General features: G+C 49.4%; 52 protein-coding genes, 4 tRNA genes, 2 pseudogenes and 1 riboswitch (1 of these 59 running past the window's edge). Of the genes and pseudogenes, 44 read left to right on the forward strand and 14 right to left on the reverse strand.

Features of this window, described 5'->3' with window-relative positions:
- The 10 genes from J7439_RS16550 to tal all read left to right on the forward strand — a co-directional run.
- Positions 1–242: hypothetical protein (locus J7439_RS16550; RefSeq protein ID WP_209203081.1), on the forward strand; the 242-nt coding region annotated here is incomplete at its 5' end.
- 53 nt (positions 243–295) lie between these two features.
- On the forward strand, positions 296–3,910 hold the full coding sequence (locus J7439_RS16555; protein ID WP_209203082.1) for a DUF1601 domain-containing protein: 3,615 nt from the start codon (positions 296–298) through the stop codon (positions 3,908–3,910).
- A 52-nt stretch (positions 3,911–3,962) separates the two neighbouring features.
- Positions 3,963–6,836 carry an RAP domain-containing protein gene (locus J7439_RS16560; protein WP_209203083.1) on the forward strand — a complete coding sequence of 958 codons (2,874 nt, stop codon included), beginning with the start codon at positions 3,963–3,965 and terminating at the stop codon, positions 6,834–6,836.
- Between the two features lie 101 nt (positions 6,837–6,937).
- Complete coding sequence (locus tag J7439_RS16565; protein WP_209203084.1) at positions 6,938–7,369, forward strand: hypothetical protein; 432 nt, start codon at positions 6,938–6,940, stop codon at positions 7,367–7,369.
- A 105-nt stretch (positions 7,370–7,474) separates the two neighbouring features.
- A complete protein-coding gene (locus tag J7439_RS16570) occupies positions 7,475–8,872 on the forward strand; it encodes an MATE family efflux transporter (RefSeq protein ID WP_209203085.1) in 1,398 nt (465 codons plus the stop codon).
- Between the two features lie 120 nt (positions 8,873–8,992).
- Positions 8,993–10,003, forward strand: coding sequence for a tryptophan--tRNA ligase (locus J7439_RS16575; RefSeq protein ID WP_286198398.1), 1,011 nt, complete (start codon positions 8,993–8,995; stop codon positions 10,001–10,003).
- 260 nt (positions 10,004–10,263) lie between these two features.
- Complete coding sequence (locus J7439_RS16580) at positions 10,264–10,653, forward strand: hypothetical protein (protein ID WP_209203087.1); 390 nt, start codon at positions 10,264–10,266, stop codon at positions 10,651–10,653.
- A gap of 31 nt (positions 10,654–10,684) precedes the next feature.
- Complete coding sequence (locus tag J7439_RS16585; protein WP_209203088.1) at positions 10,685–11,113, forward strand: YbaN family protein; 429 nt, start codon at positions 10,685–10,687, stop codon at positions 11,111–11,113.
- Positions 11,114–11,228: 115 nt separating this feature from the next.
- On the forward strand, positions 11,229–12,200 hold the full coding sequence (rbsK, locus tag J7439_RS16590; protein WP_209203089.1) for a ribokinase: 972 nt from the start codon (positions 11,229–11,231) through the stop codon (positions 12,198–12,200).
- A 148-nt stretch (positions 12,201–12,348) separates the two neighbouring features.
- Positions 12,349–13,326 (forward strand): transaldolase, encoded by a 978-nt coding sequence (gene tal / locus J7439_RS16595; RefSeq protein WP_209203090.1) that lies wholly within the window; start codon positions 12,349–12,351, stop codon positions 13,324–13,326.
- An 8-nt stretch (positions 13,327–13,334) separates the two neighbouring features.
- On the opposite strand, the gene J7439_RS16600 is transcribed toward tal, so the two are convergent.
- Positions 13,335–13,748 (reverse strand): hotdog fold thioesterase, encoded by a 414-nt coding sequence (locus J7439_RS16600; RefSeq protein WP_209203091.1) that lies wholly within the window; start codon positions 13,746–13,748, stop codon positions 13,335–13,337.
- A gap of 33 nt (positions 13,749–13,781) precedes the next feature.
- A complete protein-coding gene (locus J7439_RS16605; RefSeq protein WP_209203092.1) occupies positions 13,782–14,810 on the reverse strand; it encodes a YbgA family protein in 1,029 nt (342 codons plus the stop codon).
- Between the two features lie 449 nt (positions 14,811–15,259).
- On the opposite strand from J7439_RS16605, the gene J7439_RS16610 reads away from it, so the two are divergent.
- From J7439_RS16610 to thiC, 3 genes are all read left to right on the forward strand, one after another.
- Positions 15,260–15,760: a GNAT family N-acetyltransferase gene (locus J7439_RS16610; protein WP_101745418.1), complete on the forward strand. Its 501-nt coding sequence runs from the start codon at positions 15,260–15,262 to the stop codon at positions 15,758–15,760.
- A gap of 97 nt (positions 15,761–15,857) precedes the next feature.
- Positions 15,858–16,532 (forward strand): phosphohydrolase, encoded by a 675-nt coding sequence (locus tag J7439_RS16615; RefSeq protein ID WP_101745417.1) that lies wholly within the window; start codon positions 15,858–15,860, stop codon positions 16,530–16,532.
- A gap of 86 nt (positions 16,533–16,618) precedes the next feature.
- Positions 16,619–16,735, forward strand: a riboswitch (TPP riboswitch).
- A gap of 193 nt (positions 16,736–16,928) precedes the next feature.
- On the forward strand, positions 16,929–18,842 hold the full coding sequence (gene thiC, locus J7439_RS16620) for a phosphomethylpyrimidine synthase ThiC (protein ID WP_286198399.1): 1,914 nt from the start codon (positions 16,929–16,931) through the stop codon (positions 18,840–18,842).
- On the opposite strand, the gene J7439_RS16625 is transcribed toward thiC, so the two are convergent.
- Positions 18,809–19,879 carry a pyridoxal phosphate-dependent aminotransferase gene (locus J7439_RS16625; protein WP_209203093.1) on the reverse strand — a complete coding sequence of 357 codons (1,071 nt, stop codon included), beginning with the start codon at positions 19,877–19,879 and terminating at the stop codon, positions 18,809–18,811. The two genes, thiC and J7439_RS16625, sit on opposite strands and share 34 nt — an antisense overlap.
- Positions 19,880–20,038: 159 nt before the next feature.
- On the opposite strand from J7439_RS16625, the gene birA reads away from it, so the two are divergent.
- From birA to J7439_RS16670, 9 genes are all read left to right on the forward strand, one after another.
- Positions 20,039–21,037, forward strand: a complete 999-nt coding sequence (birA, locus tag J7439_RS16630; RefSeq protein ID WP_209203094.1) for a bifunctional biotin--[acetyl-CoA-carboxylase] ligase/biotin operon repressor BirA — start codon at positions 20,039–20,041, stop codon at positions 21,035–21,037.
- On the forward strand, positions 21,034–21,804 hold the full coding sequence (locus J7439_RS16635; RefSeq protein WP_209203095.1) for a type III pantothenate kinase: 771 nt from the start codon (positions 21,034–21,036) through the stop codon (positions 21,802–21,804). The genes birA and J7439_RS16635 overlap by 4 nt, the downstream gene beginning before the upstream one ends.
- Before the next feature lies 1 nt (position 21,805).
- Positions 21,806–22,528 carry an SPOR domain-containing protein gene (locus J7439_RS16640; protein ID WP_209203096.1) on the forward strand — a complete coding sequence of 241 codons (723 nt, stop codon included), beginning with the start codon at positions 21,806–21,808 and terminating at the stop codon, positions 22,526–22,528.
- A gap of 159 nt (positions 22,529–22,687) precedes the next feature.
- Positions 22,688–22,771: transfer RNA gene (locus tag J7439_RS16645), tRNA-Tyr, on the forward strand.
- A gap of 121 nt (positions 22,772–22,892) precedes the next feature.
- Positions 22,893–22,966: transfer RNA gene (locus J7439_RS16650), tRNA-Gly, on the forward strand.
- Between the two features lie 34 nt (positions 22,967–23,000).
- A tRNA-Thr gene (locus J7439_RS16655) sits at positions 23,001–23,076 on the forward strand.
- A gap of 170 nt (positions 23,077–23,246) precedes the next feature.
- Entirely contained in the window at positions 23,247–23,477 is a 231-nt protein-coding gene (locus J7439_RS16660) for a type II toxin-antitoxin system Phd/YefM family antitoxin (RefSeq protein WP_209203097.1), read from the forward strand.
- Positions 23,474–23,869: a type II toxin-antitoxin system VapC family toxin gene (locus J7439_RS16665; RefSeq protein WP_209203098.1), complete on the forward strand. Its 396-nt coding sequence runs from the start codon at positions 23,474–23,476 to the stop codon at positions 23,867–23,869. The genes J7439_RS16660 and J7439_RS16665 overlap by 4 nt, the downstream gene beginning before the upstream one ends.
- A gap of 307 nt (positions 23,870–24,176) precedes the next feature.
- Positions 24,177–24,971, forward strand: coding sequence for a CPBP family intramembrane glutamic endopeptidase (locus J7439_RS16670; protein ID WP_209203099.1), 795 nt, complete (start codon positions 24,177–24,179; stop codon positions 24,969–24,971).
- Positions 24,972–25,327: 356 nt separating this feature from the next.
- Here J7439_RS16670 and J7439_RS16675 read toward each other — a convergent pair whose 3' ends face one another.
- Positions 25,328–25,660, reverse strand: a complete 333-nt coding sequence (locus J7439_RS16675) for a Uma2 family endonuclease (RefSeq protein WP_209203100.1) — start codon at positions 25,658–25,660, stop codon at positions 25,328–25,330.
- A gap of 234 nt (positions 25,661–25,894) precedes the next feature.
- On the opposite strand from J7439_RS16675, the gene J7439_RS16680 reads away from it, so the two are divergent.
- Positions 25,895–27,784: a serpin family protein gene (locus J7439_RS16680; protein ID WP_209203101.1), complete on the forward strand. Its 1,890-nt coding sequence runs from the start codon at positions 25,895–25,897 to the stop codon at positions 27,782–27,784.
- 90 nt (positions 27,785–27,874) lie between these two features.
- Positions 27,875–28,171 (forward strand): hypothetical protein, encoded by a 297-nt coding sequence (locus J7439_RS16685; protein ID WP_209203102.1) that lies wholly within the window; start codon positions 27,875–27,877, stop codon positions 28,169–28,171.
- A gap of 83 nt (positions 28,172–28,254) precedes the next feature.
- On the opposite strand, the gene J7439_RS16690 is transcribed toward J7439_RS16685, so the two are convergent.
- Together J7439_RS16690 and J7439_RS16695 are read right to left on the reverse strand one after the other, a co-directional pair.
- A complete protein-coding gene (locus J7439_RS16690) occupies positions 28,255–28,536 on the reverse strand; it encodes a hypothetical protein (protein ID WP_209203103.1) in 282 nt (93 codons plus the stop codon).
- 272 nt (positions 28,537–28,808) lie between these two features.
- The gene (locus tag J7439_RS16695) at positions 28,809–29,036 is read right to left on the reverse strand and encodes a hypothetical protein (protein WP_209203104.1); all 228 of its coding nucleotides are present in this window, start codon (positions 29,034–29,036) and stop codon (positions 28,809–28,811) included.
- A gap of 312 nt (positions 29,037–29,348) precedes the next feature.
- Here J7439_RS16695 and J7439_RS16700 point away from each other — a divergent pair, with 312 nt between their 5' ends.
- Positions 29,349–29,528: a hypothetical protein gene (locus tag J7439_RS16700; protein ID WP_209203105.1), complete on the forward strand. Its 180-nt coding sequence runs from the start codon at positions 29,349–29,351 to the stop codon at positions 29,526–29,528.
- The gene (gene vapC, locus J7439_RS16705; RefSeq protein WP_209203106.1) at positions 29,528–29,977 is read left to right on the forward strand and encodes a type II toxin-antitoxin system VapC family toxin; all 450 of its coding nucleotides are present in this window, start codon (positions 29,528–29,530) and stop codon (positions 29,975–29,977) included. Before J7439_RS16700 ends, vapC begins: the two co-directional genes overlap by 1 nt.
- Here the strand turns inward: vapC and J7439_RS26590 are convergent.
- Together J7439_RS26590 and J7439_RS16710 are read right to left on the reverse strand one after the other, a co-directional pair.
- Positions 29,876–30,100, reverse strand: a pseudogene (locus J7439_RS26590) (UDP binding domain-containing protein); the annotation flags it as partial. The gene vapC and the pseudogene J7439_RS26590 sit on opposite strands and share 102 nt — an antisense overlap.
- A 162-nt stretch (positions 30,101–30,262) precedes the next feature.
- Positions 30,263–31,411: an RNA-binding domain-containing protein gene (locus J7439_RS16710; protein WP_209203107.1), complete on the reverse strand. Its 1,149-nt coding sequence runs from the start codon at positions 31,409–31,411 to the stop codon at positions 30,263–30,265.
- 110 nt (positions 31,412–31,521) lie between these two features.
- On the opposite strand from J7439_RS16710, the pseudogene J7439_RS26595 reads away from it, so the two are divergent.
- Positions 31,522–31,844 (forward strand): annotated as a pseudogene (locus tag J7439_RS26595) (IS110 family transposase); the annotation flags it as partial.
- A gap of 309 nt (positions 31,845–32,153) precedes the next feature.
- On the opposite strand, the gene J7439_RS16715 reads toward J7439_RS26595, so the two are convergent.
- Together J7439_RS16715 and J7439_RS16720 are read right to left on the reverse strand one after the other, a co-directional pair.
- Positions 32,154–32,330 carry a hypothetical protein gene (locus J7439_RS16715; RefSeq protein WP_209203108.1) on the reverse strand — a complete coding sequence of 59 codons (177 nt, stop codon included), beginning with the start codon at positions 32,328–32,330 and terminating at the stop codon, positions 32,154–32,156.
- Complete coding sequence (locus tag J7439_RS16720) at positions 32,288–33,154, reverse strand: hypothetical protein (RefSeq protein WP_209203109.1); 867 nt, start codon at positions 33,152–33,154, stop codon at positions 32,288–32,290. The genes J7439_RS16715 and J7439_RS16720 overlap by 43 nt, the downstream gene beginning before the upstream one ends.
- A gap of 373 nt (positions 33,155–33,527) precedes the next feature.
- Here J7439_RS16720 and J7439_RS16725 point away from each other — a divergent pair.
- The 11 genes from J7439_RS16725 to J7439_RS16775 all read left to right on the forward strand — a co-directional run bounded on the left by J7439_RS16725 (position 33,528) and on the right by J7439_RS16775 (position 48,671).
- A tRNA-Trp gene (locus J7439_RS16725) sits at positions 33,528–33,603 on the forward strand.
- A gap of 88 nt (positions 33,604–33,691) precedes the next feature.
- The gene (secE, locus tag J7439_RS16730) at positions 33,692–34,060 is read left to right on the forward strand and encodes a preprotein translocase subunit SecE (protein ID WP_209203110.1); all 369 of its coding nucleotides are present in this window, start codon (positions 33,692–33,694) and stop codon (positions 34,058–34,060) included.
- Between the two features lie 12 nt (positions 34,061–34,072).
- Positions 34,073–34,606 (forward strand): transcription termination/antitermination protein NusG, encoded by a 534-nt coding sequence (gene nusG / locus J7439_RS16735; protein WP_101748382.1) that lies wholly within the window; start codon positions 34,073–34,075, stop codon positions 34,604–34,606.
- A 285-nt stretch (positions 34,607–34,891) separates the two neighbouring features.
- Positions 34,892–35,326, forward strand: a complete 435-nt coding sequence (gene rplK, locus J7439_RS16740) for a 50S ribosomal protein L11 (protein WP_020581778.1) — start codon at positions 34,892–34,894, stop codon at positions 35,324–35,326.
- Entirely contained in the window at positions 35,326–36,021 is a 696-nt protein-coding gene (gene rplA, locus J7439_RS16745; RefSeq protein WP_209203111.1) for a 50S ribosomal protein L1, read from the forward strand. Before rplK ends, rplA begins: the two co-directional genes overlap by 1 nt.
- A 320-nt stretch (positions 36,022–36,341) precedes the next feature.
- Entirely contained in the window at positions 36,342–36,872 is a 531-nt protein-coding gene (gene rplJ / locus J7439_RS16750) for a 50S ribosomal protein L10 (protein WP_101748379.1), read from the forward strand.
- A 93-nt stretch (positions 36,873–36,965) separates the two neighbouring features.
- Positions 36,966–37,340 (forward strand): 50S ribosomal protein L7/L12, encoded by a 375-nt coding sequence (rplL, locus tag J7439_RS16755; protein ID WP_101748386.1) that lies wholly within the window; start codon positions 36,966–36,968, stop codon positions 37,338–37,340.
- Between the two features lie 802 nt (positions 37,341–38,142).
- Positions 38,143–42,219, forward strand: coding sequence for a DNA-directed RNA polymerase subunit beta (rpoB, locus tag J7439_RS16760; protein WP_209203112.1), 4,077 nt, complete (start codon positions 38,143–38,145; stop codon positions 42,217–42,219).
- Between the two features lie 74 nt (positions 42,220–42,293).
- Positions 42,294–46,505 carry a DNA-directed RNA polymerase subunit beta' gene (gene rpoC / locus J7439_RS16765; RefSeq protein ID WP_209203113.1) on the forward strand — a complete coding sequence of 1,404 codons (4,212 nt, stop codon included), beginning with the start codon at positions 42,294–42,296 and terminating at the stop codon, positions 46,503–46,505.
- A gap of 487 nt (positions 46,506–46,992) precedes the next feature.
- Positions 46,993–47,751, forward strand: coding sequence for a hypothetical protein (locus tag J7439_RS16770; protein ID WP_209203114.1), 759 nt, complete (start codon positions 46,993–46,995; stop codon positions 47,749–47,751).
- A gap of 161 nt (positions 47,752–47,912) precedes the next feature.
- Positions 47,913–48,671 (forward strand): TlyA family RNA methyltransferase, encoded by a 759-nt coding sequence (locus J7439_RS16775; RefSeq protein WP_209203115.1) that lies wholly within the window; start codon positions 47,913–47,915, stop codon positions 48,669–48,671.
- On the opposite strand, the gene J7439_RS16780 is transcribed toward J7439_RS16775, so the two are convergent.
- The gene (locus J7439_RS16780) at positions 48,672–49,031 is read right to left on the reverse strand and encodes a hypothetical protein (protein ID WP_209203116.1); all 360 of its coding nucleotides are present in this window, start codon (positions 49,029–49,031) and stop codon (positions 48,672–48,674) included.
- Positions 49,032–49,235: 204 nt separating this feature from the next.
- Here J7439_RS16780 and J7439_RS16785 point away from each other — a divergent pair, with 204 nt between their 5' ends.
- Positions 49,236–49,889, forward strand: a complete 654-nt coding sequence (locus J7439_RS16785; protein ID WP_209203117.1) for a phosphatase domain-containing protein — start codon at positions 49,236–49,238, stop codon at positions 49,887–49,889.
- 37 nt (positions 49,890–49,926) lie between these two features.
- On the opposite strand, the gene J7439_RS16790 is transcribed toward J7439_RS16785, so the two are convergent.
- Positions 49,927–50,190 (reverse strand): YihD family protein, encoded by a 264-nt coding sequence (locus J7439_RS16790; protein WP_209203118.1) that lies wholly within the window; start codon positions 50,188–50,190, stop codon positions 49,927–49,929.
- Positions 50,191–50,330: 140 nt separating this feature from the next.
- Here J7439_RS16790 and J7439_RS16795 point away from each other — a divergent pair, with 140 nt between their 5' ends.
- Entirely contained in the window at positions 50,331–50,708 is a 378-nt protein-coding gene (locus J7439_RS16795; protein ID WP_209203119.1) for a hypothetical protein, read from the forward strand.
- 300 nt (positions 50,709–51,008) lie between these two features.
- On the opposite strand, the gene glpX is transcribed toward J7439_RS16795, so the two are convergent.
- Positions 51,009–52,019, reverse strand: a complete 1,011-nt coding sequence (gene glpX, locus J7439_RS16800; RefSeq protein ID WP_209203120.1) for a class II fructose-bisphosphatase — start codon at positions 52,017–52,019, stop codon at positions 51,009–51,011.
- Between the two features lie 680 nt (positions 52,020–52,699).
- Between glpX and rpsL the strand changes: the two genes are divergently transcribed.
- The 4 genes from rpsL to tuf all read left to right on the forward strand — a co-directional run bounded on the left by rpsL (position 52,700) and on the right by tuf (position 57,166).
- The gene (rpsL, locus tag J7439_RS16805; protein WP_101748082.1) at positions 52,700–53,074 is read left to right on the forward strand and encodes a 30S ribosomal protein S12; all 375 of its coding nucleotides are present in this window, start codon (positions 52,700–52,702) and stop codon (positions 53,072–53,074) included.
- A gap of 150 nt (positions 53,075–53,224) precedes the next feature.
- Positions 53,225–53,695 (forward strand): 30S ribosomal protein S7, encoded by a 471-nt coding sequence (rpsG, locus tag J7439_RS16810; protein ID WP_101748087.1) that lies wholly within the window; start codon positions 53,225–53,227, stop codon positions 53,693–53,695.
- Between the two features lie 18 nt (positions 53,696–53,713).
- Entirely contained in the window at positions 53,714–55,816 is a 2,103-nt protein-coding gene (fusA, locus tag J7439_RS16815; protein WP_209203121.1) for an elongation factor G, read from the forward strand.
- A 156-nt stretch (positions 55,817–55,972) separates the two neighbouring features.
- Positions 55,973–57,166 carry an elongation factor Tu gene (gene tuf / locus J7439_RS16820; protein ID WP_209203122.1) on the forward strand — a complete coding sequence of 398 codons (1,194 nt, stop codon included), beginning with the start codon at positions 55,973–55,975 and terminating at the stop codon, positions 57,164–57,166.
- 143 nt (positions 57,167–57,309) lie between these two features.
- Here tuf and J7439_RS16825 read toward each other — a convergent pair whose 3' ends face one another.
- Positions 57,310–57,671: the end of a hypothetical protein gene (locus tag J7439_RS16825; protein WP_209203123.1), read on the reverse strand. The gene runs 781 nt beyond the window's last position; 362 of the gene's 1,143 nt are visible here — the last part of the coding sequence; the start codon falls outside the window, past its right edge — the gene reads right to left on this strand; the stop codon is at positions 57,310–57,312.

The following is a 57,671-nucleotide window of genomic DNA, read 5'->3' on the forward strand; positions in this document are numbered from 1 at the left end:
CAATGACAAGAGTTATTGAGCAAATAAAGACAAAGTTGGCCGTCTCGCCAGAGGCCCATGGCTCTGTGTCACTTAGCAGCGGCGACTGGGTGGTAGATGATGCATATTTTACTGCTGATGAAGGAGCGCAATTTTCGGATGACTGTTATTTTACCGCTGAAGAATATTTAGAAGAGCAAACAAAGAAACCAAAAAAGAGAAAAAGGAAGAGAAAAAAGCCAGTAAAAACTAATGCCTGTTGATGCCGCAGAGTAGTCTACATTTCATATTTCCCATGAATTAATGAAATATAATTATGGACAAAGGTGGTGCTGGTATAAGTTGGACATGCACAACATCAGGTAATGATTATAATCAATCGGATGACCATACCGGTGTTTCAGGGAGTGGGCGATACAGGTATGGCACAGTGAGGCGGACGAATACTCCATTCCCCTATATCCCGGAGCGTCATGAATTTTATCCTGCTTCTGACGCCTGCTCTGGTAACAATCCACCAAGACATTCAATAAAACCTGTTCAGGATTTTAATGCTCTTATCACACAAGAAAAAATGGATTACCTGATGAGGATATCTACTCATTATGGTGATCGCTATAATGGGAAAAAACACAGTCAATTTGCCTGTTCAATCAAACAATACACATCAAGGTCAAAAAGACCATTAAATCACAGTGAACAACAGCAACTGATACCATTGTTGAACGATTTTAAAGCGACGTCCGGGTGGCCATGGCGAAGCCTGACGACAACGCTTCATTCATTTACTTCAGCGGGTGTTTTTACCCCTCATAAATACATGAATGAGGGAAGTAAGGAAACTCAGGCAGCTTTATTGTCAACTTTACTTGATGCAGTAATATGTAAGTGCAACCAAAAACCTGAAGCCAGGAGTATTGATACCCAAGGTACCGCCAATCTGCTGTGGGCCCTGGCAAAAATGGTTGGCAACGGGCTTGAGCTGAAGAAGACACCGAAGCTCAAAGAGGCCGTCGCCACGCTGTTGCCCCTGGTAAGAATCAAAGCCGAATCAACAGAAGAGAAAGACCACTTTAATCCACAGGAAATCACCAACCTGCTGTGGGCCGTGGCGAAACTGGTGGAAAACGGGCTGGAGAAGACACCGACGCTCAAAGAGACCGTGGTCGTGCTGTTGTCCCATGTGAAAACCAAAGCCGAATCAAAAGAAGGGAAAGATCACTTCAACACTCAAGGTACTGCCAACCTGCTGTGGGCCATGGCAAAAATGGTGGACAATGGGCTGGAGAAAACACCGAAGCTCAACGAGGCGGTAGCCGCGCTGTTGCCCCTTGTAAAAACCAAAGCTGAATCAAAAGAAGAGAAAGACCACTTCAAGCCACAGGAAGTTGCCAACCTGCTGTGGGCCCTGGCGAAACTGGTGGACAACGGGCTGAAGAAGACAACGAAGCTCAAAGAGGCCGTGGCCGCGCTGTTGCTCCAGGTGAAAACCAAAGCCGAATCAAAAGAAGAGAGAGACCACGTCAACCCTCAAGCTACTGCTAACCTGCTGTGGGCCATGGCAAAACTGGTGGACAATGGGCTGGAGAAAACACCGAAGCTCAAAGAGGCATTAGCCGCGCTGTTGCCCCATGTAAAAACCAAAGCCGAATCAAAAGAAGAGAAAGACCACTTCAAGCCACAGGAAGTAGCCAACCTGGTGTGGGCCGTGGCGAAACTGGTGGACAACGGGCTGGTGGGGCTGGAGAAGACAGCGAAACTCAAAGAGGCCTTCGCTGCACTTTTGCCCCATGTAAAAACCAGAACCGAATCAAAAGGCTACTTCAAGCCACAGGAAGTGGTCAACCTGCTGTGGGCCGTGGCGAAACTGGTGGACCACGGGCTGGAGCTTGGGAAAACACCGCGGCTCAAAGAAACTGTTGTTGCGCTGTTGCCCCGGGTGAAAACCAAAGCCGAATCAAAAGAAGAGAGAGACCTGTTCAATCCACAGGAAACCGTCAACCTGATGTGGGCCGTGGCGAAACTGGTGGACAAAGGACTGGAGTTGGAGACGACACCGGAGCTTAAAGAGACCGTGGCCGTACTTTTGTCCTGTGTAAAAACCAAAGCTGAATCAAAACAAGAGAAAGTCCACTTTATTCCTCAACATATCAACAACCTGCTGTGGGCCGTGGCGAAACTGGTGGACAATGGGCTGGAGAAGACAGCGAAGCTCAAAGAGACTGTGGCCGAGCTGCTGCCCCATGTGAAAACCATAGCCGAATCACAACAAGAGAAAGACCGCTTTATTCCTCAGCATATCGCCAATCTGTTGTGGGCTGTGGCGAAACTGGTCGAAAACGGGCTGAAGCTGGAGAAGGCACCAAAGCTCAAAGAGGCCGTCGACACGTTGTTGCCCTATGTGAAAACGATGGCCGAATCAAAAGAAGAGAGAGACCACTTCAAGCCACAGGAAGTCGCCAATCTTCTGTGGGCCATGGCAAAACTGGTGGATAATGGTCTGGAGCTGGAGAAGACATCGAAGCTTAAAGAGGCCGTGGCCGTGCTGTTGCTCCAGGTGAAAACCAGAGTCGAATCAAAAGAAGAGAAAGACCACTTCAACACTCAAGGTATCGCTAACCTGCTGTGGGCTGTGGTGAAACTGTTGGAGAATGGGCTGGAGCTGGATAAGGCACCAAAGCTCACAGAGGCGGCAGCCGTGCTGCTACCCCATGTGAAAACCAAAGCCGAATCAAAAGAAGAGAAAGGCCACTTTATTCCTCAGCATATTGCCAACATGGTGTGGGCCGTGGCGAAACTGGTGGACAACGGGCTGGCACTGGAGACGACACCGAAGCTCAAAGAGGCCATGGTCGCGCTGTTGCCCCATGTGAAAACCAAAGCCGAATCAACAGAAGAGAAAGACCACTTTAAGCCACAGGAAGTCGCCAACATGGTGTGGGCCGTGGCGAAACTGGTGGACAACGGGCTGGAACTGGAGAAGATGGCAAAGCTCAAAGATACCGTGGTCGCGCTGTTGTCCCATGTGAAAACGAAAGCCGAATCAAAAGAAGAGAAAGACCACTTTATTCCTCAGCAGATCACCAACCTGTTGTGGGCCGTGGCAAAACTGGGTGATGCCATTGAGCTGAAACTGGTTAAATCTACGTTCGCTTCTCTTGTCGGCAGACTCTGTGAAAACCCTCAGCTCTCTCAGCGATATATATCGATCTCTCTCTGGGGAGTCATGGTGTTCTGTGCCAGGTCTTATCTGTACTTTGGTGACGATAATAAAAACGCCCTTGAAAAGTACATAGATGAACTGTTTTCTCGTCTGGAAAGTCCATCCCCGTGCAATACAGAGTTTTCTTACATCATTGCCATGGCCGCAAGTTGGCTTGGGAGAGCGTGTCCGGTGGCGCCCCATTACCAGACAATCACTTCACAATCTCAATCCACCTTACGCGATCAACTCCAGTCAAGCTTTCCGTCTTTGCAGATTGAAGAAGAAAAGAGTCTGAACTCGCTACCTCCGGTTGACCTGTTACTGCCAGATTGCAACATGGTGATCGACGTTCAGGGACCTTCTCATTACGTGTGTGGTGATTTCAAAACCAGGAATGGTTCGACTTTATTGAAAGTCGCCCTGCTGAAAAAATTAGGATTTGAGGTTATTGAAATCCCGGTGAACAAGCTTAATAACCAGGATTCAATGAAAAGAGTTATTGAGCACATAAAGATAAAGTTAGCCGTCTTGCCAGAGGCCCATGGTCTTGTGTTACTTAGCAGTGGTGAGGAGGCAGCAGATGAGGCATATTTTACTGCCGATGAAGAATGGCAGTTATCGGATGACTGTTATTTCACCGCTGAAGAATATTTAGAAGAGCAAACAAAGAAACCAAAAAAGAGAAAAAGGAAGAAAAAAAAGCCAGTAAAAACTAATGCCTGTTGATGCCGTAGAGTAGTCTACATTTTATATTTTCATGAATTAATGAAATATAATTATGGACAAGAGCGGTGCTGGTAAAAGTTGGACATGCACAACATCAAGTAATGATTATAATCAATCGGATGACCATACCGGTGCTTCCGGGAGTGTGCGATACAGGTATGGCACAGTGAGGCGGACGAATACGCCACTTCCCTATATCCCGGAGCGTCATAAATTTTATCCTGCTTCTGACGCCTGCTCTGCTAACAATCCACCAAGACATTCAATAAAACCTGTTCAGGATTTTTATGCTCTCTTCACACAAGCAAAAATGGATGATCTGGTGAGGATATCTACTCATTATGCCGAGCGCTATAATGGGAAAAAACACAGTGAATTTGCCTGTTCAATCAAACAATACACATCAAGGTCAAAAAGACCATTAAATCATAGTGAACAATGCCAACTGATACCATTGTTTCACGCTTTTAAAGTGACACCCGGGTGGCCTTGGCGAAGCTTGACGACAACGGTTCATTCATTTACGTCAGCGGGTGTGTTTACCCCTCATAAATACATGAATGAGAAAAGTAAGGAGGCTCAGGCAGCCTTATTGTCAACGTTACTTGATGCAGTAATAGTTAAGTGCAAGCAAAAACCTGAAGTCAGGGATATTGGGGCTCAAGGTATCGCCAACCTGCTGTGGGCCCTGGCAAAAATGGTTGGCAACGGGCTGGAGCTGAAGAAGACACCGAAGCTCAAAGAGGCCGTGGCCTCGCTGTTGCCCCTGGTGAGAATCAAAGCCGAATCAAAAGAGGGGAAAGACCACTTTATTCCTCAGCATATCTCCAATCTGCTGTGGGCAGTGGCAAAATTGGTAGATAACGGACTGGAGCTGGAGAAGACACCGGAGTTCAAAGAAGTTGTGGTTGCGCTGTTGACCCGCGTGAAAACCAAAGCCGAATCAAAAGAAGAGAAAGACCACTTCCACTCTCAAGGTACCGCCAACCTGCTGTGGGCTCTGGCAAAACTGGTCGAAAACGGGCTGGACCCGGAGAAGACAGCGCAGCTCAAAGAGGCCGTGGCCGCGCTGTTGCCCCATGTGAAAATCAAAACCGAATCAAAAGAAGAGAAAGACCACTTCAAGCCACAAGAAGTCGCTAACCTGCTTTGGGCCATGGCGAAACTGTTGGACAATGGTCTGAAGCTGGAGGAGACACCGAAGCTCAGAGAGGCCGTGGCCGCGCTGCTGGCCAATGTGAAAACCAAAGCCGAATCAAAAGAAGAGAAAGACCACTTTATTCCTCAGCATATCGCCAACCTGCTGTGGGCCGTGGCAAGATTGGTGGACAACGGGCTGGCGCTGGAGAAGACACCGAAGCTCAAAGAGGTTGTAGTCGCACTGTTGCCCCATGTGAAGGCCAAAGCCGAATCAAAAGAAGAGAAAGACCTCTTCAACACTCAAGCTATCACCAACCTGCTGTGGGCTTTGGCGAAACTGGTGGAAAACGGACTGGAGCTGGAGAAGACATGGCAGCTAAATGAGGCCGTAGCCGCGCTGTTGCGCCGGGCAAAAACCAAAGCTGAATTAAAAGCAAGGAAAGACCACTTTAATGCCCGGCATATCGCCAACCTGCTGTGGGCCGTGGCGAAATTGGTGGACAAGGGGCTGGAGTTAGAGAAGGCACCAAAGCTCACCGAGGCGGTAGCCGTGCTGTTATCCCATGTGAAAACCAAAGCCGAATCAAAAGAACAGAAAGACCACTTTATTCCTCAGCATATCTCCAATCTGCTGTGGGCCATGGCAAAACTGATGGACAACGGTCTGGAGCTGGAAAAGACAGCGATCTTCAAAGAGGCCCTGGCCGCACTGTTGTATCATGTGAAAACCAAAGCCGAATCAAAAGACGAGAGAGACCACTTCAGTGCTCAAGGTATCGCCAATCTGGTGTGGGCCCTGGCGAAACTGGGGGACATCGGGTTGGAGCTGGAGAAGACCGCGAAGCTCAAAGAAACCATGACCGCGCTGTTGTACCATGTAAAAACCAAAGCCGAATCAACACAAGAGAGAGACCGCTTCGAACTTCAAGGTACCGTCAACCTGCTGTGGTCCCTGGCCAAACTGGGTGAGGCCATTGAGCTGAACCTGATTAAATCTACGTTTGATTCTCTTGTCGGCAGAATCAGTGAAATCCCTCAGCGTTCTCAGCAAAATCTATGGATGTCTCTCTGGGGAGTCATGGTATTTTGTGCCAGGTCTTATCTATACTTTGGTATAAATAATAAAAACCCGCTTGAAAAGCACATAGGTGAACTATTTTCTCGTCTGGGAAATATATCTTCGGACAATATAGAGGCTCAAACCGTTATTGCCATGGCCGCCAGTTGGCTTGGGAGACCATGTACGGAGGTCCCCTACTACCAGACAAACATTTCACAATCTCAAACTACCTTACGCGAGCAACTCCAATCAAGCCTTCCGTCTTTGAAAATTGAAGAAGAGAAGAGTCTGAACTCATTACCTCCGATTGATCTGCTACTGCCAGATTACAACATGGTTATCGACGTTCAGGGACCTTATCATTATGTGAGTGGTGATTTCGAAACCAGGAACGGTAAAACGCTGCTGAAAATCGCCCTGCTGCAAAAATTAGGATTCGAAGTCATTGAAATTCCGGTGAACCAGCTTTGGAAACAGGATTCAATGAAAAGAGTTATTGAGCAAATAAAGACAAAATTAGCCGCCCAGCCGGAGGCTCATGGTTCTGTATTACTCAACAGTGGTGAGGGAGTAGCCGATGAGGCATACGTTACTGCTGATGAAGGAGTGCTATTTTCAGGTGACGGTTATGCTACCGCCGAAGAATATTCAGAAGAGCAAATAAATAAACCAAAAAAAGAAAAAGGAAGAGAAAAAAAGCCAGTAAACGGCTCTCTTCCAACATGACATAAGAACCACTTTGACATTCTGGTGGAGGTGTACTTTCATTTTTTACCGTATCAATATATGGCAGCTGTTTAGTACATTTGTATAAAGAGGGATTTAAAATGGATAGGGCAATAGATATTGTGGTCAGGGGAATAAGTGCTGCTCCCTTTAAAGCGCCTGCGGAAATTCAAAAACAAGATCCGTCACATTTTGGAGATCATCAGGTTAGAGTGCTGAACACCTATAATAATGGTATGAATGCCCCAAAATTTACCACATATGTTGGACGTGGTGTTGAAAATTTCAATTCACGTCGAGAGGCATTAGATTTCGCCGAAAAGTTAACCTACGGACAAATCCACTCTATCACGAAAACAATGATGAATGCTATCAGGCATTTAGAGTATTATCGTTCCAAGGATTACATTGAACCCAACTATGATCCTGATGAAACAACGAATGAAGAAGTGAAAGAATTTGTAGCATGCACTATGGAGGAGGTTGCTGCTGATATTGAGAAACTTGCAGCTATTAAAAAGAGATCAGTTTAGTATTTTTTCGAAAAATCCAATTCAATCATTTTTTGATTCATTAATAGAATATATAATTCTTCGCCCCGGCTCTGTCTGCCGTGGGTTTCTATTCTGTGAGCAACAATGAGAAACAATCTTTCAGCTTTTGCCCGTTATCGTGGCGAACTTGGTGAATTAATGTATTTGGCCGGGCCTATCATGGGGGCCCAACTGGCAACCACCGGTATGTCATTTGTCGACACCAGTATGGCCGGGCAATATTCAGCCCTGGATCTGGCCTCTATTGCCCTTGGCTCCAGTATCTGGGTGCCGGTCTACCTGTTAATCCGTGGCATATTAATGGCCATTACACCCACGGTTGCCCATCTGTACGGTGCACGTCAAACCGGAGAGATTGCTGGTCAGGTGCGTCAGGGGTTATGGATTGCCCTGCTGTTGAGCCTGTTGGCCCTGGGTTTTATTTACCAATCCGATGTCGTATTGCAATGGTTGCAGGTTGGGCCTGCGATGGCGGGTAAAACGCTGGAGTATCTGAAAGCGCTTGCCTGGGGCGTTCCGGCGATTTGTTTGTTCCAGGCGCTTACCTGCTACTGCGAAGGAATGGGTAAAACCAAGCCCGGCATGGTGTTCAGTTTTATTGCCCTGGCTCTGAATATTCCGCTGAACTATGTACTGATTTATGGCAAGTTCGGGTTCCCGGAGCTGGGCGGCGTTGGCTGTGGTTATGCGACAGCCGTTTGCTTCTGGGCCATGTTCCTGATGATGGCGGCATACACGATGCTGGCTCAGCAGCATCGCAAAATTGGTCTGTTTGACCAGTGGGACTTGCCCAGTCTGAACATTATTGCCAGTCAGCTAACGCTGGGTGTGCCTATCGGTCTGGCCATTTTTTTTGAAGCCAGTATCTTTTCGGTGGTGGCTCTGCTGATCGGGAAATTAGGTGCCATTGTGGTGGCTGGGCATCAGATTGCCCTTAATTTTTCCTCACTGACCTTTATGGTGCCGTTGAGTCTTTCCATGGGGCTTACCATTAGTGTCGGACAGGCACTGGGTGCCGGTAAAACTGCGCAGGCCGCCTACTCCAGCTATGCGGGTATTGTCACAACGCTGGTCAGTGCCACCCTCAGCGCTGCCGTGATGTTGTTTCTGCCAGGGGTGGTGACCTCGATCTATACACAGAACACAGAGGTGGCCATTCTGGCCTCTCAGCTGCTGGTTTATGCGGCACTGTTCCAATACGCCGATGGCATTCAGATTGCGGCTAATGGTGCGCTTCGTGGCTATAAAGATACCCGGGTTCCCATGGCGATGATTCTGTTTGCCTGCTGGGGCGTGGCGTTACCCCTGGGCTATATTCTCGGGCTGACTGACTGGATTGTGGCACCAATGGGGCCTCATGGCTTATGGATTGGTCTGGTGAGTGCATTGACCATGAGTGCCATCCTTTTGACCTTGCGTCTGCGCGCCATTATTGGCCGGCATCGGGTGTCTGCCGCTGACAACATGGCTATGTCATCATGAGAATCAGGTGTCTATTGTGAGAGAGGGCGGCGCTCTTTTATAATGCTGCCCTTTTCTAACGAAACTCCTTTCTGGTCAGCGCGTCAGGCCAGGTTAAATCGTCGCTGTGCGAGTGAACTCATGAGTAAAACGAAAGTACTGACAGGTATTACAACTACTGGAACACCACACCTGGGTAACTACGTAGGGGCCATCAAGCCTGCCATTGAGGAAAGCTGGCGTGACGATATTGCTTCATACTACTTTCTGGCGGACTATCATGCCCTGATCAAAGGCCGTGACCCCAAGCGAATCCACCAGTCTACCCTGGAGATTGCCGCTACCTGGCTGGCACTGGGCCTGGATACGGACCGTGTCACCTTCTACCGTCAGTCAGACATTCCGGAAATTGCCGAGCTGAACTGGATTCTGGGCTGCATGACCGCCAAAGGTCTGATGAACCGCGCCCATGCTTATAAGGCAGCGGTTCAGGCTAATGAAGAAGCCGGTGAGCAGGACCCGGACAAGGGCGTGACCATGGGGTTGTTCTGCTACCCGGTCCTGATGGCGGCGGATATTCTTATGTTCAATGCCCATAAAGTGCCGGTGGGGCGTGATCAGGTCCAGCATATTGAGATGGCCCGGGATATTGCCGGACGTATGAATCATCATTACCAGACCCGGTTCGTCTTGCCTGAAGCGGTGGTGGGTGAAACCACGGCAGTGCTGAATGGTCTTGATGGTCGTAAAATGAGCAAAAGCTACGATAATACCATTCCGCTTTTTATCCCTGAAAAGAAACTGCTGAAGCTGGTTCGCAAGATCAAAACCAACTCACTGGAGCCGGGTGAGCCGAAAGACCCGGATACCTGCACGCTGTTCCAGATCTACTCGGCATTTGCCGATGCCACTCAGATTGAGGTAAAACGTCAGCAATATGCTGATGGTGCTGGCTGGGGCGATCTGAAAAATGAGCTGTTTGAATTTCTGAATGCTCACTTGCAAGCTCCCCGGGAACGTTATAATGCGCTGATTGAAGATCCAGCATTTATTGAAAAAGAGCTGCTGAAGGGGGCTGAAAAGGCCCGGGCTGAAGCCGCTTCTGCCCTGGCTTCTATTCGTCAAGCCGTAGGCCTCAAGCCGCTGGCATAATATTCAGCAGTCGTCTTAACGTTTGGCTTTCCTTTGGGAAAGCCATTCTTAATAATAAGTAGTTAACCAAATGAAATCCTATTTTCTGACTAAGTGGACAGTCACTCTGCGGCGTTACAACTCCGGTCACATAGCTAAGGCTATGCTCCCTGCGTTGTGCCTTGCATAGTAACTGCCCACTTAGCCAGGAATATACGATTCCATTTGGCCAACTACTTAAAAGCAATAAAGACAGGCACCATCGCTCGACTGGAAATCCCATGAACATATCAAAATTATTTGCCATTGTGCTGGGTGCGATTTTGCTATCGGCCTGCAGCCATCTGGATGGTCTGCTGAAAGACAAAGTGCAGCAAAAGGTAGCGTTTGACTTGACCCGCCTGGATGCGGATGGCCTTTATGGCCCAGCGGATGGCAAGCAATCCCTGAGCTATGAGTTCTGTATTCCTGCCCATGTGAATACCGCAAGGCAGGTGATGTACATTGACCCAACCGCAATTGTCTACAAAGAATCCCCCGGACGTTTACAGTGTGATGAGGAGCAGTATCTGGTGGTGGGTGATACTAATCAGCCCAATTATCTGGTGACTCTGAAAAAACTGGTTGAATTGACCTATGTTACCCGGATTCAAGAGGCATTTTTTGAGTAAAGCGTACCCGCAGAATCCACTTTCGATAACCATGAACTCAAGAGATAAAACCTCGCCCCCCCAATCACCCGGTATTCTAATCCGCAACCCGTTACTCCGGTGCGCCTTTAAAGCCTGCGCCCTGCTCTGTGTTGCACTGGGTTGTATCGGCATTTTCCTGCCACTACTACCCACCACACCCTTTCTATTATTAGCCGCTTTTTTCAGCTTGCGGTCATCTCCAACCATTCACGCCCGGCTCTTGAACCACCCAACACTGGGCCCCCCACTACGCCAATATCTTAATCAACGCAGCATTTCCACCAGGGTATATATCCGCGCAGTTATTTTTCTCTGGCTAACCATAAGCCTCTCCATTTGGCTACTCACCCTGCCATGGCTCAAATACCTGCTACTGACCATAGCCATCACCGTAACGCTATACCTGACAAAATTAAAAAGAAGGGAAACACACCCCTGAAAACCTATCCTAAAACCAACTGCCCACTGCCAACTCGCTTCCAAAACCTCCAACCCCAAACGACATATGCATTACACTTGATCAAGTTGTCAGCCTGATTTTCACCGGTGGTGATATGAGTAAGCAGATTCTCGTGCTAGGCAGTATTAATGTTGACCATATTCTGAGGGTTGATTGTTTTCCCAAACCAGGCCAAACCATTACCGCTTCATCTTACGACATTATGGCAGGGGGCAAAGGCGCTAATCAGGCAGTAGCCTGTGCCCGCCTTGGTGGCAATACACTTATGATGGCAGCGATCGGGCAGGATGATCCGGGGCGGGAAATAGTACAGCAACTGAGTGATGAAGGTATTGATACATCGGCAATTACTGAAATAGTGGATGCCCAAACAGGGGTGGCCCTGATGTTCGTGAATGGCAAAGGCGAAAATATGGTTGGTATTTCTGCTGGTGCTAATGGCTGCCTGAGTGAAGAGTATATTGAGCAGAAACATAGTTTGATCGCTGGTGCAGATTATCTGCTCTTGCCGCAGGGGATTCCTGAATCTGTCATGCGACAGGCTGCTCATATTGCCAGGAGAAGCCATACTAAAGTTGCCTTGAGCCCCGCATCTGTCAAACCGTGTTCCGGGGATGACTTACTGACTGTGGATTTGATTACGCCTGATCAGACGGAGGCAGACCTTCTTACCGGTATTAAAGTGTTGGATGAAACGTCGGCAACTCAGGCTGCTACCCTATTGCATGAGAAAGGTATTACTGACGTGGTGATCACCATGGGTCAGTATGGGGCCTATGCATCATCAATGACTTCAGGCCATCCTGAAGGGCTGATGGTTCCCGGGTTTCCGGTTAAGGCGGTTGATACAACGGCGGCTGGCGATACATTTAACGGTGCACTGCTGGTGGCCCTGGCGGAAGGGAAATCGCTTGAGGAAGCAGCCTTCTTTGCCAATGCCAGTGCCGGCCTTTCGGTCATGAGTGCTGGTTCTCAGGTGTCTATTCCCTATCGTTTTCAGGTTGAGGAATTTATTCAGTGCGATCAGGAAATTGCCGATGCTGCTGCAACCCCGGATACCTCATGATGCTGGTATTTCTTTGATATAAAAGGTAAATACGGATAGTCTGGGATACCCTCGTTGATTAAAGACGAAAAGATTGATAGTAAACTTTTAAAGTGCTTATCAGGTTATCAAGCATCCAGCTGTTTGCTTGGCTGGAAGAAGGTACAGTATGCAAAATCAGCTCGACCAATTAAAAAAAATGACCAAGGTTGTGGCCGATACCGGTGATATCGAAGCCATCCGTCGATACCAGCCGGTTGATGCGACGACCAATCCTTCACTGATTCTAAAAGCCGCGCAGTTACCGGCGTATAAAAAGCTGGTTGATGAAGCCATTGCCTTTGGGCGCAACCATTCTACAGAAAAAGCGGTCAGTGCCCGTTATGCCTGTGACTGGTTGACAGTCAGTATTGGCAAAGAGATTCAGCAGGTAGTGCCGGGCTTTGTGTCAACGGAAGTGGATGCACGACTGTCGTTTAATACTGACGCGACGATTCAAAAGGCCAGACAGCTGATTGATCTCTATAAAGAGCAGGGCGCTGATAGTGAGCGGGTGCTGATCAAAATAGCGTCTACCTGGGAAGGTATCAAAGCGGCGGAGGTTCTGGAAAAAGAAGGTGTTCGTTGTAATCTGACCTTGCTGTTCAGTTTTGCCCAGGCTCAAGCCTGTGCCGAAGCCGGTGCTTATTTGATCTCCCCGTTTGTTGGCCGGATTCTCGACTGGTACAAAAAAGCAGAAGGCCGGGATTATACTGCTTCACAAGACCCCGGCGTTCAGTCGGTCACCCGTATCTACAACTATTTCAAACAACATGGCTACAACACCGTGGTGATGGGAGCCAGCTTCCGAAACACCGGTGAGATTACCGAGTTAGCCGGTTGTGATTGCCTGACGATTGGTCCGGATCTTCTCGATCAGCTGGAATCATCCGGGCAATTGCTTGAACAAAAGTTGTTTGCCGACTCACCAGTGTGTAGTGATGAAAAAGTGATTCTGGATGAGGCAGCATTTCGCTGGGCGATGAACGACGATGCCATGGCAACGGAAAAGCTGGCGGAAGGCATCAGAAAGTTTGCTGAAGATCAGATTAAGCTGGAAATGCAGTTGCTTGATGCACTGCGGGAGGATTTTGCAAAAGCCAAATGAATTATTGATTATATTTTCTTGGTTGCCATGGTAATACGGGATATACAGGTGGGCCTGCCCTGGTCATCCTCAATCTTGATTTCCCACACCTGAGTACTGCGGCCGATATGAATGGGGCGGGTTGTGCCGGTCACTTTTCCGGACGTGGCTGAGCGAAGATGATTGGCGTTGATTTCCAGACCAACACAGTAGGCTCCGTCTTCACAGCACAGGTTGGCGGCAATACTGCCCAGTGTTTCAGCGAGAACCACCGAGGCACCACCATGCAGCAGTCCCATGGGCTGAATGGTTCTGCGGTCAACTGGCATGGTGCCCCGGAGAAAGTCATCTCCTACTTCGGTAATCTCAATACCCAAGTGGTCACACATGTTTTCCTTGAATACCGCGGTTTCAGTACTGTAAGGCCTTTTCCAGATGGACATATTTTTTCCTTTTTCTTTTATTGGCACTGATCATCAGATCCGGTTGCGCAAGCCCAGCTGATCCGGGTGAGGTGTCAGGTAGGTTTGTCGTTGAATATATACACTACCATGATTGTCTATGAAATGCCTTAGCATGGTCATGGGGGCAATAAGGGGGATCATTTCCTGACGGTACTCTTCAATCAACGTCAGCAGTTGCTTTCTCTCTTTGCCATCGACGCTCTTTTTCACATATCCGAGGATATGCATCATGGCATTGGTGTGAGATTTTCGATTGGCCCGTCGTTTAAGGGCACTCATAAAGCTGCGCAGGTACTCCTCCAGCAGTTCATGCAGATTCGCTTTGCTGCCTTTGGCCACGATTTGGCCCAGTAACTCATACCCCTGGGGATAGTGGGCCATGATCATGTACTTGTGAGTAGAGTGAAAGTCGACAAGAGCGGCATAAGATGGCTCTGCCATCACGGTTTTCTGCCAACGGTCATAGGCGTAAACCCGGGTGAAAAAATTTTCACAGAGTATTGGGTCGTGCAGCCTGCCTTCTTCTTCTATTGGCAGCAGCGGGTTGCTCTCCATAAAGGCCCTGGCATAGGCCCCGGGTGCACTTTCACCCAGCGGATGGCCATTTTCATGGTACACCTTGACCCTTGCCATGCCACAGCTGGGGGACTTCTGCATCAGAATATAGCCGCAAATATGTGACAGCTGGTCAGACATATCACGACCATACTGCGCCAGAGCATCCGTTACATCCAGGCTGGAATTTTCAGTGCCGACTACCCGGATTTGCAACTGTTTATCGGGCGCAGAGGATGAACTTTGTTCGGTTGACTGTGATGCTTCAGCCAGTTGGCCGACCAGTCGGATGGGCTCTCTGGGGGTTCCCAGCCCGATAGCCATCTCAGGACAGACCGGCTCAAAGTGGAAGAATTTATCCAGCGTGTTGACACAAAAAGATGAGCGTTTGTGCCCACCGTTATAGCGCACTTTATGGCCCAAAAGGCAAGAGCTGATGCCCAGTGTGATCTGTTTTTCAGGCTCAGGTATGGAAACGATAGCCACTCGTTAATCTCCACTTTACTTTCAAAAATCATGCCCTGGTTAATATCGCCCGTTACCAGCAACTACTTTGCCTGTCAGCGGTGGAAAACAGGTATAACTCTACATTGCTTTTAAGGCAAGAGTGATATGCTTATTAGCCATCCGTTTATGGAATCAGGGAACTTTTGACAATCTGCGCACACTAATATAGGGAAAGAACTTGCGCAGCCTGTGAAATCAACATCTGCTCGTAAAAGGTTGCCGTTTAAGGCTCTCTTCGCTTTTGCCTGATTATCTATTGGCGTTGTCTGGTCTGATGATGGCAATTGCTTTTCTTGATATTTGTGTCAATAAATCAGTTAGTTGTATTCATCGGGCTGCCTAATGAGTGAGAACTTTCAGATCATCTAACTGTCCAAATGGCGGAGTATTTATTTTGTTGGAGCAAAGTTTCTGGAGACTATTTTACCGTGCTGATTGTTACTGATACGCCCCGTCTGATACTTCGTACCTGGCAGTTACAGGATGTTGATGCATACTCCGCTTTACTGGGCGAAACGCCTCCCGGCGCTTCAGATGCCATGGCCACAGAGCCCGGAAGCCTTGCAGAAACCGAGCTGTGGCGCTATCAGGCGGAACTGGATAAGTGGGGGTGGTCGCGCTGGGCGGTGGTATTCAAAGAGAATAACCAGCTGATTGGCTATTGCGGCTTTTCTCCCTATGGCAAGCATATTGAGATGAGCTGGCGCTTTTTACCCGCTTACCGCGGACAGGGGCTGGTGCTGGAAGCTGTTGAGGCAGTGACTCAGTTCGGGTTTAACCAGCTGGGCATGGAAGAGATTATTTCTTATACAACCCCCACTAATGAGTTTGCCCAGGGAGTTATGCAACAACTGGGGATGACACTTGATCGCTTCGAGGGGTGGAGTACCTGTACGGTTGCCCGTTACCGCATACAGTCACCGATATAAATCATGCGCTGAAAATATTCCGCAGCCACAGTACAATCACTTTAAATTATTTCATTCATTTAAATTTATCCCTCCATCTACAGTCTTTTTTGAACTCATGAGCAATAGCAGCAGCGACACCCTGAGTAGCTGGGAGCAGAAAATTATCGTCTGGCTACAATCCATGCACCACGACCATGATGACCACTCCCATGACTTTTCCCATTTTCAGCGGGTCTGGAAAACGGCACAGCAGATCATGGATCTGGAGCAGGTGTCTGTGAATCCACTGGTGGTTCTCGCTGCCTGCTACTTTCACGATATTGTGGTGTTGCCAAAAGATCATCCTGAGAGATCCAGGGCCTCTTCGCTGGCTGCCATAAAGACCAGAACCTGCCTTGAGGATATGGGGTTTCCTGCTGAGTTGATTGATAACGTCTGTCACTCGGTGGCCAGTCACAGCTATTCTGCTGGTATTGCGCCCGAAACCATTGAAGCCAAAGTTGTTCAGGATGCTGATCGGATGGAGGCTCTGGGAGCTATTGGGCTGGCCCGGGTTTTTTATACATCGGGCCTGCTGCGGCGGAAAATGTTCGACCCCGAAGACCCACTGGCTGAGCACCGGGCCCTTGATGACCGTGAATACGCGCTGGATCATTTTCAGGTGAAGTTGCTGAAGCTGTCTGACACCATGCAGACGTCCGCCGGACGCAGAATGGCAGAGCGGAACTCTGAATACCTCAGGGAATATATGGGCAAGTTGCTTAAAGAGCTGGAGGGGGATTATTCCTGACCCGGATATTTCATAAACTGCCTTGAAATATCCGGGTTAAAAGGTATCCGGTACTACTTTTTCAGGGAGGGCACCTTTATAATCTTCCCATCTTGTCGGAGTGCGTAAAGCTGAGATCGCTGCATTTTATCGGGGATAAGTGCAGCAAATTCGTTGAACCTGCTCAGGGTAATACCTGCGAAGGGAACAAGAGAAGAGAGTACCGGGCTGCTATCTGGCGGGTGGCTGATCACGCTTTTGGCCAACCATGCCTTTAATATCTGAAGCATCGTTTTGCTTTAAATCAAGCAGCTTCTTGCTAACCTTGATGAGTCAAGTTAGCCAAAACCGTCTATTCCTTTTCTCTGGCCTGAGACACCGGCAAGCCATACCAATAACAATAGATAAGGGATATTCATGGTCGGTAACTCTCAACTTCAGGGTATTCAGATGCGTGCTCCAATTGCTGACAGTCAGTCACTTCTGGCAGAGGCCTGTCGTCCATTTCCTGCTTCACGGAAAATTTACCTCCCCGGCAGCCGGCATGATATTCGTGTGGGCCTGCGGGAAATAACGATTGGGCAGAGACACGGGGAGTACAGTCAGTTATCCACTGAATCGACCGTTCGGGTGTACGACACATCCGGTCCTTATACTGATCCGGAATACTGCCTGGATCTGCTTAAGGGCCTGCCGCCTATCCGCTCAGAATGGATACTGGCACGTGAAGACTCAGAAGAGTTGAGTGCCCATTCTTCAACCTATGCATTGCGACGAAAACAGGATATTCAGGTTGAGCCGGTGCGCTTTCAGTCATCTGCCCCTGTCAGATGTGCCTTGTCTGGAAGAAATGTGACTCAGCTCCACTATGCCAGGCAGGGAATAATCACACCGGAGATGGAATATATCGCCATCAGGGAAAACATGGGAAGGCCCGAAGCGAAGATAACACCGGAATTTGTTCGTCAGGAGGTGGCATCCGGTCGTGCGGTGATACCTGCAAATATTAACCATCCCGAAGCTGAGCCAATGATTATTGGCCGTAATTTTCTGGTGAAGGTTAATGCCAATATTGGTAATTCACCGGTGACGTCCACCATAGAGGAAGAGGTTGAAAAACTGCTCTGGGCAACCCGCTGGGGGGCCGATACGGTGATGGATCTTTCTACCGGTAAACATATCCATGAAACCCGGGAGTGGATTATCAGAAACTCACCGGTACCGATTGGCACCGTGCCTATTTATCAAACCCTGGAGAAAGTAAACGGCAAGGTAGCGGATCTTAATTGGGAGGTGATGAAGGACACCTTGATTGAGCAGGCAGAGCAGGGGGTAGATTATTTCACCATTCATGCCGGAACGCTGAGAGGCCATGTGAAACTGACCACTGATCGGGTGACCGGTATTGTTTCCAGGGGCGGTGGGATTCTCGGGCAGTGGTGTGAAATTCATGACAGCGAAAACTTCCTCTATGAACACTTTGATGAGATCTGCGAGATATGCAAGGCATACGACATTACCCTTTCATTAGGGGATGGGCTGCGCCCGGGATCGGTGGCTGATGCCAACGATGCAGCACAGTTTGCTGAACTGAAAACGTTGGGTGAACTGACAAAGAAAGCCTGGGCACATGATGTTCAGGTGATGATTGAAGGCCCCGGGCATATACCGATGCACCTGATTCAGGAAAATATGGATAAACAGCTGGAGTATTGCCACGAGGCACCCTTTTACACACTGGGTCCACTGACGACGGATATCGCCCCTGGCTATGACCATATCACTTCCGGGATAGGTGCAGCGATGATTGGCTGGTTTGGCTGTGCAATGCTCTGTTATGTGACGCCAAAAGAGCACCTTGGTCTGCCCAACCGTGAGGATGTGAAACAGGGATTGATCGCCTACAAAATTGCTGCCCATGCGGCAGATGTCGCCAAAGGTCACCCGGGGGCACAACTCAGGGATGATGCGCTTTCCCGTGCCCGTTTTGAGTTTCGCTGGGAGGACCAGTTTAACCTGGCCCTGGATCCGGATACCGCAAAAGCCTACCACGATGAAACCCTCCCTCAGGACAGCGCCAAGGATGCGGGTTTCTGCTCCATGTGTGGACCAAACTTCTGCCCAATGCGCATGACGCATGATGTGCGGGAGTTGGAAGAGCCTTCAGCCAATAAAGAGCCTTCAGCCAATAAAGAGCCTTCAGCCAATAAAGAGCCTTCAGCCAATAAAGAGCCTTCAGCCAATAAAGAGCCTTCAGCCAATAAAGAGCCTTCAGCCAATAAAGCGCCCTTAGCCAATCAGGCGGCTCCCGCGATGGAAAGCCCCTCCTGAATCCTCTCGATCAGTTGCCGGGTCTGGGCAATATCACCCAGTGTTATTCTCAGGCCTTTACGCCCGGTCTGGTCAGACTTGGGGCGAACAAGGATGCCATGACTGCGCAGGTGCTGCTCAATGACCTCAGGATTCTTCGGAAATGCCCAGATGAAATTGGCAGCACTGGGCCAATAGGGAATGCCCTGTTGATCAAGGAACTGCTCAAACAAAGGTTTGGATGCCTCCATAACTTCTCTGATGTACTGATGGGTATACTCCGGATAGTCCAGGGCGGCACTGATGGCCACGGCGGCAAACTGGTTAACATCATAAGGGCCACGGATATTCAGCAGTGCCCGGATGTTGTCAGGGTGGCTGATCACGTAGCCCAGTCGAATGGAAGGCAGGCCCCAGGTTTTAGAGAAGGTGCGTGTGACCAGAATATTCGGGTATGCCATAACCGCATCAGCAACGGTGGCCTGAGAATATTCAAAGTAGCATTCATCCACTAGCAGGGCGGTATCCGGTGTGGACCTGGCAATGGTCAGAATATCTTCACGCTGGATTTGCGTGCCGCTGGGGTTGTTCGGGTTGGCGATGACAATCAGCCGGGTTTTTGCAGTGATGGCGTCCAATACTGCGTTAACCGGGAAGCCGTTTTGCCGCGTATAGTCTGGCTCAACAATGTTCAGCTTTTCAATATTGGCGCACTGATGGTACATCGCGAAGGTCGGGCCGGGGATGATGATTTCATCACCTTCTGTACAGGCCGCACGGATAATAATATCAATGCCCTGGTCAGAACCATTAGTGATCATTACCTGGGGTTCATTGACGCCTGCGTAGTCAGCGATTTTCCGGGTCAGGTCGCCATAGGATGGGTACACTTGCAGACGATCATCATTGATGTAGTTAATCAGTGCCTGTTTGACATGTTCACTGACGGGCAGCGTTCTTTCATTAAAGTCCAACAGCAGATTGTGATGAGGGTCTCTGCCTTCAAGTGGCGGAGAATAAGCGCTCATCCGGGTGATGTGGGACTTGAAAATGCTCATCGGCGGTTTCCCTGATCCATCTGTTTTTGTCGGTGTCTGGAGAAAGTGCAGTATAGAGCAGAGCTCACGGCAGAAGCTATCAGAAAGGACTTGTGTCCGCTAAATGCTCTGGCCTGATATAATATTCAGTTTCCTGACAGGTATGCGGACTCCCTATAAATGGAAAAGGTATTAGAACTTCTGGCTGATGGCAGTTTCCACTCCGGTGAAGCGCTGGGCAGGGCATTGGGGATCAGTCGCGCAGCGATCTGGAAAAAGCTGAAAATGCTGGAATCGCTCGGCCTGCAAATTGATTCAGTCAAAGGCCGGGGGTACAGGCTGTGTCCGGGGGTTGAGTTGCTGGATAATGAACGTATTCTCAATGCCCTGGACCCATCCGTCAGAGAGTCGGTGGTTCTCCACACCTGTCTGAACACCGCCTCTACCAATGATCTGGTCAGAGAGATTCCTGTTGCCAGCCCGTTAATAAAAGGGGTGTGTCTGGCAGAATATCAGACCAGCGGCCGTGGTCGCCGGGGCAGAGCCTGGGATAATCCCTTAGGTTCGACCATCAGTATGTCTGTACGTTGGTTTTACAGGGCTGGCATGGCATCCCTGGAAGGGTTGAGCCTGGCGGTTGGTCTGGCTGTGCTGAAAGCGCTTGAGCACTGCGGTGGCACTGATCTCAAGCTGAAGTGGCCTAATGATGTGCTGTGGAACTCGCCCGGCGGTTTTCGGAAGCTGAGTGGCATCCTGCTGGAAGTGCATGGAGACCCCACCGGCGACTGTGAGGTGATCATCGGTATTGGCGTCAATATTGCCCTGAGCCAGCAACAGATCAACGGTATCAGCCAGCCTGCAGTGGATATGCAGCGGGTTTGTGGTACAACAGTGAGCCGAAACCAGGTAGCCAGTGAGTTGATCAACGAGTTGTGCCGTACCCTGGATATTTTCAGTCAGCAGGGCTTCAGCCATTTCAAAGACCAGTGGGAACACTATGACGCTTTTGCCGGGCAGGATGTTGTCCTGGATGCTTCCGGTAAAATGGTGTCCGGCGTAGCTTCTGGGGTGAATGGTCATGGAGGACTGTTATTGCAGACCCGTGAAGGTATGATGATTTTCAATGGCGGTGAGGTTTCATTAAAGGCCGCGACACCCACAAAGAGCAAGTCATCATGAGAATTCTGGAACTGGATGCAGGCAATAGCCGATTAAAATGGCGGCTACTGAATAGCGGCCACATCATTTCCCATGGCTTTCTTGCCAACAGCGAAGACTGGCAACACGAACTGCCAAAGCTGCTGGATCAAATCGGGCCGGTCGATTCGGCCAGGGCGGCCATTGTCTCCGGTGATGAGCGTTTTGCGCAGTTGAGTACTGCGGTTAATCAGCACTTTAATGTATCCCTGTTAAAGGCCGAGGTTAAAGAGCAGTACCGGGGCGTTAAGGCTGCCTATCCTGGTCTGGGCGTTGATCGTTGGCTGGCTATGCTGGCGGCCCATCATCTGGACAGGGCAGAGAATAAAGAACCCTGCAATAAAATGGTGGTGAGTTGTGGTACTGCCATCACCATTGACTTGTTGAGTGACGGCGGGAATCACCTGGGCGGATATATTGTACCGGGTGTCGGCCTGATGAAGGGAATGCTGCATACCAGGACAGCACAACTGCCCATGGTAGAAGCAGAAGCGTCAACGACGATGCACGGAACTAGCACGGCCGGGTGCATTAATAACGGTATTCTGGCCATGGCCGTAGCCATGATTAATACACAACAGGCACAGTATAAAACGGCTTGTGGCAAAGAATGCCTGGTTTATCTCACCGGAGGCGATGCTACCTTGGTTCAGCCGTATATCCGGGGTGAGTGTTACCATCATCCCGCGCTGGTGATGGATGGTCTGGCGCTTGCTTTCGAACAGGAGGGGAGTAACTCCGTTATATAAAATGCGTTTGACAGTAATTTTTCTTGTGTTTGCCAATATCGGTTACTTTGCCTGGGGCTCATGGCAGGAGTCCAGGGTGGGTTACTGGCTGCCTGAGAGTGATAGTGCCTATACCGAAGCCGCAGGTGAGCGGCTGGTTCTGTTGACTGAGACGGAAGATTATCTTCAGTCTCTGCGGAATGAGACGGAAGTTCAGCCAGCGTTGGAAACCTCGCTGTATTCCGGTGATGCTGTCCAGGAATGTCTGATCGTCGGGCCTTTGGCCAATGTGATCGAGGTGGATGAGTTGCAGCAACGCCTGTTTGCCGTGGGTGTCAGCAGTAAAGAGCGTGCAGACGAAAGCAGTCAACAGGAGGATTACTGGGTTCATATACCGCCACTGGCCAGCAGGGATGCGGCAATACGGCTGTTAAGGGAACTTCAGGCCCAGAGAATCGACAGCTTTGTGATTACGCAGGGCGAACTGACCAATGGGATCTCGCTGGGACTTTTTTCCCGCAGAGAATTTGCAAAAGCAGTAAGTCGTCGCTTAATGGATGCGGGCTATGAGGTTGCGATCAAGTCCCTGCCCAGAGTTCCTGAGCAATGGTGGCTTGAGATGGATGCCGCAGTAGAAGAAAAGCTGAGTACGTCATTCTGGGATGAGGCTACTGACCAGTTTCCTGAATTGAAAACCTTAAGAACGGCCTGCAAGAAGAATGATGCGCTGAAAAAAGTGATGTAAAAGATTGCAACGGACCAAGAGTTTCTCTAGTATACGCCTCGCTGCTCAGGGAGACAGTTAGCCAGGACGACAAGCGGAGGTGACCGATGAACAAGGTTGCTGAAGAGAGAAAAGTCGGGTTGACAAAGAAAACTTCCTGAATAAAATAGCGCAGCATCTGGTGGGGTTCCCGAGTGGCCAAAGGGATCAGACTGTAAATCTGACGCGAAAGCTTCGCTGGTTCGAATCCAGCCCCCACCACCAGATTTCGCTTCCTTGTGTTAAGTAAATCGAAAAACTGATTCTTGATGCTTGGAGACTGCTGGCTTCTCTTGTATTCTTTGTTGGATGTATAGAAGCTTCTGCATAAATAAAGTTTGTTTGTGCGGGTATAGTTCAATGGTAGAACCTCAGCCTTCCAAGCTGATGATGCGGGTTCGATTCCCGCTACCCGCTCCAGATTGCATCTCTTTCGTTCTTTTTTGAGATTCATGCTCTTATAGCTCAGTCGGTAGAGCGCATCCTTGGTAAGGATGAGGTCACCGGTTCAATTCCGGTTAAGAGCTCCATATAAAACAAGGGTTTACAGCGATGTAAGCCCTTTTTTTATGCGCTGTAATTCCCTCGCATTACAAGTTGACAGTTGGCAGAAAAAGCTTTTACTGCCCACTGCTTCTTGCAGAAACACTCCGGCTGAACTAGCTTGAGAAGTACAAAGATTTTGTACAAGGAATAAAGAGTGGAACAGGTCAATATCAGCGAACTGAGAGCTAACCTGCTTGATTACCTGAAAAAAGCCCAACAAGGCCAACCCTTTATCGTGACTTCTAATGGTCAAACACTGGCGACCGTCTGCGCCCCCGATGCGTTAAAGAAGTATTCAAGAAAAACCCTGAAGGAAGTGGGTAAAAATGCCATTGCCAACGATATTATCGACCCATTGGATGAGCCCTGGGAAAACCGGCAATGATTTTATTGGATACCTGTGCCTTTATCTGGGATGCCCTGCAACACGACAAACTCAGTAAACAGGCAAAGCAAATCATCCAACAAGGTGATCGCAAAGGCCAGCTGATGATTTGCGATATCACCCTCTGGGAAGTAGCCATGCTGATAAAACGTAGACGGCTGCAATTGGAATTGAGCGCCGAGAGTTTTTGCCAATTGGCATTACAGGCAAGAACAATCGACGTTATCCCTATTAACCCAATCATTGCAGAACTCTCCGTGAAGCTGGACAACAGCATTAATAATGATCCGGCGGACCGTTTGATTGCCGCCACAGCGATCCATCTTGGTGCAACACTTGTTACTGCAGATCGTAATTTGAGAGAGAGCCCGTTGGTGACAAGCGTTTGGTAATACCTGCTATCATCAATAGTTTTAACCAGAATTGAGAAAAATCTATTTTTAATGGTCTAATCCGGATATTTCATAAACGTGCTCCCGATCTCGCTTGTCTTTTGCCGTTCTAAGGTAATTTTGCTCAGTCGACCGTACCTCCCCGGTACGGCGCTCCCTCACAAAATCCCATAGAGCGACAAAGTTCTCGGCTTTGGCATCCTGCGTCGCCCTACCTCCCACATCCATGTGGTCGCACGCGAGATTCGGGGCAGTTTATGAAATATCCGGGCTAACCTCCTGATCCAAACGCATACGGTGGTTTTTTATGGACTTTATATCGTCAAATTTATCGCCTTTTATATCTTCATTGGCACCAGCGGTAAATTCATCCGTTAAAGCTTTTGCTGGCAATCGATCCATAGAAGTATTACAAGATCAAGTTAAAAAAATTTTCTTGGGGACGGGTATGAGGCTAACACATACACCTCTGGATTTATTATTAGCAAGGCCTGTATCAATGGTGGAGACAAAGTTAACAGGACGAACAGATTTTAACCCCTATGAAGAAGGTTTTTTAGAAAAAATATCTACAAAGGAACTATTCACAAATGCCTCCATTGAAGAGGCATTATTCAGGGTTATTTGCCCACAACTTATAAAATCAAACCTGCCTTTTGGTACAGGGTATATCCCGGAGATTATTAGTGCTTTTCTATTTGGAATTGCGCATCTTTGCACTCCAAAACCATCTTTTACCCATATATTTATGGCCACTATAGCGGGTTTTAAATATAACCATATATATAAAAGCCATGGTTTATTATCAGCAACTATTGCCCATGCAGCTCACAATCTCAGTGTGATTAAAATATACTGTTTTATGAAAAATAGAGAGAGATTGGAACAAATTAAACTAACCTCAAGTAGAATTAAAACAAGATTAAAGCAAATGAGGATAACATTAAACAATCGTAAGCATGCTGCAAAACAAACCAAAATCAATAGTGATTCAATTAAATCAGAAGACTGTCTAAAACTAAGAAGTGGCAGAGTGATCAAGCGATCCAACCTGGCAGGCATCAACTCCATGAAAGCCGCAGCGTCGTGTATTGGAAAATAGTAAATCCTGCAATGAGACGGTTTGGCTGCAATAAAATCAACAGTTTCATCGACAACCTGCTGTTGAGTGTCTTTCTGCAACGAATTAATGAAAGCAACCGGAAGCGATGATAGCTGAGAAAAATTAAAAGCAAAGCGATACAGCGCAGGCGGGAACACCTGAAGCAAGAAATTTATCCATTGAACAGACTTCAAGATTAAAAAAACACGGAATTATGAAGGATCAGGAATTGTTAATACATCTGTAAATATTCTTTTGTCCGGTAGACAGTTATCAGTTTTCAGAAAAATAAATGCACATCAACCATCTTTTTCTGCCCACTGATGACTATCACTTAAAGAACCCCCACCACATCTTCATAAAGCTCCCGAAGCGTAACTGAAAACCCGATGGAATAGCAGCAGGGTATCGGTCTCCTGCTTCAGGCGGATGATCTCCCAGCCGCTGTCGGTACTCTGGTAGAGATCCACGGCAATTTTATCCTGATGGATCAATACATACTCCTTCAACCCCTTGATGGCGGCGTAGGCTGCAAGCTTTTCCATCCGGTCTCTCGCTTCGGTGGTGGGGGATAGCACTTCGGCAATCAAGGTTGGCTGATCTTCAACATAGGCGTTCTGGTCAGAATCGTTACAGGCCACCATCACATCCGGATAATAAAAAACATCATTCCCTACAGAATAATACACATTACGAATAGCTGGTAATTACCGATGACTTATTGCTCACGATAAACATCAGGATGCCGAGCAATCGTCGGAAAAGTGATTAAACTAGTCTTGTTAGCGCTGTAGATTTTAGCGCCATTGGAGTAAATAAAGATGGAATTTTCTCAGTGGTGGAAGGAGACCTCAATAGCGAACTGATAAAAAATTATTTGCCTTGCGGATGTTATTAAAATTAACAGAATCAGGAGTAGCAAAATGTTCAACTCAGTCGGCTTACCCCCAATACCAACTGTTCCTACGCGTGCATCGATTGAAACAACAACCTGCAACCAGCAAGAATACCGGGATCGAGCTAAAAAGATAGTTACTGCATGTATTCGTGATCTGGCGTTTGAAATATTAAAACCTGCAGGTCAGTCCAGCACTGCTTTGTCCGATTCAAGCCTGGCCGCGTTATTGGGTATGTTACTGGCAACCATGGATAACACCGATAAGGAAATGATCCTTGGCATACCTCAAGGAGAACTGACACCACAGCTTGATTCGGCGATCCATAATGAACTGGGGCATTTCAGCAGAAAGCATCCTTTCCGAAAGGACCAGATGCTTTCTATATTGAACTTCATGGCATCCGCATATAATCCGGGCCACGAAAAGGGTTTTGTTAATAACCTCACTGAGCACTATAAAGCAGAGCTGCTAACCTCTGATGGCAATAAAAACATAGCTGATGTGACGGATCAATACGTCGAACAAGTTACCGGGGGTGAAATTCCTGGATTGCTGGCAAATCATCCCCTTCGGGATTCGATTGACACCACCATAAACAATATCGTGTCACTCAAGGCAAAATGGGCTCATGCGTTTAATGCAAGTAACACTAAGTCTCGTCCATTCAGGTGTGCAGACGGGTCCACAATTAACATCAAAATGATGAGTATAAAGGATCAGATAGGTTACTCTGATGAGCGTAGCCGAAAATTTGAAGCCATTGCCAAACCATTCATGCAAGGAGAGAATAAGCTTTACCTGGTGGCGATAGCACCGCTTCAAGATTCACCTGATGCCATTGGCAGTATTACTAAAGAGACCATTGATCATCTGATTGAAAAATCAATTAACTGCACGCCCAGAGAAGTTAAACTGACGCTCCCCGTAATGAAAATAAACAGTACGAACAGCGATCTGTTGGATCAGATTGGTTCTTTTCGGGGTATAAAAATAACTCCGGACAAATTAAAGAAATTAGGCGGACCGACACCTGACTCTCTCAGCACAAAACAAACAATCGTGGCCAAAATAGATGAGGAAGGTGCCCGTGTTTCAGTTGCTACTACGACAGCAATAACCACCAGGTCCATGGGCTCTGAGAGCAATACTATTGAATTTGATTTTAATAGCCCCGGACTGGTTTTTATTGTCGATAATCAAGGCAATCGTGTGCTTGCAGCAGCGGTTAAAAATGGTGATTTTCTGGTTGCTTCGGGCGAAGCAGAAATTTCTGAAGGTGCTAGCTCGAATAGTTTTTCTCATAAAAAGAAAAGAAAGATATTTACCGAATACTGCATTAGGTGTAAAGATGAATTTCATGGTATGTGCTTCAAAGGATTGGATGAGTTGAAACCAAAGTTGATGGAAATGGTTAAAGAACTGGCAGCGGAAAAAAATAAAAACCCAGTAAAAAAAATTCCTTCACCACCCTCGCAATCTTTTGTAACTGCCCCAAATTTGGTTGGAAATATTACAGAGACATCTATGCAGCCCATTAAAATCAATAAAGAGCTTCCAAAAAATGACCTTTTACCACCAAATGTTGAGCAGTCGCAGTCTTTTGACAAACTGAGGAAAGAAGAAAAAGAGAGTCAATTATTAATGGCCTTACAAGAAAAATTCAACGATATTCCTATCAAAGAAGTCACATGGGATGATATCGGTATCGATATTATGGTTAACAACCTGGAAGAAGCAGAAAAAATTAAAGAAAAATTAATTGAAATTATTGGGAAAGAGCATCAATATTGTGGAGGTGTTCATGACTTTTCCAATTCTGGTTACAAACCCAGAATCTATGTAGACGTAATGTTTAAGTCAAGAGATATCCTGGTAAATAAGCTATTCCCTGACTACCCAAAAACACCGGAATAGTTCAACCCGTTTGGCAATAACTGAATAACCTTACGACACGGATATTGCCTATACCGGTCGGTCACTTATATGAGTTAGTGGAGAGATTCTATGCATAATTCTTGTTTATCTACAACCTCAACCCCAGCTAAAGAACAGTACATAGTTTCAGATGACAGGGGAGAAAAATATATTCTAAATTATGAGCAGGTTAGTTCAGGGGTTGATGGTTCCAGGCAATCAATTTGGTCTGTGCGCTCTTATCCTGGTGGTCATTTGATTACTAATTTTGGAGATAATTCTGAATTTTCTTTACATTCTTTAAAGTTCACTGGAACACCTGTTGGAGAAAGGAATAGCGTTACACTTACCATAATAAAAAATATGTTTAACGATGTACTTATTTGAAAATTGTTTCGATTGCTACCGTGGTTATTTTATTCATGATGCAAGATGAAGCCGAGTAATAAATCAAGCCGTCCTTTGCGCCATCAAAAAACCTTTTGTAATATATGAAGTATCACATCAGGGGATAGATATACGGTTATACCTGCACCAAGCAGTGACATTATACCGGGCACTATGCATACAACCCTCTTATCAAGAGTTCTAAGCCATTGCTCCTCATTTGGAAGGAGACCTAAAAGTAACAGGCTAGTCCCTAACTTGACCTCTTCATAAACGGCTTGATTTTCATTGGAAATATTTTCATTAATCAGCTTGGTAAGTCCGGAAATAGCATGCTGACCACCATAATAAACTTGAATGTCCATTGTCATAGCAAAAAATCGACTAACAGTAGTAATAATTTTTCAGGCCAAATGTAACACTCTGGATGACCCTATCTGGAACGCCAGTTTTCAGTCGGACAACTTGATCTATAGATGCTTTCAACTTTTTATCATCCATGCAGGGGAATACAGAATTGGTAATCTTTGGACAATTGAATGTCACTGTAGTTCCGGTATAAAAAATTCACTTAAATTGAAGCGTTAGTACTTAAATACTCTTTGTAACATCCCCGCCCTACCGGGCTGTCTCTTAGTCAGATCTCTACACCCTTTGTCATCCGGTAGGTGTGGAGACGGTCTTGCAGTTTTGCCCAGCCCTCCCAAACAACTAACCATCCGGGAACGCCTGTTCGTTTAGAGTCACACCAGCCACCCACTTTCGCTATGGTTTGGAGTAGCCAGGACATTGTTGGTACCTTTTTAGGCAGAGACTTGTTCTCATAATACGTGATCCAAAGAACTTTCCATTCCTCGTCATTCACAACTTTATTGGCTGGAGCAAAGTTACTATATTCGCTGGCAGGAGGGTCTAACGGACCTTTTGATTATCAGGAGGGGAATCGGATTAAAATAAACCACCTGAAATCATTACTTTCTGAAGATAATCCCGAAGCCATTCTGAGAAATACGTTTCATCATATAACGCAACCTCATCGGAGGTCGCAATACATATCGGGCCCTGCTACACCTAAGGCATCAAGGGTGGCAAGCCTTCATTACTTCGCCTCGCAGCTGCACACATAGATAGTCTTTTCAACGCCGTTAGACGGTCCATTTCTTATCTTGAAAGACCATTGGCCAAGAATACCAATGCAGGTAAAGCATGGACCGGTAAAGCCTTGAAAAAGGCGGCCGTTAATGAAGCGCTTGCCGAATTCATTCGCCTTCGCAAGCAGCTGGAACTGCTGGATGATTTCGGCACCATTGATTACCACGACGATCAGGCCCCTACAAAAGAGGTCCGTAGAAAATAATGGTGCTGGTAGATACCTGCGTATGGTCTGCTGCACTGCGTCGGCGTAATGTTGAATCCGTACCCGAAGAAGCAATCCTGTTGCAGAGATTAATCCGTCAGCACCGGGCCGTGATGATTGGTCCAATACTGCAGGAAGTGTTAACCGGCATTAAGCATGAGGCTCAATTCACACGCTTGTGTGACAAACTCAGTGCCTTTGATCTGCTGCCCATTTCTGAAATGGACTATATCAGCGCGGCGACTCAAGCCAGCATCTGTCGTAGAAATGAGGTTCAGGACTCTCATACCGACTTTCTGATTACTACAATGGCCATCAAACACCAGATACCTGTACTGACAACAGATAAAGAATTTATCCAGCACATCCGCCAGTTCATCCACCATAAGGTTGGAAACGATCACATTGGCGGTCTGCTTGAACTCGTTAAGGTCGGTAATCGCCCGTGAGTTAAAGAACTACGCTTCATCCAGCACCGGATCATACACCACCACCTGAACCCCCTTGGCCCTGATGCGCTTCATAATGCCTTGGATGGACGATGCCCGGAAGTTATCGGAACCGGCCTTCACCGAGAAAAAACTGAACCAGGCCTTGGTTTTTAATTGCTGGGTCGGGAAGAGTTTTCCTTGACTTCATGCAAGAATCAAGATCTGACCCCGGTTTTTGACTCGGTTTTTGACTTCGGTTTTTTTTGACCTCACTTTCCGGTTTTTGCCCAGTTTCCCGGTTTTTCAAGTACGGGCAATGATCACAGTAAAAGTATTCCCGGCACGATCATCAATAAACTCAATATCCGGATGTGCTTTCAGAGCCCTGCGAATTCCGCTGCCTAGTCCGCGGTAGGGCAACACCTTCGAGGCAAAAGAGGCCAGAATGGGGTTTCTTATATTTGAATTGCCCATCATGACATTCTCTACCGTTAAGTTATTAGGAAGCACCCCCGGGCTTATTATCTCGATACGGTCTGAAAAAACCAACAGGCGCACAGGAGCTGAGATAAAGTAATCCCTGTGTATCAGAGCATTGGCGATAAGCTCTTCAAAAACAATCCTCGGTATCTCTGGCACACCCGTAGAATTAAAACTCTGGTCGTTTTGGACGTGGCGGATATTAGCCAGGAGGAAACTCATGGCTTCCCGGAAAAGATCCGACAACTTCCCACTAATATCCCGGCTGTCAATATAGTGCTCATCAGCAATATCATTTCCCGGGAAGGCGACTGCCTTGATGATATAAACGGGCAAGCGAATCTGTGGCCTGATCGCGAACAGTAATGCGCCACTGATGTTCAGCTGTCCATCTCGCATCAGATTCATGTTTTCCATCAGCTGCGTGCAGGAAATACCCTGATCAGCAACAGATTCACCAAACTCACGTTCAAAAAATGAGCTGAAGAAGTCTTGGTCCACATCAGCTATGGACGAATTTCTCACAGGTATCTCATCCGCATGCACCAGGGCGGCTGACTGGAACATACGTTTCAGTTCTTCCCGTGCGGTGACTTTTCGCTTATCGGCTCCACTTTTCACGAATACATGTAGATTCTTGTCCATATATGGCTTGCTGATACCCTCCGGCACGGTTACAACCATAACCATACCCTCAGGATGAGAAATATTTTGAGTGACAGGCGCAATAGGTGGCCGCATATGCTCCGTTGCCGCATTTGAAACCAGTTGGTTTAATCTGCCAATATCATCAGGTGTCAGCCCTGCCAAGGATCCATCATCATTGACGCCAATAAGGATCATTCCCCCTAACGAATTGCTGAAAGCCACCATCTCCTGCGCCAGAGAATCAGAGCGTGTGACATTAGCTTTGAACTGGTGCTTGGAGTCCTCACCCTGAGTGATCACGTTTAAGAGCCTGACCGTATCCATGCCCTGTATACCTGTTTTTGTGGGGTAGTATTTATCAGGAAGTTTACCAGAAAGAGTGAAGTCATCCAGAATCAGGAGCAAACCAGAAAGATCAGTTTGTTTTTCTCGGAATTGATCTGAGTAAAAAGAGTTTCAAGTTGCATGGTGTTGCTGCCAAAGGACATGTGACTCTCAAAAAGAAACTTAACCGCAAGGTACTCTTGCCCTTTATGGCTAACCTGCCTCAATGCTTATCGGCATTGAAGCTTGTGGAGGTTCACACTACTAGTGTCGTAAGTTTATTGAGCTTGGGCATGACGTTCGCATAATCGCTCCCCAGTTCGTAAAACCATAGGTAAAGTCAAACAAGAATGACGCTGCCGATGCTGAGGCTATCTGTGAAGCCATGCAACGCCCAAGTATGCGCTTTGTGCCAACCAAAACTAGCTTGCAAACTTTTGCTTACCATACCCGGTGTTAGCATGAGCATCGGCATCAAACTATTAAACGTTTGTCGTTAGACAAGAAAAGCAAAAGCGGTTAATCAGTGTAAGAAACCTGCAACGAGTTGCGTTGATAAAGTTCAAAGGATGGCATAAAAGGTAAGACCTGCACTCCCTTGAACCTGACCGGGGTCAGGGCCCATAGAGGCCGAAGACCTGATGAAGCGGGAGTGAGGGGATTCCATCGGGGCCAGAGGTATTGTGGACCTCACCCCAAAGGTCGGTCTCTTTATTAAGAGAATGGAAGTATTACTCTTTAGTCATGATGGAAAGCTTTTCCTTGCAAAGCGGGGCGGACCATATGTGATCCAGGTTTTGGTTCGATACTCCCTGAACTGACTGATATGCACTTTAAAATCATCATCCCGTTGGGTGTCGCCATCCTCACCCACCGTCAGGCCATGGTCATACTCTCCGGTGTAATTGATATCATCCATTCGGTATCACGGCCATGATCCACCTGACCAGCGCGGGATTCTTCCGCCAGTGAGTTATCCACCACTCCCTGTTGGGTCAGGTTACGGGAAGCATCGGCAACATTCTGGAGATAATCCGCAGCAAAAGAGAGCGCCTGTTCTTCGCTGTAATCGCTGCCCATCAATTGAACATAAATAGAAAGTGCCTCTGATAATTCATAGGGCGCTTCATCAGAACGCATCGTCCTGAAATACTCTTTCAAATCAAGAATGTCGAATCCCGCACGGGCAACGTCCCTTACCTTTCGCCTGGCAAAAGCTTCGTTGGAGAGTCCGTCACGGACTTGTTCTCTGTGGGTTTGTCCGAAGTATTCCGGCGCAGATAATTGAGCAGATTCTGCAATCGCCGGTTGTTTTCCACTGGCGTCAATCTCGGCATCTGCTCCAGCATCGCCTCGATCTCTTTCTGCCGTTGGCGGATCTCCTTCATGAGCTGAGGTGTCGCCTTGCGCTTCAGCATATCCCTTTCTTTTTGTCGGGAGTCCCGATTGCTCTCTGGTGCCATAACCATCCCCAGGATTCTCAACGGTGTAAGGGTAATCCAGATTGTTCAGCTGATTAACCTGATGCTCAGTCAACGGTTCGTTGATGTGTGAACCTTTCAGCTGGGTTTGTACCGTGTCATTAGACGGTCTGGACGGGTAAGGAGTTCCATCCGGCAAGGTCATTAAGTCAGGATCCTCGTACTGCGCCCGACCCCATTCAAGCTCGTCAGTATGCCCTTCAATCCGTTCACCGTCCGGTGGCGACAACCGTTCTTTATGCAGATTCGGCCTGTCTGCCAACTTTTCTTTCCCCGGTTCTTGCTTTTTTCTTTCGATTCCTGTTTTATATGCGGCGGTTCGAGACCCTTGAGCTTGTCACTGGCGATTTGTCGTTTATTTTGTGGTTTCATGATTTGTATGTGCCCACGGGCGGTTTGAGTGGGGAGGTTGAAGGGTCTTGAAAAGATTGGTTGGTGTGATAAGATGCTGAAATGAAAAGGGTTTTCATCTTTTCTTCCCTTTTCAGGTGTTTGTTGAAATGTTTTGTTTTTGAGAGATGTGTGTCTCTTTTCTCGAGTGCTGATTTTTTGTGCTCGATAAGCCGAAAGGCTTTTCAGGTCGGTTGATGATGATTATAATCCACCGGCACTGCAATCCAGAGTGATAGTGTTTTAGGCCAGTAGTTCAATTGGTAGAGCACCGGTCTCCAAAACCGGGGGTTGGGGGTTCGATTCCCTCCTGGCCTGCCATTTCCAATGATCAAGCTCCTGGGGTGCTTGTTCTCAGAGGTCTTTTAAAGATCTTTTCAAGAAAGCCTGGATAGAGAAAATCAAGCTGATGAGTGGAAATTCTGAAATTGCGACTTCGGGTCGTCTGGATGGTCTCAAATGGGGCCTTGTGGCGGTTCTGGTCGCTGTTGGTGTTTACGGTAATTATTACTTCTCTGCTGAGTCGCTCCTTCTCAGGGTTGTCGGTCTGCTGGTAATCGCGGCGGTTGCCGGGATTGTTGCTCTGCAGACGGTAAAAGGTGGTGCCTTCTGGACGTTGCTGAAGGATGCCAAAACCGAGATTCGCAAGGTTGTCTGGCCTACTCGTCAGGAGACGGTGCAAACTACTCTGGTGGTGGTTGCTGTCGTGTTAGTGATGGGCCTTATTTTGTGGGGGCTCGATTCTCTGCTAGGCTGGATGATCAGCAGCCTGATTTGATAGGGACAGGACATGGCGAAACGATGGTATGTGGTTCATGCCTACTCTGGATACGAGAAGCAGGTGTTGCGCTCTCTGAATGAGCGTATCAAGCGTCTTGGTATGGAAGAGTATTTTGGCGAAATTCTGGTGCCTACCGAGGAAGTGGTAGAGATTAAAAACGGCCAGAAGCGCAAGAGCGAAAGAAAATTCTTTCCGGGCTATGTGTTAGTCCAGATGGAAATGAACGAAGACTCGTGGCATCTGATTAAAGATACGCCTCGGGTTATGGGCTTTATTGGTGGTACCGCCGACAAGCCTGCGCCGATCACTGAAAAAGAAGCGGATGCGATTCTTCGTCGTGTGCACGAAGGTGCTGAAGCTCCAAGGCCTAAGACTCTGTTTGAGCCGGGTGAGATGGTTCGTGTTATTGAAGGTCCTTTTGCCGACTTTAATGGTGTGGTGGAAGGCGTTAACTACGAGAAGAGTCGTCTCCAGGTGGCAGTAATGATCTTTGGCCGCTCAACGCCGGTAGAGCTTGAGTTTGGTCAGGTTGAAAAAGTGTAAGCTGGTCGAATTGATCTCATAACCCCGTTTGCCAGTTCTGGTAACGGGGTTTTGTGTTTTTTGGGGTTGTGCTTGCATTCTCCCTTATTATTTGGCCTGAAAAACGATAATTGTGTGAATTGCAATTATCTTACGTGTTTTTGCGCTGGTGCTTTCGGGATGATTTCTGTAAACTACCGCGCTTTGTAGACGGGTAGCCGTGGAAATTGATGCTTTTTCGGGATTCCTTGTAAGAGAGTCTGGAAAAAAGCGTCGAATGAGGCAGTGACCCATGTAGAGGTTAAAATGGCCAAGAAAGTACAAGCTTATATTAAGCTTCAAGTGCCTGCTGGACAGGCGAATCCATCCCCACCTGTTGGTCCTGCCCTGGGTCAGCACGGTGTCAACATCATGGAATTCTGTAAGGCGTTCAACGCAAGCACCCAGAAAATGGATGCTGGCATGCCGATTCCTGTTGTTATTACTGTATACAGCGATCGCAGTTTCACTTTCGAAACCAAGACTCCGCCTGCTTCTGTTTTGCTGATGAAGACTCTGAAGCTGAAGAAGGGTTCTGGCCGTCCAAATACCGAGAAAGTCGGTACTGTGACTCGCGAGCAACTGCTTGAAGTTGCCAAGATCAAAGAGCCTGATCTGACGGCTGCTGACGAAGACGCAGCGGTGCGTACCATTGCTGGTTCAGCTCGTTCCATGGGTCTGATCGTGGAGGGTGTTGAGTAATGGCTAAGATGTCAAAGCGTGCCAGGCTGATTGCTGAAAAGATCGATTCTACCAAGTCTTACGGCTTTGAAGAAGCTGCCAGTCTGCTGAAAGAGATCTCCAGCGTCAAGTTCAAGGAAACCATCGAAGTTTCTGTCAACCTGGGTGTGGATCCTCGTAAATCTGACCAGGTGGTTCGTGGTTCTACCGTGCTGCCTAACGGTACCGGTAAAGACGTTCGCGTCGCTGTGTTCACTCAGGGTGCTAACGCTGAAGCCGCTAAAGAAGCGGGTGCTGAAGTGGTTGGTATGGAAGACCTGGCTGAGCAGGTTAAAGCGGGTCAGATGGACTTCGACGTAGTGATCGCTTCTCCTGATGCGATGCGCGTTGTTGGTCAGCTGGGTCAGATTCTGGGTCCACGCGGCCTGATGCCTAACCCCAAGGTTGGTACTGTAACGCCTAACGTTGCTGAAGCGGTTAAGAACGCCAAGGCTGGTCAGGTTCGTTTCCGTACTGACAAGAACGGTATCATTCACGCTGGCGTTGGTAAGATCGACTTTGATGCGGCTGCCCTGAAGCAGAACGTTGAAGCTCTGCTGGTTGATCTGAAGAAACTGAAGCCTTCTTCCAGCAAAGGCGTTTACATGAAGAAAGTTACCCTGTCCTCTACTATGGGGCCGGGTCTGACTATCGACATGTCTTCTCTTTCTGCCTAAGCCTGTCAGCGTAAGCGATAGAAAGAATTACTGAAATCTGGATTATCAGATTTCTGGCTGGTGCAAGCCAGTCGCAACCCTCTTTGGGGTCCCTGCTGTCATAGCGGGGGTCGTCAAAGATCGCAGGTGTCCAACGCCGTGCCTGTTTATTCAGGGGCCTTTCTCCGGAAAGGGTTATAGGCGGAGGGCTTAATGTCCTGCGTAGACGGTGAGTATGCGTTTTATCCAAAACGATATACACCCATCACCGTATTGTAAGCGCTTAATGATTTATCACAGATAAATCATAAGTGAAACTTCATAAATTTGGAGTAAAGCCCATGGCGTTAGGACTCGAAGACAAGAAGGCTATTGTGGCCGAAGTCAGCGAGGCTGCACAAAGCGCTCTGTCGGCTGTAATCGCGGACTACCGTGGTCTTACTGTTAGTCAAATGACTGCTCTGCGTAAGCAGGCTCGTGAAGGTGGCGTCTATCTGAAGGTAGTGCGTAACACCCTGGCCAAGCGCGCTGTAGAAGGTACTGAGCTTCAGTGCCTGCAGGAAGTTCTGGTAGGCCCTACTGTGCTTGCTTTCTCTATGGAAGATCCGGGTGCCGCTGCGCGTCTGATGAAGGATTTTGCCAAAGAGAACAAAGAGCTGGACATCAAAGCCCTGTCTATTTCCGGACAGTTGCTGGGTGCGGAACAGATCGATGTTCTGGCCAAGATGCCTACTCTGGATCAGGCTCGCGCAATGCTGATGAGCGTAATGATCGCACCGGTAACCAAGCTGGCAAGAACTCTGAACGAGATTCCTGCAAGCATTACCCGTGTTGTGGCAGCTGTTGCCGACGAGAAGAAGAAAGCCGCTTAATCCTTGTTGGATTGGTTTTCTTGCTTTTTTGCTTAAACAAATTCCGGGGCTGGCTGTTTGTTTGCCCCAACCAAGATTTTTGGAGATATAGAGATGGCTCTGTCCAAAGAAGATATCCTGAATGCAATCGCTGAAATGTCTGTAATGGACGTTGTTGAACTGGTTTCCGCTATGGAAGAAAAGTTCGGCGTTTCTGCTGCTGCTGCCGTTGCTGTTGCTGCTGCTCCTGCTGAAGCTGCTGCCGCTGCTGAAGAAAAAACTGAGTTCGACGTAATCCTGGCTGACGCTGGCGAGAAGAAGGTTAACGTCATCAAGGTAGTACGTGCTGCTACTGGCCTGGGTCTGAAAGAAGCCAAGGCTGTTGTAGACGGCGCTCCAGCTCCTCTGAAAGAAGGCGCTTCTAAAGAAGAAGCTGAAGAGCTGAAGAAGCAGCTGGAAGAAGCTGGTGCTAAAGTAGAAATCAAGTAATTTTCTACAAAAGCATTGCATAATCCCGGGTCTGTTGCATAATAGATTCAGGTGGCTGGTGCCTGCGAGGGTGCCGGCCTTTTTTCCGTTGTATGAGCTATATCGTCTGAGTAATTGTATTTGCACGTAGATCCTGTTCTATATCATGAAACTTCCCATTCTTTTCAGTCTTTTTGGCTGGACGGGGTTCTTCGTGATGTTGATCGGGGTATTGCTGTTTTGGCAGATCGTTGTGGCAGAGATATGGATCTGGAAAAGTCGTCACAGAAACTGGTCAATCTGGAGAAGGCTTTTTGTGATGGTGTAAAACGTTTAAATACAGGGGTTTTCCGGTAATTATAGTACCACTTCAGATCAAGCTGTGAGATGATGGTAGATTGCTGTAGAGAATTCATGCGCTGACCGTTTTGCCCAGCCTGACATATATAGGCTGTCCAATAAATCCATTGGGCAGATTTGAATACCGCTTCCGTTGCCTGTGCGATGTAAGCGGTATTGCCGTGAAAGCAGGGTAGTAAATCTGAACAATAGTATCAGATTGCTTTCTGTTCAGGCGCTAAAGCTCATACAACGGTTGATGTCTATCACGACATGAAGTGTCTACAACGATGCGCAAGTGTCTGTAACGGCATTAAGAGTATCGGCAACACCTTAAGGGTGTCTGTGATACAGGTCAGTAAATGACCATAAAAGTTGAAAATTTATTGGTTTTGACAGGGAGCCACCCGCTCTCGAACTAACCTACTATGGCCAGGCGACGCCGCCTGAAGTCAAAAACAGGTAACCAAGCTGGGGAACGCTGATGGCATACTCGTATACAGAGAAAAAACGCATCCGCAAGGACTTCGGCAAGCTGCCGAGTGTCATGAATGTGCCGTATCTGCTGGCGATTCAGCTTGATTCATATCACAAGCTGTTGCAGTCAGATAAAGAACCGGCAGCCAGAGAAGATATCGGGCTGCACGCAGCCTTCAAATCCGTCTTTCCAATCGTAAGCTATTCCGGCAATGCCGCCCTTGAATATGTTAGCTACAGACTGGGTGCTCCTGCGTTTGATGTCAAGGAATGCCAGCTCAGGGGTGTCACTTACGCAGTACCTCTGCGTGTCAAGGTGCGCCTGATTATCTACGATAAAGACTCCGCTAACAAGGCAATCAAGGATATCAAAGAGCAGGAAGTGTACATGGGCGAAATTCCGCTCATGACCGATAACGGTACCTTTGTTATCAATGGTACAGAGCGTGTTATCGTATCCCAGCTGCATCGCTCTCCGGGCGTATTCTTTGATAATGACCGGGGTAAGACGCACTCCTCCGGTAAGCTGCTGTATTCTGCCCGTGTTATTCCTTACCGTGGTTCATGGCTGGACTTTGAGTTCGATCCAAAAGATCTGCTGTATGTCCGTATCGACCGTCGTCGTAAGCTGCCTGCCACCATTCTGCTGAGAGCCATCGGGCTTTCCAATGAAGAAATTCTTGATAATTTCTTTGATTTTGTTGAATTCAACATTGGCGCTGAAAATGTCAGCACCGAGTTTGTTGCCGATCGTCTGAGAGGCGAGGCTGCCAGCTTTGATATTTACGATAACGACGGCAATGTGGTCGTAGAGCAAGGCCGTCGTGTCACTGCCCGACACCTCCGTGACCTGCAGAAAGCCAACATCAAGAACCTGGAAGCGCCGGTTGATTACATCTATGGCCGTGTTCTGGCGAAGACTGTTATTCACAAAACGACCGGTGAAATCATTGTTGAGTGCAACACTGAGATCACCCCTGACGTTTATGAAAAACTGCTGTCTGCCGGTATCAAAACCGTAGAAACGCTGTACATCAATGAGCTGGAGTGTGGTCCGTTCATGTCTGACACCCTGCGTGCAGATACCACCACCAACCGTCTGGAAGCGCTCGTTGAAATCTACCGCATGATGCGCCCTGGTGAACCACCAACGCAGGATGCTGCTGAAGCCCTGTTCCAGAACCTGTTCTTCTCCACCGAGCGTTATGATCTGTCTGCCGTCGGTCGAATGAAGTTCAACCGTCGTCTGGGACGTGATGAAGATACCGGTTCCGGTGTTCTGGATAACTCCGACATTATTGATGTCCTGCGCATCCTCGTTGATATCCGCAATGGTAAAGGCGTCTGTGACGATATCGATCACCTGGGTAACCGTCGGGTACGTTCCGTTGGTGAAATGGCTGAGAACCAGTTCCGTGTCGGTCTGGTGCGTGTTGAGCGTGCCGTTAAGGAACGTTTGAGTCTGGCGGAATCCGAAGGCCTGATGCCCCAGGATCTGATCAATGCCAAACCGGTGGCGGCGGCGATCAAGGAATTCTTCGGTTCCAGCCAGCTGTCCCAGTTTATGGACCAGAACAACCCGCTCTCCGAGATTACTCATAAGCGTCGTGTATCCGCGTTGGGTCCGGGTGGTCTGACCCGTGAGCGTGCCGGTTTTGAGGTTCGTGACGTACACGCGACGCACTATGGTCGTGTCTGCCCCATTGAGACCCCTGAAGGTCCCAACATCGGTCTGATTAACTCGCTGGCAACCTATGCCCGTACCAACGACTATGGCTTCCTGGAAGCACCATACCGTCGTGTTGTTGATGGCAAGGTGACTGACGACGTTGATTACCTGTCCGCCATTGAAGAAGGTGAATACGTTATTGCCCAGGCATCTGCTGCCATGGATGAGAACAAACAGCTGACCGATGAACTGGTCGTTGTGCGTTACCGTGGTGAAGCCACCCTGATGAGCCCGGACAAAGTCCAGTACATGGACGTGTCTACCAAGCAGATGGTATCCGTTGCGGCCTCCCTGATTCCATTCCTTGAGCACGACGACGCTAACCGTGCCTTGATGGGATCGAACATGCAGCGTCAGGCCGTACCTACCCTGAGAGCAGAGAAGCCTCTGGTGGGTACCGGTATGGAGCGTAACGTTGCTTCCGACTCCGGTGTCTGTGTGGTTGCCCGTCGTGGCGGTGTGATTGATACCGTTGATGCTGCCCGTATTGTGGTGCGTGTGAACGATGATGAAGTGCAGCCAGGTGAGGCCGGTGTTGATATCTACAACCTGACCAAGTACACCCGTTCTAACCAGAACACCTGTATTAACCAGCGCTCTCTGGTTAAGGCTGGCGATCAGATTGCCCGTGGCGACATCATGGCGGATGGCCCATCGGTTGATATGGGTGAACTGGCGCTGGGTCAGAACATGCGCGTCGCGTTCATGCCCTGGAACGGTTACAACTTCGAGGACTCCATCCTCATTTCCGAGCGTGTCGTTCAGGAAGATCGCTTTACCACCATCCACATCCAGGAACTGACCTGTGTGGCCCGTGACACCAAGCTTGGTGCCGAAGAGGTCACGGGCGATATTCCCAACGTGGGTGAGTCTGCCCTGAACAAGCTGGATGAAGCCGGTATCGTTTATGTAGGTGCAGAAGTGGGCGCTGGTGACATTCTGGTGGGCAAGGTGACGCCAAAAGGTGAAACTCAGCTGACCCCGGAAGAGAAGCTGCTGCGTGCCATCTTCGGTGAGAAGGCATCCGATGTTAAGGATACCTCCCTGCGTGTACCGACCAGTGTCAAAGGTACCGTTATTGATGTTCAGGTCTTTACCCGTGATGGCGTAGAGAAAGACTCCCGTGCACTTTCCATTGAAAAGGCGCAGCTGGATGAGTACCGCAAGGACCTGAATGAAGAGTTCCGTGTAGTTGAGCAAGACACCTTCGCCCGTCTGCTTGGTGCCCTGCGTGATCAGCCGGTGGTTCGCGCACCGGGTCTTGGCAAGGGTGACCGGATCAGCGACAGCTATCTGGATGGCCTGGAGCACGAGCAGTGGTTCAAACTGTCCATGGAAGACGAGGCGCTCAATGAGATGCTGGATCTGTCCAGAGAGCAGCTGAAAGAGCGTCGTGCCCAGCTGGATGAGCGCTTCGAAGACAAGAAGAAGAAGCTCCAGACTGGCGATGATATGGCCCCTGGCGTGCTCAAGATTGTCAAGGTCTACCTGGCCATCAAGCGTCGTATCCAGCCCGGTGACAAGATGGCGGGTCGTCACGGTAACAAGGGTGTTATCTCCATCATCATGCCGGTAGAAGACATGCCGCACGATGAAGAGGGTAATCCGGTTGACATCGTACTGAACCCTCTGGGTGTGCCATCGCGAATGAACGTTGGTCAGGTGCTTGAGACTCACCTGGGTGCTGCGGCCAAAGGCCTTGGCGTCAAGATCAACCGCATGCTGGAAGCTCAGCAGAGCATGGTTGAACTGCGCAAGTTTCTGAACGAGGTCTACAACGGTATTCCTGGTTCCAGCCCGGTGGAAGTTGACTCCTTCAGCGATGCTGAAGTTCTGGAACTGGCCCGCAATCTGCGTGGCGGTGTACCGATGGCAACGGCGGTATTCGACGGTGCCAAAGAGACCGAGATCAAGCGCCTGCTGCGCCTGGCGGACATGAACGACAGTGGGCAGGTCAAGCTGTTTGACGGTCGTACCGGCGAATCCTTTGAGCGTCCGGTCACCGTTGGCTACATGTACATGCTCAAGCTGAACCACTTGGTAGACGACAAGATGCATGCTCGTTCTACTGGTTCTTACTCTCTGGTTACCCAGCAGCCTCTGGGTGGTAAGGCACAATTCGGTGGCCAGCGTTTCGGGGAGATGGAGGTCTGGGCGCTGGAAGCCTACGGTGCTGCCTACACTCTGCAGGAAATGCTGACTGTGAAGTCCGATGACGTCACTGGCCGTACCAAGATGTACAAAAACATCGTGGATGGCGACCACAGAATGGAAGCCGGTATGCCGGAATCTTTCAACGTACTGTTGAAGGAAATCCGCTCACTGGGCATCGACATCGAACTGGAAACCGAATAACGAACGTGTGGCCAGGGTGTCTGCTTTCTGATTGATAGAACAGCAGGCGCCTTGCACCGCGAGGAGATACGATCTTGAAAGACTTATTGAATCTGCTCAAGACACAGGGCCAGACGGACGAATTCGATGCTATTCGGATTGCGCTGGCTTCCCCGGACATGATCCGGTCCTGGTCATACGGCGAAGTGAAAAAGCCGGAAACCATCAATTACCGTACGTTCAAGCCTGAGCGTGACGGTCTGTTCTGTGCCAAGATTTTTGGCCCGGTCAAAGACTACGAGTGCCTCTGTGGTAAGTACAAGCGACTGAAGCATCGTGGTGTTATTTGTGAGAAGTGTGGTGTTGAGGTGGCCCTGGCCAAGGTGCGTCGTGAGCGCATGGGTCATATTGAGCTGGCCAGCCCGGTGGCCCACATCTGGTTCCTGAAGTCCCTGCCATCCCGTATCGGTCTGTTGCTGGACATGACCCTGCGTGATATTGAGCGGGTACTGTACTTTGAATCTTACGTGGTTGTTGATCCGGGCATGACCACGCTGGAGAAAAACCAGCTGCTGTCGGATGAGCAATACTACGAAGCCCTGGAAGAGTTCGGTGATGACTTTGATGCCCGCATGGGTGCCGAAGCCATCAAAGGTCTGCTGGCGGATATCGACATCGAAGACGAAGTCAACACGCTGCGTGAAGAGATTCCACAGACCAACTCTGAAACCAAGCTGAAGAAGCTGAGCAAGCGTCTGAAGCTGCTGGAAGCGTTCCATAACTCAGGCAACAACCCTGAGTGGATGATCCTGACCGTTCTGCCGGTTCTGCCGCCCGATCTGCGCCCTCTGGTGCCGCTGGACGGTGGCCGTTTTGCCACGTCTGACCTGAACGATCTGTATCGCCGGGTGATCAACCGTAACAACCGTCTGAAGCGTCTGCTGGACCTGAACGCGCCGGATATCATCGTCCGTAACGAAAAGCGGATGCTGCAGGAGTCCGTTGACGCGCTGCTGGACAACGGCCGTCGTGGTCGTGCCATCACCGGTTCCAACAAGCGTCCTCTGAAGTCCCTGGCTGACATGATCAAGGGTAAGCAGGGTCGTTTCCGTCAGAACCTGCTGGGTAAGCGGGTAGACTACTCTGGTCGTTCGGTTATTACCGTTGGTCCTACCCTGCGTCTGCATCAGTGCGGCCTGCCCAAGAAGATGGCGCTGGAACTGTTCAAGCCATTTATCTTCGGTAAGCTGGAAGCCAAAGGTCTGGCTACCACCATCAAAGCTGCCAAGAAGATGGTGGAGCGGGAAACCCCTGAGGTGTGGGACGTTCTGGCAGATGTCATCCGCGAACACCCGGTCATGCTGAACCGTGCGCCAACCCTGCACCGTCTGGGTATTCAGGCGTTCGAACCGGTGCTGATCGAAGGTAAGGCGATTCAGCTGCACCCACTGGTGTGTGCCGCCTATAACGCTGACTTCGACGGTGACCAGATGGCGGTGCACGTACCGCTGACGCTGGAAGCCCAGCTGGAAGCCCGTGCCCTGATGATGTCCACCAACAACATCCTGGCACCCGCCAACGGTGAGCCGATCATCGTACCTTCCCAGGACGTGGTACTGGGCCTTTACTACATCACCCGTGAGCGCATCAACGCCAAGGGTGAAGGCATGGCCTTCGTTGATATCGACGAAGTCATGCGTGCCTACCGTACCAAGGCGGTTGATCTGCATGCCCGCATCAAGGTGCGTGTCCATGAGAAATACAAGGATGGTGAAGGGGTCGAGCACGAAAACAAATTCCTGGCGGATACCACCGTTGGTCGGATGATCCTTTGGGATATCGTTCCTCAGGGGCTGCCTTTTGCCCTGGTTAACCAGGCCATGAAGAAGAAGGCGATTTCCGGCCTGTTGAATGCCTGTTACCGTCGGGTGGGTCTGAAGGAAACCGTTATCTTTGCTGACCAGATGATGTATCTGGGCTTCCAGTATGCAACGATTTCCGGTACCTCCATCGGTGTTAACGACTTCGTTATTCCTCCTGAGAAGGCGCGCATCATTGATGACGCCAACGAAGAGGTTAAGGAAATCGAAAACCAGTTTGCTTCGGGTCTGGTAACAGCCGGTGAGAAGTACAACAAGGTTATCGATATCTGGTCCCGTGCCAACGAAATGCTGGCCAAGCGGATGATGGATAACCTGAAGTCCGACACGGTTATCAACAGGCAGGGCGAGGAAGAAGAGCAGGAATCCTTCAACAGCGTCTACATGATGGCGGACTCCGGAGCCCGGGGTAGTGCGGCACAGATTCGTCAGCTGGCGGGTATGCGTGGTCTGATGGCCAAGCCAGACGGCTCCATCATCGAAACGCCGATTACCGCGAACTTCCGTGAAGGTCTGAACGTACTCCAGTACTTCATCTCCACCCACGGTGCTCGTAAGGGTCTGGCGGATACCGCTCTGAAAACAGCGAACTCCGGTTACCTGACCCGTCGTCTGGTTGACGTTGCCCAGGATCTGGTGGTCACTGAAGACGACTGTGGTACCAGCGACGGCCTGCTGATGACGCCGCACATTGAAGGCGGGGATATCGTAGAGCCATTGGGTGAGCGTATTCTGGGCCGTGTGGTGGCAGAAGACGTACTCAAGCCCGGCAGTGACAGTGAAATTGCCGTACCAGCTGGCACCCTCATTGATGAAATGTGGGTGAAGCGTCTCGAAACCATGAATGTTGACGAGATGCGCGTACGTTCCCCAATTACCTGTGAAACCCGTCACGGTATCTGTTCCAAGTGTTACGGCCGTGACCTGGGTCGTGGTCACCTGGTGAACAAAGGTGAAGCTGTGGGTGTTATCGCCGCCCAGTCCATCGGTGAGCCGGGTACACAGCTGACGATGCGTACCTTCCACATCGGTGGTGCGGCATCCAGAAACGCAGCGGCAGACAGCGTAACGGTGAAGAACAAGGGTTCTATCCGTCTGCTGAACCTGAAGTCGGTTGAACGTAAGGACGGCACTCTGGTAGCGGTCAGCCGTTCCGGACAGCTGGCCATTGCTGACGAATTTGGCCGTGAGCGTGAGCGTTACAAGCTGCCTTACGGTGCAATGATTTCGGTGAAGGACGGCGACCTGGTAGAAGCGGGTCAGACGGTGGCCAAGTGGGATCCACACACTCACCCGATCATCACGGAAACCGCCGGTATCGTTGAATTCCAGGGTATGGATGAAAACATTACCGTTAAGACGCAGACTGACGAACTGACCGGTCTGTCCAATATGGAAGTGATGGATCCGAAAGATCGTCCGTCCGCCGGTAAGGATATTCGTCCAGCCATTCAGCTGAAAGATGCCAATGGTAACGAACTGAAGCTGCCAGGTACTGACGTTCCTGCCCAGTACTTCCTGCCAGCGAACGCCTTGGTGAACCTGGTGGATGGTGCCATGGTGGAAGTGGGTGCGGTACTTGCCCGTATTCCTCAGCAGTCGTCTGGTAACCGGGACATCACCGGTGGTCTGCCAAGGGTTGCTGACCTCTTTGAGGCCCGTAAGCCAAAAGAGCACTCGATCCTGGCGGAAATCTCCGGAACCATCGGCTTCGGTAAGGAAACCAAAGGTAAGAAGCGTCTGGTGATTACCCCGACTGACGGTACTGATCCTTATGAAGAGCTGATTCCGAAATGGCGTCACCTTAACGTGTTTGAGGGTGAGCAGGTAACCCGCGGTGAAGTTATCTCCGACGGCCCGACCAACCCACACGACGTATTGCGTCTGTTGGGCGTTGGTGAACTGGCTCGCTACATCGTTAACGAAATCCAGGATGTATACCGTCTGCAGGGTGTAAAGATTAACGACAAGCACATTGAGACCATTCTGCGTCAGATGCTGCGTAAGGTAGAAATCACCGATACCGGTGACTCTTCCTTTATCCGTGGTGACCAGCTGGAGTACACACGCCTGCTGGAAGAGAATGACCGTGTTAACCGTGAGAACGGCTTCCCGGCCAAGTTTGAGCGCGTGCTGCTGGGTATTACCAAGGCATCTCTGGCAACAGAATCCTTCATCTCTGCGGCTTCCTTCCAGGAGACCACCCGTGTCCTGACCGAAGCGGCAGTAACCGGCAAGCGCGATTACCTGCGCGGCCTGAAGGAGAACGTGGTCGTTGGTCGTCTGATCCCGGCAGGTACCGGTCTGACTTACCATGCTGAGCGTCGTAAGGGACGTGAAGAAGTTGAGTTTGAGACTCCGGCCAAGGTATCGGCTTCTGAAGTTGAGCAGGCACTGTCTGATGCTTTGAACTTCGGTGAAGTTTAATTGCTGATCTGTTAAAGGCAGGCCTGCCTTTAACATCCAAAAAAGCCACCGGTCCGGTGGCTTTTTTTTGTCTGTTGGAAAATAACCATAAGTGTTCCGGAGCCAGTGACTTTATTGCTGATCAGCTTCCTGAGTTAGCCAACGAATATTTTACGCTTACTTGACGGTGTGTGTAGTTATACAGGGGAACTGGCATTTCCTCTTATCACTCTAAATACCCGGTTTGTGTCTGTCATTCCAATAATGGTTGGACTCATCCAGCGACTAAGGGTTTTCAGGGGATTGAGGTGTGGAAGCGTTAGCTGTCAAAACAGCTGGTTCACGGAATCTGATGCAGCCCGGTCCTGCAGGGGAAGGCGGCCGTTTACAGAGAGCAAGAGCCTGGGTGTGGGATGTCTGTGTTCCTGCGACCAAAAAGCTGTTGCCTGTTGTTGGAAACACTTACCGGGAGAATAAAACCTGGTGTGAACGATTGGGAGGGGTGGGGGTGATCGCCGGTATTGGTCTCTACACCGGTATGATTTCCCTTCCTACGATTTTTTACCTTGGGGGTGGGTTTGCGGCGGGGACGATTTACTGTCGTGGCTCAATGAGGGAAGAAAGCAATCATAATGTGACGTCTAATGATCCTCCGCCCACTTTGCCCGGGCCATCAGGAGATGGCCGATGCTCAAAACAAGACATTGTCGCATTAATGAAAGTCCTTGATGATCTGCTGATGAAATTTTCAGATTTGAATACCAGAGTGGATGCTTTGACTGCAGAGAGGACAATGGCTGCTGTTAATCGATTGAATCAAGAGGCATCCAGAAAGAAGGGAGCAATAGCGCAAGGCCTGCCGGATGATGTCAGCCTGAAAGAAGCCTTGCAGATCGCCTGTGTGATAAGACCTCGCATCTTTCTTACCTTGCTGCATGAGTTATCAGGAGTGAGTTCAGCTGGAGAAGATATGGGTAAAATTGTCAATAAGATTCTGGGGGAGACTTTTCACAACCCATGCCCTGAAATACGTCGGACGCGTCGAGCGGATTATGAACAATTGGCAGACGCTTTTCTTGAGTCAGGCAACGCGGGCTCCCAGGGTAAAAGATGGCGGCCTGTGTCTCAAAAAGTGCAGGTTGATATTCTTCACGGGATAACTGCTCCGTGGACCATAGCGGATGAAGGCAGGGTGCAAGAGGTGATGCATAAAATAGATAAAGTCGCCAGTTTAGCCCTTTATCAGTGGAAAACGGCTCGTAAATGAAGCGCGCTTTCGTTAATTCTTCCAGTATCCGTGATTGTGCTTATTTCCCTGGCAGGTTTCAGTTAAATCCTCTCGGTGAGTATGGCCATTGCAACACCTGAACTGATTTGCGACTGGTGTATAATGCCGGATCAGTTGTCGTTTCTATTTAAAGTTTATTTATGCGCAGACTCGATCTTATTCTTGTGGATCAGGGTAAAGTGTCCTCCCGAAGTCGGGCCCAGCGATTAATCAGTGAAGGCAGGGTGAAAGTCCGGCAATCAGAAGGCTGGGAAACACCGGGCAAAGCGGGTCAGAAATACCCTGACTGGGTTGAGATTGATATCTGTCAGGATGAAGCCGATCAATTTGTCTCCCGGGGCGGAATGAAACTGGCGGGGGCACTGGCGGTGTCAGGTATATCCCTGACCGGTGCGACTGTGATTGATGTTGGCCAGTCTACCGGTGGGTTTACGGATTGTGCCTTAAAGGCCGGGGCGTCCAGAGTCGTAGGGGTTGAGGTGGGTCATGGCCAGCTGGTCGAGTCGCTGCGTCAGGATCCCAGGGTGGTCTGTCTTGAAGGGATGAATGCCCGTGCATTGCCTGCTGCACTCCTTGACCATACGGACCAGCAACAGGGATTTGATCTTGCGGTTATGGATGTGTCGTTTATTTCCCAAACCAGAATTTTGCCATCGCTGGTGCCTCTGCTAAAACCGGGAGGGCAGCTGCTGAGCCTGGTTAAACCCCAGTTTGAAGTGGGGCCCGGCGGTCTGGGTAAGGGAGGGATTGTCAGGGATTCCCGGTTGTATCCAGAGGTTGAGCAATCTATCAAAGCCTGCTGCATTGAGCTTGGTTTACAGGTGAGAGGTTACTTTGATAGCCCGATTACCGGGGGTGATGGCAATCGTGAATTTTTCATCTGGGCTCAGCGCCATTGATCATGGGCCCAGTTTCCATGCTTTTATAGGAAGTGTGTAGTGTTTGATAACGGTCTTCAGCCGCTGCCAGTGTGACTGGTCCTCTGCCGTTTTGAGAATCAGAACAATTCCCGCTTTTTTCCCGGTCAGCATGCTGTAGTTTAATGACTGGCCGATTGCCTCCGGCCACTTTCGGGCAAATTCAACCTCAATGGCGTATTGATCGGTAAGGCAGTCAATACGACGACCGTCTTTCAGTCGGTGCTCCACTTTACCATCCATCCCTTCACACCAGACTTGCTGATACCAGGACTCTGAGGGCTGTGCCCTGCTCACTGCGGCTGATGCCGACATGGTCAACGCTAAAATGGAGCCGGTCATTCTGTTGAGTGCTGTGGTCATGGCGCTTTCTGAGGCCTTTTCAGACTGTTTGCATCGGCAGGACCGGGAAAAAAAGGAGATGGCTTTGTGGTTGGAAGGTGATGTTGAAAGGATTTGGTTTTCAGGAAATCAGCCAATTAGAAAAAAAACAACGTTGTGCTAGTTTTAACCACACCCTGTCAAATAATGATTGAGGTTAGTGCAATGTACTTTGTCAAACTGTGCCGGTTCTGGGTCCCTTCCCTGTTTTTCGTGGCGCTCAATATGTTTTCACCCGGTGCCCTTTCCGACCATGAAGAAGCTTGTGACTGGGGACAGAACAGAGTCACGGCCTATGAATCCGGTTTTCGTGGAGTCCTGCCGCCTAAAGCTGATGAATGGAACCATCAGAGTTATGAGGTTCTTGGCAAGAGAGATGGCCTGAAAACCTGGCTGATTCGTTATGATGATCACTTCTACCGGGGAGGTGAGCTGGAGAGTGCTGATGGTGCCCACAGTCTTGCCAACCTTGGGATAAAAACCGTTTTTGCCATCACCTCGGCTGATAAAGAACGTGAATGGCTGGAAAGTCAGGGCATTAAAGTTGTCAATTTATCCTTTGACAAGAATGCCAGCCTTGACCAAAGCCAAATCCGGCATATAGCTGAACAATTGAGTGCTCATCCTGCTCCGGTGTATGTGCACTGCGTAGGAGGCACCCAGCGTGGCGGTGTGGTGGGTGTTATCTACCGCCTTACCCACGGCTGGAAACCTGACCAGTCACTGCTGGAATTTGCCTACCTTGGCGGCTCTTTGAAAGCTAATGATAATACCCTCAAGTCTGTTCTGAAGACTCTGTCTTCAGGTGTGCAGCACTGACCTCTCAATAGTCGGCGGGAAGGAAACATTTCCCTGATTATTTACAGCCACGGGCCTTGAGAAGTGCTTCCTTAAAATCGACCTCAACATCTTTGGCGAGGCCCGGAATCATCGCATCCGGAGCCTCGCCTTTCATTTTCAGATGATAGATCAGCAGGTCATCCGTTACTTCGTTAAGAGGCCCTTTGTGGCCCGCTTCTGTGGCCAGGGCTTCAATAATCTGTACCAGGTTCAGGTGACCCTGTTTTTGCCACTGTGGGGAGAGGAGCTCAATCAATTCGTTAATTCTGTGACTGCTCATATTTTAGTACTCAAGGTGAAGGTTTGGAGGTGCTTCGCTGGTGTGGCAAGAGCACGAATCATCTGGAACTTTTCATTAGTTCCAAGTGTCTGACAGCAGTCTATCGAACAATCTTTTTAAGCAAAACGGAATTATTATCTATGAATATTGGCGATGCAGCCGCACATCTTGCTATGTTTGGCCTTAAAACGATGACCACCAATGAAAGCTCGCTTTTCGGCTTCTCTCAGCCAAAATGGCAGAGTTATTCAGTGACGTTCGTTACCGGGACCTTTGGTAGTATCCTGGGTCTGGCGCAATGCGCTCTGGAGGGCTGGAGCCCATCAAGGCGCACAAAGCTTATGCTGGCAGTGAATGTGGCCACTGTGGCCTACAGCTGCAGGGCTATCCATCAAGAGGCTGCTTTTCGTGCTGCCTGTTTGGTAGAGTTCAGGGACACGGGTGTTATAAACCCGAATTGCGACTCCCCTTGTGAGTTGCTTGGTATATCTGAAGATCAATGTGTAGTGGATTCATAGGTGGTGTTCGCAATGTGCTGTTTAACATTCGTAACCGGCTTATTCAGTGCATGTTTTCAATGAGTTTGACGGGTTGTTGTGCCTTCGCACTCCGTTTGTCCTGAGGCTGTTGAAGGGTGGAAACTCCGGACTCTGATAGATCGTGCCAAGCACCCTTCGACTCCGCTCAGGGTGAACGGAGATTGTACACGTCAAACTCATTGAGACCATGTCTAGTGCTCTAAGCGTTGATACTCATACCGTTCGTGCTGAGCTTTTCGAAGTACGGTGGCACTATCCCTCGATAAGCCTCAGGGTGGGTTAAAGAATGATGTTCTTGATATCATCATCCTTGCGATCCAGATAGTGAGTGGACTGGATGCGGCGGATGGTTCGGGATTTACCGCGAACCACCAGGGTTTCGGTAGTGGCGATATTGCCGGTGCGCATAATGCCCTGGAGCAAATCACCCTTGGTAATGCCGGTGGCTGAAAAGACGACGTTATCGGAACTGGCCATATCATCCAGGCGTAGTACTTTACCCGGCTCGACCCCCATTTCCCGGCAGCGTTCCGCTTCCAGTCGGCCTGCTTCAATGTTTTCCGGCGTTTCCCCCTTGGCTTTGTCACGGGTTACCAGGCGGCCGTGCATATCGCCACCCAGTGCCCGGATAACGGCTGCTGAAACCACGCCTTCCGGTGCTCCGCCCACGCAGTACATCAGGTCAACTTCGCTGTCGGGCATGCAGGTAAGAATGGAAGCAGCAACATCACCATCAGGAATGGCAAAGACGCGAACACCCATGCTCTGCATCATGGCAATGGCGGCATCATGGCGTGGTTTGGCTAGGGTGATGACCACCAGACTCTCGATGGGCTTGTGCAGGGCGCGGGCGACATTCCGGATATTCTCACGCAGTCCCAGATTCAGGTCGATCACGCCTTTGGCACCTGGTCCACAGACCAGCTTCTCCATATACATGTCCGGCGCTTTCAAAAAGGAGCCTTTTTCACCGGCGGCCAGAACGGCGATGGCGTTATTCTGGCCCATGGCCGTCATGCGGGTGCCTTCAATCGGGTCGACAGCAATATCGATGTTTTCCCCGGTGCCGGTGCCGACTTTTTCACCAATATACAGCATGGGCGCTTCGTCGATTTCTCCTTCACCGATCACAATCTCACCGTGCATATCGACTTTATTCAGCATGGTGCGCATGGCTTCAACGGCGGCACCGTCAGCGGCATTTTTATCGCCTCGTCCCAGCCATTTATAACCTGCCAGGGCGGCGGCTTCGGTGACCCGTGAAAATTCGATTGCCAGTTCGCGTTTCATTGAGTTTTAAACTTTGAAGGTGTGTGGGGTGACGACTTTAGCATATCTGGCAATGCTCTGGCAGCGCTTATCACTTGTTCGGGAAAGTGATTGCCGGATAAGGGGGATTTATTAAAGAATATATAAATCATTGGGTTATCTGTTTTTTCTGGCTTTCCTATGTTAACTTTTTGCCCGTAAATTATTCTCCCGGCCTTTGGTTAGCCCTCCTTCTTAGGGTAGACATTAAGCGCCTACTCCTCTGCAAGTTAAAGATGGAACCACGAAGGACACGAAGAGCACGAAGGAAAAGAATAGCTCTTCTTTGTGCTCTTCGTGTCCTTCGTGGTCCCATCCGAAACCCCAATGAAAATGGAGGGATAAGCTTAATGTCCAACCTAAGAGCCCCCCTTAACACAGTAAGAATCCCCTGTTAAACACGCTTCTGTGCCAGACTATGGGATATTTTTCGCTTTATATGGCTGAATCCCCTACTTGACGTTGCTTTTGTCGATCCGTAAAATTTCTGCGCTTTATTTTGCCCGTGGTTCGCTTCTTGTGAGTTAGTTGTGTACCGGGTCGTATAAGCCGGTTTCTGCCGGCTTTTGCTGTTTAAAGCAGGAGTTTGGACTGCTCTTTCCTCTGATGGTTCAGACTCAACACTTAGAAACGGTTCTCGAATAGAGATTGGAGTTTGCTGAATGGCAACAATTAACCAGCTGGTGCGCAAGCCCCGGAAGCGTAAGGTTAGAAAGACGGACGTGCCTGCGCTGCAGGCCTGTCCTCAGCGTCGCGGGGTTTGTACCCGTGTTTATACTACTACCCCTAAAAAGCCTAACTCTGCGCTGCGTAAAGTATGTCGTGTGCGTTTGACCAACGGCTTTGAAGTGACTTCCTACATCGGTGGTGAAGGTCACAACCTGCAAGAGCACAGTGTTGTTCTGATTCGTGGCGGTCGTGTAAAAGACTTGCCAGGTGTTCGTTACCACACCGTTCGCGGTAGCCTGGATACCCAGGGTGTTAACGACCGTAAGAAGGGCCGTTCCAAGTACGGTACCAAGAGACCTAAGGGCTAGAAACTAGTTGCAGGAAACTAGTGTCAAGCCGGGTAAGAATTTATTTAATAATCAGGTTGATGAGAGTAAGGCCAGGTCACTGCTTTTTTGTATCGAAAAAGTCAATGGTTGATCCTGGATTACCTGAAGACCGACGTAGAGGGCTTATCAATGCCAAGAAGACGCGTAGTCGCTAAGCGCGACGTGCTGCCAGATCCTAAGTTTGGCAACAAAACACTCACTAAATTCATCAACCACGTGATGGTCAGCGGTAAGAAATCTGTCGCTGAAAAGATCGTATATGGTGCCCTGGACATCGTTCTGGAGCGTACCAATAAGGAGCCTCTGGAGCTGTTCGAAAAAGCTCTGGAAACCATCGCTCCTATGGTAGAGGTTAAGTCTCGCCGTGTTGGTGGTGCCACTTACCAGGTACCCGTTGAAGTTCGCCCTGCCCGTCGTACTGCCCTGGCTATGCGCTGGCTGGTAGACGCTGCGCGCAAGCGTGGTGAAAAGTCCATGAAACTCCGCCTGGCTGGAGAGCTGCTGGACGCTGCCGAAAGCAAGGGTGCTGCCGTTAAGAAGCGTGAAGACGTGCATCGTATGGCTGAAGCCAACAAGGCATTCTCCCACTACCGTTTCTAAGTATCAGAGGATTGAGTCGTGGCCCGTAAAACCCCGATCAACCGCTATCGCAACATTGGTATCTGTGCCCATGTTGACGCGGGTAAGACAACGACCACAGAACGTGTTCTGTTTTACACCGGTCTGAGCCATAAAATTGGTGAAGTTCATGATGGTGCTGCCACCATGGACTGGATGGAGCAGGAACAGGAGCGTGGTATCACCATTACCTCTGCTGCTACTACCTGTTTCTGGCGTGGTATGGATGCTCAGTTTGACGAGCACCGTATCAACATTATCGACACCCCGGGACACGTTGACTTTACCATTGAGGTAGAGCGTTCCCTGCGTGTACTCGACGGTGCTGTCGTTGTACTGTGTGGTTCTTCCGGTGTTCAGCCTCAGACTGAAACCGTATGGCGTCAGGCTGACAAGTACGAAGTACCCCGTATGGTCTTCGTCAACAAGATGGACCGTACCGGTGCTGATTTCGAAATGGTGATCAGCCAGCTGCGTGACCGTCTGAATGCCAACGCTGTCCCCATGCAGATGACCATCGGTGCCGAAGATGAGTTCAAGGGTGTGGTTGACCTCGTGAAGATGAAGTCCATCATCTGGAACGAAGAAGACCAGGGCATGAGCTTCACTTACGAAGACATCCCAGCCGACATGGAAGCGCTGTGCGCAGAAATGCGTGAGTACATGGTCGAAGCTGCCGCTGAAGCCACTGAAGAACTGATGGAAAAATACCTCGAAGAGGGTGATCTGTCAGAAGAAGAGATCAAGGCCGGTATCCGTGCCCGTACTCTGGCCAATGAAATCATCCCTGTGTTCGGCGGCTCTGCCTTCAAGAACAAGGGTGTACAGGCTGTTCTGGATGCCGTTATCGAGCTGATGCCTTCGCCAAAAGAAGTGAAGGCGATCGAAGGTATCCTGGACGACGCAGAAGGCACGGTTGCCACGCGTGAAGCTGACGACAGCGCTCCTTTTGCTGCCCTGGCGTTCAAGATTGCCACTGACCCATTCGTGGGTACTCTGACCTTTATCCGTAACTACTCGGGTGTTCTGAGCTCCGGTGATTCGGTTTATAACCCGGTCAAGAGCAAGAAAGAGCGTGTTGGCCGAATGGTTCAGATGCACGCTAACAATCGTGAAGAGCTGAAAGAGTGTGTCGCTGGTGACATCGTAGCGCTGATCGGCATGAAAGATGTCACCACCGGTGACACCCTGTGTGCCATGGACAGCGTGATCACTCTGGAGCGCATGGAGTTCCCTGAGCCGGTAATCTCTGTTGCGGTTGAGCCAAAGACCAAGGCTGACCAGGAAAAAATGGGTATCGCTCTGGGCAAACTGGCCCAGGAAGATCCATCTTTCCGCGTACACACTGACGAAGAGAGTGGCCAGACCATTATCTCCGGTATGGGTGAGCTGCACCTGGACATCATCGTTGACCGTATGCGTCGCGAGTTCAAGGTAGAAGCGAACATTGGTAAGCCACAGGTTGCCTACCGTGAGAAGCTGAAAGGCTCTGTTGACGCTAACCACAAGTTTGCCAAGCAGTCTGGTGGTCGCGGTCAGTACGGTCACGTTGTGGTTGAATTCTCGCCTGCTTCCGACGGTGAAGAAGGTCTGGAGTTCATCAACGAAATCGTGGGTGGTGTGATTCCGAAGGAATACATCCCGGCTATCCAGAAAGGTATCGAAGAACAGATGAAGAACGGCGTTATCGCCGGCTACCCGCTGCTGGGTCTGAAAGCTCGTCTGTACGATGGTTCCTTCCACGATGTTGACTCTAACGAAATGGCGTTTAAAATCGCTGCTTCGCAGGCTCTGAAGAAATACGCGCCTCAGGCCAAGCCTGTCCTGATGGAGCCTATGATGAAGGTCGAGGTGGTAACACCGGAAGACTACATGGGCGACGTTATGGGCGACCTGAACCGTCGTCGCGGTATTGTTCAGGGGATGGAAGATACACCTTCTGGCAAGGTGATTAATGCTCAGGTGCCGCTGGGTGAAATGTTCGGCTACGCTACCGATCTGCGTTCAGCAACTCAGGGGCGTGCTACATACTCCATGGAATTCCATGAGTATGCCGAAGCGCCCGCCAGCATTGCTGAAGCGGTCATCAAAAACCAGGGTTGATATTAACTAAGGGGTTCTGACAGTCGGCTTCCCGGGAATAACCGTTTTTTTTTATGTTTTTTTAACATGAGAAATTCTTTCCGGTGACAATGGCTGTTAGAATGCCCTGCTTGATATTGCTACCCTCGAACTATCTATAGCTAAAGGTTAAGAGACATGGCTAAGGAAAAATTTGAACGCTCGAAGCCGCACGTAAACGTCGGCACCATCGGTCACGTTGACCACGGTAAAACCACCCTGACTGCAGCACTGACTCGCGTATGTGCTGAGACCTGGGGCGGCACCATGCGTGCATTTGACCAGATCGACAACGCTCCAGAAGAGCGTGAGCGTGGTATCACCATCTCTACTGCACACGTAGAGTACGACTCTCCAAACCGTCACTACGCCCACGTAGACTGCCCAGGACACGCTGACTACGTTAAGAACATGATCACCGGTGCTGCCCAGATGGACGGCGCGATCCTGGTATGTTCTGCTGCTGATGGCCCCATGCCACAGACTCGTGAGCACATCCTGCTGTCTCGTCAGGTAGGTGTACCATACATCGTGGTATTCCTGAACAAAGCCGACATGGTTGACGACGAAGAGCTGCTGGAACTGGTAGAGATGGAAGTTCGTGAACTTCTGGACACCTACGACTTCCCGGGTGACGACACACCAATCATCATCGGTTCTGCCCTGATGGCCCTGAACGGCGACGACACCAACGAAATGGGTACTTCTGCTGTACGTAAGCTGGTTGAAACTCTGGACGAGTACATCCCAGAGCCAGAGCGTGCGATCGATCAGCCATTCCTGATGCCTATCGAAGACGTATTCTCCATCGCTGGTCGTGGTACTGTAGTAACTGGCCGTGTTGAGCGTGGTATCATCAACGTTGGTAACGAAGTAGAAATCATTGGTATCAAAGAGACTACCAAGACTACCGTTACTGGTGTTGAAATGTTCCGTAAGCTGCTGGACGAAGGTCGTGCAGGCGAGAACATCGGTGCCCTGCTGCGTGGTACCAAGCGTGAAGACGTTGAGCGTGGTCAGTGTCTGATCAAGCCAGGTACTGTTACTCCACACACCAAGTTCGAAGCTGAAGTGTACATCCTGTCCAAAGAAGAAGGTGGTCGTCACACTCCATTCTTCAAGGGCTACCGTCCACAGTTCTACTTCCGTACTACTGACGTAACCGGTGCTGTAGAACTGAACGAAGGCGTTGAAATGGTCATGCCTGGTGACAACATCAACTTCATTGCTACCCTGATCAACCCGGTAGCGATGGAAGAAGGTCTGCGCTTTGCGATCCGTGAAGGTGGCCGTACTGTTGGTGCTGGCGTTGTTGCCAAAATCATGGAGTAATACATTTTCTAACGAAAATGTATTCCCAAACCCCATAGGAACCCCGGCTTAGGCCGGGGTTTCTCGTTTTGGGCAGGGAAAAGTATGTGTTCCCAGAAGTTTAAAGCTGGAATGAAGCTGCTCGTCCATGACTTAACCGGGAATCAAACAAGAATCAATTCAAGCGGTTCCAGCTCCAACTTCCCGACAATAGGTGGAGCAACGTCATCATACAGTTCCTCCAGTTCCTGCTGTTCTTTAGTGAGCAGTGCTTTCTGTTTTGCTGCCCTGTTAAGCCAATCTTCGGTTTTATGGATGGCATCTTTCAGTCTCTCGATATCGCACCCGTAATCTTCCAGGCAGTAGCGTTGCACAGAGTCATACAAGTCCTCTTTGTCAGGGGCCGGAATACCCGCCGCATCTCTGGCCTTCTCAAGCCTGGCGAGCTCTTCGTTCTTGAGCCTCAAATTCTCTGTTTCACCATTTTCTTTATAAAACTTTATGTAGTCATTGATCTTTGCGGATT

It is taken from the genome of Salinisphaera sp. G21_0 (assembly GCF_017744115.1).
In the GTDB taxonomy this organism is placed as follows: domain Bacteria; phylum Pseudomonadota; class Gammaproteobacteria; order Pseudomonadales; family Endozoicomonadaceae; genus Endozoicomonas.

Excerpts from the sequence above, each read along its gene's own strand:
- J7439_RS16560 (WP_209203083.1), top strand. The coding sequence starts at position 3,963 with ATGGACAAGAGCGGTGCTGGTAAAAGTTGGACATGCACAACATCAAGT.
- J7439_RS16785 (WP_209203117.1), top strand. The coding sequence starts at position 49,236 with ATGTACTTTGTCAAACTGTGCCGGTTCTGGGTCCCTTCCCTGTTTTTC.
- nusG (WP_101748382.1), top strand. The coding sequence starts at position 34,073 with ATGGCGAAACGATGGTATGTGGTTCATGCCTACTCTGGATACGAGAAG.
- J7439_RS16685 (WP_209203102.1), top strand. The coding sequence starts at position 27,875 with ATGCATAATTCTTGTTTATCTACAACCTCAACCCCAGCTAAAGAACAG.
- J7439_RS16665 (WP_209203098.1), top strand. The coding sequence starts at position 23,474 with ATGATTTTATTGGATACCTGTGCCTTTATCTGGGATGCCCTGCAACAC.
- J7439_RS16575 (WP_286198398.1), top strand. The coding sequence starts at position 8,993 with ATGAGTAAAACGAAAGTACTGACAGGTATTACAACTACTGGAACACCA.
- J7439_RS16580 (WP_209203087.1), top strand. The coding sequence starts at position 10,264 with ATGAACATATCAAAATTATTTGCCATTGTGCTGGGTGCGATTTTGCTA.
- J7439_RS16780 (WP_209203116.1), bottom strand. The coding sequence starts at position 49,031 with ATGACCGGCTCCATTTTAGCGTTGACCATGTCGGCATCAGCCGCAGTG.
- secE (WP_209203110.1), top strand. The coding sequence starts at position 33,692 with ATGAGTGGAAATTCTGAAATTGCGACTTCGGGTCGTCTGGATGGTCTC.
- J7439_RS16795 (WP_209203119.1), top strand. The coding sequence starts at position 50,331 with ATGAATATTGGCGATGCAGCCGCACATCTTGCTATGTTTGGCCTTAAA.
- rpoB (WP_209203112.1), top strand. The coding sequence starts at position 38,143 with ATGGCATACTCGTATACAGAGAAAAAACGCATCCGCAAGGACTTCGGC.
- J7439_RS16565 (WP_209203084.1), top strand. The coding sequence starts at position 6,938 with ATGGATAGGGCAATAGATATTGTGGTCAGGGGAATAAGTGCTGCTCCC.
- J7439_RS16615 (WP_101745417.1), top strand. The coding sequence starts at position 15,858 with ATGAGCAATAGCAGCAGCGACACCCTGAGTAGCTGGGAGCAGAAAATT.
- birA (WP_209203094.1), top strand. The coding sequence starts at position 20,039 with ATGGAAAAGGTATTAGAACTTCTGGCTGATGGCAGTTTCCACTCCGGT.
- J7439_RS16715 (WP_209203108.1), bottom strand. The coding sequence starts at position 32,330 with ATGGATGATATCAATTACACCGGAGAGTATGACCATGGCCTGACGGTG.
- J7439_RS16635 (WP_209203095.1), top strand. The coding sequence starts at position 21,034 with ATGAGAATTCTGGAACTGGATGCAGGCAATAGCCGATTAAAATGGCGG.
- J7439_RS16790 (WP_209203118.1), bottom strand. The coding sequence starts at position 50,190 with ATGAGCAGTCACAGAATTAACGAATTGATTGAGCTCCTCTCCCCACAG.
- J7439_RS16625 (WP_209203093.1), bottom strand. The coding sequence starts at position 19,879 with ATGAGCATTTTCAAGTCCCACATCACCCGGATGAGCGCTTATTCTCCG.
- J7439_RS16710 (WP_209203107.1), bottom strand. The coding sequence starts at position 31,411 with ATGGATACGGTCAGGCTCTTAAACGTGATCACTCAGGGTGAGGACTCC.
- rbsK (WP_209203089.1), top strand. The coding sequence starts at position 11,229 with ATGAGTAAGCAGATTCTCGTGCTAGGCAGTATTAATGTTGACCATATT.
- glpX (WP_209203120.1), bottom strand. The coding sequence starts at position 52,019 with ATGAAACGCGAACTGGCAATCGAATTTTCACGGGTCACCGAAGCCGCC.
- rplL (WP_101748386.1), top strand. The coding sequence starts at position 36,966 with ATGGCTCTGTCCAAAGAAGATATCCTGAATGCAATCGCTGAAATGTCT.
- rplK (WP_020581778.1), top strand. The coding sequence starts at position 34,892 with ATGGCCAAGAAAGTACAAGCTTATATTAAGCTTCAAGTGCCTGCTGGA.
- J7439_RS16690 (WP_209203103.1), bottom strand. The coding sequence starts at position 28,536 with ATGGACATTCAAGTTTATTATGGTGGTCAGCATGCTATTTCCGGACTT.
- J7439_RS16680 (WP_209203101.1), top strand. The coding sequence starts at position 25,895 with ATGTTCAACTCAGTCGGCTTACCCCCAATACCAACTGTTCCTACGCGT.
- rplJ (WP_101748379.1), top strand. The coding sequence starts at position 36,342 with ATGGCGTTAGGACTCGAAGACAAGAAGGCTATTGTGGCCGAAGTCAGC.
- J7439_RS16600 (WP_209203091.1), bottom strand. The coding sequence starts at position 13,748 with ATGTCCATCTGGAAAAGGCCTTACAGTACTGAAACCGCGGTATTCAAG.
- J7439_RS16640 (WP_209203096.1), top strand. The coding sequence starts at position 21,806 with ATGCGTTTGACAGTAATTTTTCTTGTGTTTGCCAATATCGGTTACTTT.
- thiC (WP_286198399.1), top strand. The coding sequence starts at position 16,929 with ATGGTCGGTAACTCTCAACTTCAGGGTATTCAGATGCGTGCTCCAATT.
- rplA (WP_209203111.1), top strand. The coding sequence starts at position 35,326 with ATGGCTAAGATGTCAAAGCGTGCCAGGCTGATTGCTGAAAAGATCGAT.
- J7439_RS16555 (WP_209203082.1), top strand. The coding sequence starts at position 296 with ATGGACAAAGGTGGTGCTGGTATAAGTTGGACATGCACAACATCAGGT.
- J7439_RS16670 (WP_209203099.1), top strand. The coding sequence starts at position 24,177 with ATGGACTTTATATCGTCAAATTTATCGCCTTTTATATCTTCATTGGCA.
- vapC (WP_209203106.1), top strand. The coding sequence starts at position 29,528 with ATGGTGCTGGTAGATACCTGCGTATGGTCTGCTGCACTGCGTCGGCGT.
- J7439_RS16570 (WP_209203085.1), top strand. The coding sequence starts at position 7,475 with ATGAGAAACAATCTTTCAGCTTTTGCCCGTTATCGTGGCGAACTTGGT.
- rpsL (WP_101748082.1), top strand. The coding sequence starts at position 52,700 with ATGGCAACAATTAACCAGCTGGTGCGCAAGCCCCGGAAGCGTAAGGTT.
- J7439_RS16585 (WP_209203088.1), top strand. The coding sequence starts at position 10,685 with ATGAACTCAAGAGATAAAACCTCGCCCCCCCAATCACCCGGTATTCTA.
- tuf (WP_209203122.1), top strand. The coding sequence starts at position 55,973 with ATGGCTAAGGAAAAATTTGAACGCTCGAAGCCGCACGTAAACGTCGGC.
- tal (WP_209203090.1), top strand. The coding sequence starts at position 12,349 with ATGCAAAATCAGCTCGACCAATTAAAAAAAATGACCAAGGTTGTGGCC.
- rpsG (WP_101748087.1), top strand. The coding sequence starts at position 53,225 with ATGCCAAGAAGACGCGTAGTCGCTAAGCGCGACGTGCTGCCAGATCCT.
- J7439_RS16775 (WP_209203115.1), top strand. The coding sequence starts at position 47,913 with ATGCGCAGACTCGATCTTATTCTTGTGGATCAGGGTAAAGTGTCCTCC.